This is a genomic window from Pseudomonas tremae, from assembly GCF_023278125.1.
Lineage (GTDB): Bacteria > Pseudomonadota > Gammaproteobacteria > Pseudomonadales > Pseudomonadaceae > Aquipseudomonas > Aquipseudomonas tremae.
Genome location: NZ_CP066270.1, coordinates 1 through 57671 on the forward strand (window position 1 = coordinate 1; position 57671 = coordinate 57671).

A 57671-nucleotide genomic window follows, 5' to 3' on the forward strand; every position below is an offset into this window, starting at 1 on the left:
ATGTCCCGACTCAATCCCCGGCAGCAGGAAGCCGTGAACTACGTCGGCGGCCCTCTTTTGGTGCTCGCCGGTGCCGGTTCCGGCAAGACCAGCGTGATCACCCGCAAAATTGCCCACCTGATCCAGAATTGCGGGATCCGGGCCCAGTACATCGTCGCCATGACCTTCACCAACAAGGCCGCGCGCGAAATGAAAGAGCGGGTCGGCACATTGCTCAGAGGCGGCGAAGGGCGTGGTCTGACGGTCTCGACCTTCCATAATCTGGGCCTCAACATCATCCGCAAGGAACACACGCGGCTGGGTTACAAACCGGGCTTCTCGATCTTCGACGAGACCGACGTCAAGGCCCTGATGACCGACATCATGCAAAAAGAGTATTCCGGCGACGACGGTGTCGACGAAATCAAGAACATGATCGGCTCGTGGAAAAACGATCTAATCCTGCCCGCCGAGGCCCTGGAAAACGCTCGCAACCCCAAGGAACAGACTGCTGCCATCGTCTACACCCACTATCAGCGCACGCTCAAGGCGTACAACGCGGTGGACTTCGATGACCTGATCCTGATGCCGGTCAAACTCTTCCAGGAACACGCCGACATCCTGGAAAAATGGCAGAACAAAGTGCGTTATCTGCTGGTGGATGAATACCAGGACACCAACGCCAGTCAGTACCTGCTGGTGAAGTTGCTGATCGGCTCGCGCAACCAGTTCACCGTGGTGGGCGACGACGACCAGTCGATCTACGCCTGGCGCGGCGCGCGACCGGAAAACCTGATGCTGCTCAAGGATGACTACCCGTCGCTGAAAGTGGTCATGCTGGAGCAGAATTACCGCTCGACCAGCCGCATCCTGCGCTGCGCCAACGTGCTGATCTCCAACAACCCGCATGCGTTCGAAAAGCAGCTGTGGTCCGACATGGGCCACGGGGACGAGATCCGGGTCATTCGCTGCCGTAACGAAGACGCCGAGGCCGAGCGGGTGGCGATGGAAATCCTCACCCTGCACCTGCGCACCGACCGGCCCTACAGCGACTTTGCCATTCTGTACCGCGGTAACTATCAGGCCAAACTGATCGAGCTGAAACTGCAGCACCATCAGGTGCCGTATCGCCTGTCGGGCGGCAACAGCTTCTTTGGTCGTCAGGAAGTGAAAGACCTGATGGCCTACTTTCGGCTGCTGGTGAACCCGGATGACGACAATGCGTTTCTGCGTGTGATCAACGTTCCGCGTCGGGAAATCGGTTCGACCACGCTGGAAAAACTCGGCAACTACGCCACCGGACGCAAGGTATCGATGTACGCCGCCACCGATGAAATCGGCCTTGGCGAGCATCTGGACAGCCGTTTCACCGACCGCCTGCAACGCTTCAAGCGCTGGATGGATGGCGTACGCCAGCAATGCGCGCAGAACGACCCGATTGCTGCGCTGCGCAGGATGGTCATGGACATCGATTACGAGAACTGGCTGCGGCAGAACAGCTCCAGTGAGAAAGCTGCCGACTACCGGATGAGTAACGTCTGGTTTCTGATCGAGGCGCTTAAAAACACGCTGGAAAAAGACGAAGAAGGCGGCATGACCATCGAGGAGGCCATCGGCAAGCTGGTCTTGCGGGACATGCTCGAGCGTCAGCAGGAAGAGGAAGACGGTGCCGAGGGCGTGCAGATGATGACCCTGCACGCGTCCAAGGGGCTGGAATTTCCGTACGTGTTCATCATGGGCATGGAAGAAGAAATCCTCCCGCACCGCTCCAGCATCGAGGCCGACACCATCGAGGAAGAACGCCGCCTGGCGTACGTGGGCATCACCCGCGCGCGGCAGACCCTGGCGTTTACCTTCGCCGCCAAGCGCAAGCAGTACGGGGAAATCATCGACTGCTCGCCAAGCCGTTTTCTGGATGAGCTGCCGCCGGACGATCTGGCCTGGGAAGGCACTGATGACACGCCAGTGGAAGTCAAAGCGGTGCGCGGCAACACAGCGCTGGCCGATATTCGCGCGATGCTGAAACGCTAGCCGACACAAAATTGATCATTTATTGCGCAATGGCGCAGCCAAGGAATTGAAGTGGAAGCACTGCACAAGAAGATTCGCGAAGAAGGCATCGTACTGTCCGAACAGGTGTTGAAAGTCGATGCGTTTCTCAATCACCAGATTGATCCTGCGCTGATGAAGCAAATCGGCGACGAGTTCGCCCGGCTGTTCGCGGATGCGGGCGTGACCAAGATTGTCACCATCGAAGCGTCCGGCATTGCACCGGCCGTGATGGCGGGCCTGAATATGGGCGTGCCGGTGATTTTCGCCCGCAAGCATCAGTCCCTGACCCTGACTGAAAACCTGCTGTCGGCTACCGTGTATTCCTTCACCAAACAGGTGGAAAGCACTGTCGCCATCTCGCCGCGGCATCTGAACAGCACAGACAACGTGCTGATCATCGATGACTTCCTGGCCAACGGCAAAGCGTCGCAGGCACTGATCTCGATCATCAAGCAGGCTGGCGCCACCGTAGCCGGCCTGGGCATCGTAATTGAGAAGTCCTTCCAGGGCGGCCGCGCCGAGCTGGATGCACAGGGCTATCGCGTTGAATCGCTGGCACGGGTCGAATCGCTGGCCGGCGGGGTGGTGACGTTCAAGTAAGGCCCCAATGATGGACACGCCTCCGAGCTTCTGCCTGTGGGGCGTGGGAGCGAACTTGTTCGCGAAAGGGCCGGTATGATCGCCGAAACATGCGTTGTCTGAAATACAGTCTTTGCGGACAAGTCCGCTCCCGCAAAGGCCCCGTTTTTCGCGCTCTTCAAGACCTGTGCATAACACTGGACGCGGAGAATGGGCGCGGTAGCGTTTTCCAGGCACCTCTCGTTCCTCATGCTCCAGCGTGGGAATGCCGGTCGTGACGCTCTGCGTCGCAGGCTCTAAATACCGAGTGCGCGCAAACGCCGATACAGGGTGCGTTCGCTCAATCCCAGCTCCTGGGCCAGCTCACTGCGTGAGCCTTTGAACACCCGCAACGCGTGTGCAAGTTTCTCCAGGCCATCATCCTGCCGGCGATAAGAAACGCCGCTCGGCTCGCCATGCCCGCGCACTTCAGCGGGTAGATCCTGCGCGCGAATGATGCCGTCATCGGCGAACAGCCTGGCGCGTTCGAGGATGTTGCGCAGCTCGCGGATGTTGCCGGGGTAGCTGTAGAAGCTCAGCAGTTTCATGGCCTCGTTATCGACACGTGGCGCAGCACCTGGCGCGATGCGTTGCAGCAAGCTGTCGATCAGCAGCGGCAGGTCCTCGCTGCGCTCACGCAGGGCGGGCAAACGAATCGGAAAGGCGCTGATTCGGTAGAACAGGTCTTGACGAAAGCTGCCTTCGGCGACCATGTCCTTGAGCGGCTTGTGGGTCGCCACAACCAGCCGGAAATCGGAATGCACGGTTCTCAGGCTGCCTACCGGACGGAAACTCCCCGACTCGATCAGCCTCAGCAGTTTGACCTGCATGGCCAGCGGCACCTCGCCAATCTCGTCGAGAAACAGCGTACCGCCATGAGCGGCCTCGGCCAGGCCGGTCTTGCGTTGCAATGCTCCGGTAAATGCACCCTTTTCATAACCGAAAAGCTCGCTCTCCAGCAGGCTTTCAGTCAGCCCGGTGCAGTCCACGACTACCAGTGGCCCGGCAGACCTAGAGCTGCTGGCATGCAGCGCACGTGCAAACAGCTCTTTGCCGGTCCCGGATTCGCCTTGCAGCAGCACCGGTATCTGCGCTGGCGCGGCGCGCTGCAAGGCGCTCAACACCTCCTTGAATGCAGCCGAACGCCCCACCAGCCCATGTTGCTGAGGCTGGACCGACGCCACCGCCACTGAACTCAAGCGCTCGACGTAAGCGATCACTTCGCCCTGATCGTCCAGAATCGGCCGCAGTTCTACGTCGACATGCTCCGGGCCGCGCGGCGTGTGGTGAATATGCAGCAGGCGCTCAGGCAACCTGGTTTCATGGGCCTTGCGCATCGGACAATGCTCACCGGCCTGATCGCAGGGCACGGCAAACTGGTGGGATACCCGATAACATTTCTCGCCAACGTGCGGCGTGCCCTCGACGCCAAACTGGCGCTGGTAGGCGGTATTGGCGGCGATGATGTTGTAGTCGGTGTCCAGCACGATGGTCGGACGCAGATCATGCTCGAGGTACGACACCAGCGACTGCATGCGGCTGCCGGTAAAATCGGTGGCGATGACTGACATGATTGCTCCTGAAGACGGGTGGCCCGCTGGTCAACGGGCTGCCAGTTTATGCCATTGACTGCCAGCAAGCTGCCAAAAAGTGGCAGTCAGGTCTGATCGGCTGTCAACAGGGTGAGGCGTAGAACAAACCTGCCCCTTGCAATGACTGAGCGCCAGGTGCGTCAGCGTGATTGGCATGGTAATTGAGACTGCAATGCAACGACTGCCAACCGTCCAGCTCCAAACAGCTTCGGGGCGATTACAGCCATGGGAATTGCACATGATCATTGGTGAAAAGCTTCACGTTGAAGCGTTGTTCGACAGCGAGACCGGGACCATCAGTTATCTGGTGATGGACCTGGAGAGCAAGCAGTGCGCGCTGATCGACAGCGTGCTCGATTACGACCCCAAGTCCGGTCGCACCCGGACTGAGTCCGCCGACCGGATGATTGACCGCGTACGGGCCTTGCAGGCCTCGGTGCAATGGATTTTCGAAACGCATGTACATGCCGATCATCTGTCGGCAGCGCCTTATCTGAAACAGAACCTTGGCGGCAAGATCGTGATAGGCAGCCACATCACTGTCGTGCAGAAGACTTTCGGTGCGTTGTTCAACGCATCGTCGGATTTCGCGCGCAATGGCAGCCAGTTCGATGTACTTCTGGATGATGACGCTGCATTCGCCATCGGCACGCTGCAGGTAAAAGCCATGCACACGCCCGGACACACGCCGGCCTGTATGAGCTACCTGGTGCAGGTCGGCGAACAGACCGTCGCGTTTGTCGGCGATACGCTGTTCATGCCCGATTACGGCACCGCCCGCTGCGACTTCCCGGGCGCTGATGCACGCACCTTGTACCGTTCGATTCGCAAGCTGCTGGCCCTGCCACCGCAAACCCTTCTGTTCATGTGTCACGACTACCTGCCCAACGGCCGGGCGCTGAAATACATGACTACCGTCGCTGAGCAGCGCGCGAGCAATATTCATGTGCATGACGGCGTCGATGAAGACACATTCGTCAGCATGCGCGAAGCCCGCGATGTGACGCTGGAGATGCCGGTGCTGATGCTGCCTTCGGTACAGGTCAACATGCGTTGCGGGCACTTTCCGGAGCCCGAAGACAACGGCGTCGTTTATCTGAAGATCCCGCTCAATGCGCTATGAGCCCTGCCTGCCATTGGAAACTCTGCAATGAATGCCTCGAATACTACCTGTCAGATCCTGATCGTCGGCGCGGGTGCTGCTGGCATAGCCACGGCCACAAGCCTGCTCGCCCGCGATGCCTCGCTGCAGATCACGCTTGTTGATCCTGCCGACACCCACTACTACCAGCCTGGCTGGACGATGGTCGGTGCAGGCATCTTTGAAGCGCAATCGACGGCGCGCAGTATGGTTTCACTGATCCCCAAGGGCGTGCAGTGGATCAAGGCCGCGGTGGCAAGCTTCGAACCGCAGGACAACGCCCTGACACTGGAAGACGGCAGCACGATCGGCTATCAGCAACTGGTGGTCTGCCCCGGGCTGAAGCTGGACTGGGCAGCCATCGACGGGTTGGTCGAAACCCTGGGTGCCAACGGCGTGACGTCCAATTACCGTTTTGACTTGGCGCCTTACACCTGGAAACTGGTGCAGGAACTCAAGCAGGGCCGCGCTTTGTTCACCCAACCGCCGATGCCGATAAAGTGCGCCGGTGCGCCGCAAAAGGCCATGTACCTGTCCTGCGATCACTGGCTGAAAGCCGGGTATCTCGCGCAGATCGATACGCAGTTCTATAACGCCGGTGGCGTGCTGTTCGGTGTCGCAGATTACGTTCCGGCGCTGATGAGCTATGTGGATCGTTACGCCATCGACCTCAAGTTCAGCCACCGGCTGGTGGCTGTTGACGGGCCGGGTAAACGCGCCACGTTCATTCGCAGCCAGCCCGACGGCAGCAGTGAAACCGTCGAGCAAAGTTTTGACATGCTGCATGTCGTGCCTCCGCAGACTGCCCCCGATTTCATTCGCAACAGCCCGCTCGCCGACGCGGCCGGCTGGGTAGATGTGGACCCTGCCACGCTTCGGCATCGGCAGTTTGCCAACATTCACGGGTTGGGCGACGCCACTAATACCAGCAACGCCAAGACCGCTGCTGCCGCCCGCAAACAGGCACCGGTAGTGGCCAATAATGTACTGGTTGCGTTGGGTCGGCTGAGCGGTTCGGCTGCTTATGACGGCTATGGCTCCTGCCCGCTGACTGTCGAAAAAGGCAAAATCGTGCTGGCCGAGTTCACCTATGGCGGCAAGGTGGCGCCCAGCTTTCCGGGCTGGTTGCTGGATGGGCGCAAACCGACCCGACTGGCGTGGTGGTTGAAAGAGCGCGTGCTACCCGCGCTGTACTGGAACGCCATGCTCAAGGGCCGTGAATGGCTGGCAAAACCCAAGAAGGCTGACGCTCCGCATGGTTGAGCATCAGTTATTGGGCGCAGGTCTGGGCGCAATCATCGGGGTGGTGCTGGCACTGACCGGGGCAGGCGGCGGCATTCTCGCGGTGCCGTTGCTGGTGTTCGGGCTGGGGCTGACGATTGTCGAAGCAGCGCCGGTCGGTCTGCTGGCGGTGGGTCTGGCTGCCGGGGTCGGCGCTGTGCTGGGGTTGCGCCAGGGCATCGTGCGCTATCGCGCGGCAGGGTACATCGCAGGTATCGGCGTGCTGATGTCTCCCATCGGCCTCTGGCTTGCCCACCGTCTGCCCGCCGCGCCGCTGGCGCTGATATTTTCGGCAGTGTTGCTGTATGCCTGCGGGCGCATGTTCATGCGGGCCAGCCGTGAACTGCGTGACGGCCAGGCTGCGCCGCGAGCAGAAATACTGCCCTGCGTTCTCAACCCGCTGCAAGGACGACTGCGCTGGACGATGCCGTGCCTGCGTGCCTTGACGCTGACCGGTCTGGGCTCGGGGTTGCTGTCCGGGCTGCTCGGCGTGGGCGGCGGCTTTGTGATAATTCCGGCGCTGACCCGCTATAGCGATCTGGACATGAAGAGCGTCGTGGCGACCTCACTGGCGGTGATCGCTCTGGTTTCTGCAGGCAGTGTCATCATCGCTTCGCTCAGCGGGGTCATGCACTGGGCGGTAGGCGCGCCCTTCGCGCTCGGCGCGGTTGCCGGCCTGGTCGGTGGCAGACAAATCTCTCGCTACCTTGCTGGCCCGCGTTTACAGCAGTTGTTTGCTGTGTGCGGGCTCGTTGCTGCGGTTATGTTGGTGCTTACGGTGGTGTAGTTGGCGTTGGCTCTTCTATGAGTCTCGTACCCGCACATCAACATCGGACGCAGAGCATCCAGAACTGCGTCCCCCACGCTGGAGCGTGGGCACGAGCATCAGCCCGTCAGCCCGGTTGTATTCTGCAGCCCAGCCAGCAGCAGCCGCTGGTACAGCTCTTCGCGCAGGCCCTGCGGGTTGTCCAGTTGCATGCGCTGCAGATGCTGCTGGAAGGCTTCCGGCTCTGGAGCATCGAGGGCGGCTTTGCCCAGTTCGAGAATTTCCGTGAGCTTGAGTTTGCTTTTCAGCCAGTTCAGCGCCCGCAGCAGATCGCGCTCTTCAGGCGTGAAATCACAGCCCAACGGGTACTCGGTGAACAACGATGGGTAATGCGCTGAAGTTTCTCGCAGGCGTTCTGGTGTGTTCTGAGTAAAGCGCGGGTCGAGGTGGAAATCCTTGGGCAGCTTGCCAGCCTTTTGGGCCTGCTCGATCAAGCCAGGCTGAAACCTTGAGTCGGTGATATTCAGAATGCGTTCGATGACTGTGGCGTCGGTCTGGCCGCGCAGGTCGGCAATGCCGTATTCGGTCACGACGATATCGCGCAGGTGCCGAGGGATCGTTGTATGGCCATATTGCCAGACGATATTTGAGCTGACCTCGCCGCCTGACTCGCGCCAACTGCGCAGCATTAGAATCGAACGAGCGCCTTCCAGTGCATGAGCCTGGGCGACGAAGTTGTATTGCCCGCCAACACCGCTGAGCACCCTGCCGTCTTCCAGCTGGTCGGCCACTGCTGCGCCCATCAGCGTGACGGTGAATGCGCTGTTGATGAAGCGTGCATCGCGGCGTTGCAGGCGCTTGAGGTCTTCTTGACCATAAAGCTCGTTGATGTAGCTGATGGCAGTCATGTTGAATTGTGCCAGGCGTTCGGCAGGCAGCTCGCGCAGGCGTTGGTAAAAACTCGACGGCCCGAGGAAGAACCCGCCGTGCACGATTACGCCTTCAGGGTGCGCGTCTTCGTCGAGGGTGCCCATGTTGGCCAACCGCTGCAGCTCTGCATCGGCATACACCTTGCGCCGCACAATGCCTGCATCGGCCAGCACCAACAGCCCGTTGACGAACATCTCGCTACAGCCATAAAGACCGCTGGCGAAAGGCTGGGTACCGCCCTCCCGGTCGATCAGGGTCTGCCAGTTGCTCATGTTCAGCTCGGCCAGCAGGCTACGCCAGGTTTCGTTGTCGGCCTGCCTCGCCAGCAATGCGCCGGTCAGCGCATCGCCCATCGAGCCGATGCCTATCTGCAGCGTACCGCCGTCGCGCACCAATGTGCTGGTGTGCAGGCCGATCAGATGATCTTGATAGCCGACCGGCATGTTGGGCGTCGAAAACAGCGTGCTGCGCTCGTCTTCGTTCAACAGCAGATCGAAGGCTTCGACGTCCAGCTCCGAGTCGCCCGGCATGTACGGCAGGTCAGCGTGGACCTGGCCGAGCATCAGAATGGTTTCTCCGGCAGCTCGACGCTTGGCGATCATGGGCAGCAGATCGAGGGTCACGTCCGGGTTGCAGCTCAGGCTCAGCGTGGTCGGACGCTGATCATCGCGCGCTATCAGCTGCGCAATCAGGTTCAGCCCGTTGGCGTTGATGTCGCGGGCGGCGTGGCTGTAATTGCTGCTGACGTAGTCCTGCTGGGCCGGCGCACTGTCGAGCAGGCTGCCTGGCTGCATGAAGAACTGCTGGACGCGAATATTGGCGGGCAGTTTGTCGCGGCGCAGGGCGGAGAGGTATTCAAGCTCCGGATAGTCTCCGAATGTCCGTTCCAGAAACGGCTCCAGAAACCGCGCCTGCAAGCCCTCGCCCGGCGTGGGTCGACCAAGCGTCAGGGCGGTGTAGATCGTCAACCTTCGCTCGGGCAGCTGACTGATACGTTGGTACAGGGCGTTGACGAACCGATTGGGCTTGCCCAGCCCCAACGGCATGCCGAGATGAATATGCTCGGGTAACTGCGCCAGAACGTGATCGACGGCTTGCTCGATGGAACAGGAATACGGCATCCCGGCTCTCCTGAATTGTTATTGGATGCAGGTTGGACCGGTGACGAAGTGAAAGTGCTGCATGGCCACCGTGCTGATGCTCCAGAGTGTGACGCGGAGCGTCACGAAATGCATTCCCACGCGCGTGAAGAACGAGAGGCCTTCGCCATGCCGCGCGATTACGGTCAGGTTAGGGGCCGGAATTATAGGATTATTTCAGTCCGGACATGCTCTGGATGGTGCTTTTGAGTTCTTCGTCAGTGCAATCGCCGCAGGTGCCTTTCGGGGGCATGATGCTCAGGCCTTTGATGGTGCTGGCCAGCAGGCCATCCAGGCCGCCTGCTTTTTTCGCCCGCTCTTGCCAGGCTGGCGTGTCACCGATCTTCGGCGCGTTGAGCAGGCCGACGCTGTGGCAGGCTACGCAATGCGCAGCAATGATGTCGTCAGGGGATCGGGCATTGTCGGCGGCCTGAGCGTTCAGCGCCAAAATCGTCAACGTGCCCGCTATGGCCAGGTTCTTCAGGGTCGTCTTCACGCTGCACTCATCGGCATAAGGCGGTCAGAAATTAGCAGGCGTTGCAGCGCTGATCAGTCGCGCCGCAACATCGAACGGGTTGCGAAAGCGGTGCGGTCGAGTGCTTTCGAAGTAATAACTGTCGCCTGCTTCGAGCACGTAAGTGTCGTGTCCGACAACCAGCTCAAGCCGTCCTTCAACGAGAATTCCGGTTTCTTCGCCTTCGTGAACGAGCATTTCTTCGCCGGTATCGGCGCCCGGCGGGTAGGTTTCGGTCAGGAACGCGATGGCGCGGCCCTGATGCGACTTGCCGACCAGCTTCATAGTGACGGCACCGTCCGAGATATCAATCAGCTCGCTGGCCTTGTAGACCACCTGGGCTGCGTTCTCCGGCACGGTTTCTTCCGAGAAGAATTCGACCATGGACATCGGGATGCCGCCCAGCACCTTGCGCAGTGAGCTGATCGAAGGGCTTACGCTGTTTTTCTCGATCATGGAAATGGTGCTGTTGGTCACGCCTGCGCGCTTGGCGAGTTCTCGTTGGGACAGGCCCTTGAGCTTGCGGATCGATTGCAGCCGTTCACCCACGTCCAATGCGGCATTCCCCCGGTTTTTGTCAGGTCAGGTCGTTATGAACGCCATCATGGCAACAGCGTTCAATATTTACAACACTTCGACAGAAACCGAAACGTAAAGGACTGGCGCCGAGACGCAGGGATCAGTTTTCGGAATAGATACGCGGAACACGACGCAGATTGCAGAAGATCTGGTACGGAATCGTCTCAGCCTGCGCGGCAACTTCGCTGGCGAGCACGCCCTTGCCCCACAGCTCGACCCGACTGCCGAGCCCGGCCTGTGGCAACCCGGTCAGGTCCACGCAGAGCATGTCCATGGACACTCGGCCAATCAGACTGGAGCGCTGGCCATCGACATGCACAGGCGTGCCGGACGGCGCGTGGCGCGGATAACCGTCGGCATATCCCATGGCTGCCACGCCGACCCGCAATGGGCAGTCGCTGACGAAGGTCGCGCCATAACCCACTGCCTCGCCAGCAGGCACTTCGCGCACGCTGATGATTTTCGATTCCAGCGTCATGACCGGTTGCAGCCGGTCTGCCAGTGGCTGCGACTGGCCAAACGGCGTAGCGCCGTAAAGCATGATGCCGGTACGCGACCAGTCGCTGCGGATCTTCGGCCAGCCCAACACGGCAGGCGAGTTTTTCAGGCTGGTTTCTGCCGCCAGCCCCTGGCAGGTGGCTTCGAACACTGCGTACTGTTCGGCGCTCGACGGGCTGTCCAGTTCGTCTGCACAGGCGAAGTGAGTCATCAGGACGACTTTCGCCACTTTGCCGCTGGCCAGCAGACGCTGGTGGGCCGCGCGATATTCCGAAGGGTACAGCCCGACGCGGTGCATGCCGGTGTCGAGCTTGAGCCAGACGGTTAACGGCTTGTCGAGGCGAGCCTTTTCAATGGCCTCCAGTTGCCAAATCGTATGCACAACTGTCCATAAGTCATGCTCGACAATCAGCGCCAGCTCATCCGCTTCAAAGAAGCCTTCGAGCAGCAGGATGGGCGCGCGAAGGCCGGCTGCGCGCAGCTCCAGCGCCTCTTCGATGCAGGCAACTGCGAAACCGTCGGCTTGTGCCTCCAGTGCCTGGGCGACACGCACTGCGCCGTGGCCATAAGCATCGGCTTTGATGACCGCAAGGGCCTTGCCGCCGCTGCTTTCTCGAGCCAGTTGGTAGTTGTGGCGCAGTGCCTGAAGATCAATAAGGGCGCGGGCTGGACGCATGGTGACGGTAGTTGCCTGAAGAGAGTAATCGAAGAGGAAAGCCCGGCGTTGTGGAGGCTGCGCCGGACCGTTGCGAAGCGTTATGGCAGTGCTGCGACAACCGACAGTTCGACGAGGATTTCCGGCTCGCACAACTTGGCTTCGACCGTTGCACGGGCGGGAGCGAAGCCCTTGGGCAACCACTTGTCCCACACACTGTTCATGCCGGCAAAGTGCGCGTCGATGTCCTTCAGGTAAATCGTGACCGCCAGAATACGCGTCTTGTCGGTGCCAGCCAGGTCGAGCAGACGCTCGATGCTGTTCAGGACCTCCCGGGTCTGTTGCTCGACACCTGCGGTCATGTCATCGCCCACCTGGCCTGACAGATAGACGGTGCCATTGTGGACGACGACCTGACTCATGCGCTCATTGGTGAGCTGGCGCTGGATTGACATGCTGTGCATTCTCCTGGGTGTGGCCGTAACGAGAGATATCAAGCCCTTGGGCACTGATCTGAGGTGTCTTGCGGGCGATGATATCTGCCAGCAAACGACCGGAACCACACGCCATCGTCCAGCCCAGCGTGCCGTGGCCGGTGTTGAGGAACAGGTTGCGGAACGGTGTTGCACCCACGATCGGCGTCCCGTCGGGTGTGGTCGGACGCAGCCCGGTCCAGAAGCTCGCCTGGCTCAAGTCGCCGCCCTGAGGATAGAGGTCACCGACGATCATCTCCAGCGTTTCGCGACGACGAGGGTTGAGCGAGAGGTCGAACCCGGCGATTTCGGCCATGCCACCGACCCGGATTCGGTTATCGAAACGGGTGATAGCGACCTTGTAGGTTTCATCGAGAATGGTCGATTTCGGCGCCATCTCGGGGCGGGTGATCGGCACCGTCAGCGAATACCCCTTGAGCGGGTACACCGGGGCCTTGATGCCCAGCGGCTTGAGCAATTGTGGCGAGTAACTGCCCAGCGCCAGCACATAGCGGTCTGCGGTTTCCAGCACGCCATCGACCCACACGCCGTTGATGCTGTCGCCTGCGTGGTCAAGGCGCTCGATGTTCTGGCCGTAACGGAACTCGACGCCCAGTGCCACCGCCATCTCCGCCAGCCGCGTGGTGAACAGCTGGCAGTCACCGGTCTGGTCGTTGGGCAAGCGCAATGCGCCGCTCAGAATGCCGGTCACCCCGGCCAGTGCCGGTTCGACACGGGCAATGCCCTCGCGGTCCAGCAGCTCATAAGGAACACCGGACTGCTCGAGCACCGAGATGTCCTTGGCGGCATTGTCCAGTTGCGCCTGAGTACGGAACAGTTGGGTAGTGCCCAGGCGTCGACCCTCGTAGGCAATCCCGGTTTCGATGCGCAGCTCGTCCAGGCAATCGCGGCTGTATTCAGAGAGGCGCACCATGCGCTCCTTGTTGACGGCATACCGGCTTGCCGTGCAGTTGCGCAGCATCTGGGCCATCCACAGGTATTGATCGATGTCGGTGGTGGCTTTGATCGCCAGTGGCGCATGGCGCTCCAGCAGCCACTTGATGGCCTTGAGCGGCACACCTGGCGCAGCCCAGGGCGAGGCATAGCCCGGAGAGACCTGGCCGGCATTGGCAAAACTGGTCTCCATGCCGGCAGCGGGCTGGCGGTCGATCACGGTCACCTGGAAACCGGCACGCGCCAGATAATAAGCACTGGTGGTACCGATGACGCCACTACCAAGGACCAGAACGCGCATGTCGACGACCTCATCGCGGATATCCGCTGATATTTTTAAGGTTAAAGCCAGAATGTGCGCAGTATATTGAGCTACGGGCAGTGTTTCTCACTGTATAACCGTTTATATTCAGCTTTTATTCACGGCATTAAACGCTTTGGTAGAGGGGAACTTGCCCGTGCGTACTCAACATCAGTCAAATCGCGAACTGGACAAGATTGATCGCAATATCCTGCGCATTCTTCAGGCAGATGCACGTATCTCGTTTACCGAGCTGGGCGAAAGGGTCGGCCTTTCGACCACGCCCTGTACCGAGCGCGTTCGTCGGCTGGAGCGCGAGGGCATCATCATGGGTTACAACGCCCGCCTGAACCCGCAAAGCCTCAAGGCCAGCCTGCTGGTCTTCGTGGAAATAAGCCTGGATTACAAGTCTGGCGACACCTTCGAAGAATTTCGCCGCGCCGTGCTGAAGCTGCCGCACGTGCTGGAGTGTCACCTGGTGTCCGGCGACTTCGACTATCTGGTCAAGGCGCGTATTTCCGAGATGGCGTCGTATCGCAAACTGCTGGGCGACATCCTGCTCAAGCTGCCGCATGTGCGCGAGTCCAAGAGCTACATCGTGATGGAGGAAGTGAAAGAAAGCCTGAACCTGCCTGTTCCCGAGTGATTCTGGCGCTTACACCAGCACCTGGCGGGTCGACGCCATGTACGCGTGTATCTGCTTTTCGACCTGCGGGTGGATGAGCTCCACCGGGCGGCGGTTGTTCGGGCACGGCAGGCTTGCAGTGGTGCCAAACAGGCGGCAGATCAGCGGGCGTTCGTCATACACCGTGCAGCCTTGCGGGCCCAGGTGGACACAGTTCAGCTCATCGAGCGCGGCTTCCTGCTCGGCGGCAGTCTTGCGTGGCAGGCGCGACATTTCTTCGGGCGACGTCGTGACCGGCCCGCAGCAATCGTGACAGCCGGGCACGCACTCGAACGAGGGAATCTGACGTCGCAGATCGCTGACTTTTTGGCGGTTGCAGCTCATTGAATCGATCATCCACACACAATGCAGGGAGTTTGCCTCAGTTGGCAGGCTCATGACAGCGGCTTATCCTCCCCTGCATACAAACATCGCCAACAGGAAGAATCCATGAACGCTCGCGTTCAGCATCCGAACCGTGACGCCCCTCATGTTGCCTCCTACTATGCTGCCAGCAGCCATCCGCAACCGGATCATGCTGTGCTTCAAGGCGAGCTGAAGGTGGACGTGTGTGTCGTGGGCGGTGGATTTTCCGGGCTCAACACTGCCATCGAACTGACCGAGCACGGCTTGAGCGTGGCGCTGCTGGAAGCGCGCAAGATTGGTTGGGGGGCCAGCGGGCGTAACGGCGGGCAGTTGATTCGCGGCGTCGGCCATGATGTTGGGCAGTTCGCCAATGTCATCGGCAGTGACGGCGTGCGCCAGCTCAAGCTGCTGGGTATCGAGGCCGTCGAGATCGTACGCCAGCGTGTCGAGCGTTACGGCATCGACTGCGACCTGAAATGGGGTTATTGCGATCTGGCCAACAAACCACGTGATCTGGACAGCCTGGCCGAGGACGCAGATGAACTGCGCAGCCTGGGTTATCGCCATGCGTTGCAGCTGCTGCAACCTGATCAGATGCGCAGCGTGGTGGGTTCCGATCGATACGTCGGCGGGCTGATCGACATGGGCTCCGGGCATCTGCATCCGTTGAACCTTGCGCTGGGCGAAGCGGCGGTCGCAAGAGCGCTGGGCGTGCAGGTGTTCGAGCGCTCTGCCGTGACTCGCATCGACTATGGCTCGCAGGTCAAGGTGCACACGGCTCAAGGGACGGTGCTGGCGAAAACCCTGGTGCTCGGTTGCAACGCTTACCTCAATGACCTGAACCCGGAACTCAGCGGCAAGGTTTTGCCCGCAGGCAGTTACATCATTGCGACTGAGCCCTTGAGCGAGGCTCAGGCCAGTGAATTGCTGCCACAGGACATGGCTGTCTGCGATCAGCGCGTGACAGTGGACTACTATCGCCTGTCTGCCGACCGTCGCCTGTTGTTCGGAGGTGCCTGTCATTATTCAGGGCGTGATCCGCAGGATGTCGCCGCTTATATGCGTCCCAAGATGCTGGAAGTATTCCCGCAGCTGAAAGGCGTGAAAATCGATTATCAATGGGGCGGCATGATCGGTATCGGCGCCAACCGCCTGCCGCAGATCGGTCGGCTCAAGTCCCATCCCAACGTGTTTTATGCCCAGGCCTATTCGGGGCACGGCGTGAACGCCACGCACCTTGCGGGCCGCTTGCTCGCCGAAGCCATCAGCGGGCAGCACAGTGATGGTTTCGAGCTGTTCGCCAAGGTGCCGCACATGACCTTTCCGGGCGGCAAGCATCTGCGTTCGCCCTTACTGGCGCTGGGCATGCTCTGGCACCGGCTGAAAGAATTGCGCTGAAGGCTCACGTCCTCCAGAACGGTTTCATGGCCTCGGCCCTGGCCTGCCGGGCATCGAGGCCGATGTCGCGCAACTCATCATCGGTCAGCTCCAGCAAGGCGCGGCGGGATGTCCAGCGATGCTGGCAGCGCGCCCAGCGGCTCATGCCCGCCAGCAGGTCGATCTTTTGCGGACGGACTGTCTTGATGGCTGCCGGCCGATAGTCATTCAGTTCCTGGCTGTGAAGCGTCAGACGCACATCGCTGAACCCGTTCATTTCGATTCACTCATCTTGGTTGGGCGTGGGTCTATGATGAAACGACGGGCAAAACCAATACAGATTCAAAATGCAGTTATATTTTCCATACAGAATGCTGATAAATAGCTCTGAATGCTATATTTCTGCCCCATCTGTACTGCTATTGGCGTTGTAAATAACAAGAGGCCGTCATGACGCTCTACGTCAACCTTGCCGAACTACTTGGCTCGCGCATCGAAAACGGTTTTTATCGCCCTGGTGACCGCCTGCCTTCGGTGCGTGCGCTAAGCCTCGAACACGGCGTCAGTCTGAGCACTGTGCAGCAGGCATATCGGCTACTGGAAGACAACGGCCTGGCGTCACCCAAACCCAAGTCCGGCTATTTTGTGTCGGTCAGCAAGCGCGCTCCTGCGCTTCCGGCAGTAGGCCGTCCGGTGCAGAGGCCTGTGGATATCTCCCAATGGGATCAGGTGCTGGAGCTGATCCGCGTGGCGCCGCGCGACGCCGTGACCCAACTGGGGCGTGGCATGCCTGATGTCACCAGCCCGACTCTGAAGCCGCTGATGCGCGCGTTCAGCCAATTGAGTCGTCACCAGGACATGCCGGGTCTGTATTACGACAACATCTATGGCGTGCCCAGGCTGCGCGAACAGATCGCCCGGCTGATGCTCGATTCAGGCTGCAATTTGAGCGCCAGTGACCTGATTATCACCACCGGTTGTCACGAAGCCCTCTCTGCCAGCGTTCGCGCCATCTGTGAGCCGGGTGACATCGTTGCCGTGGACTCGCCCAGCTTTTTCGGCGCCATGCAGACCCTCAAGGGAGTCGGCATGAAAGCCATGGAGATTCCGACCGACCCGCTGACCGGCATCAGTCTGGAAGCGCTGGAGCTGGCGCTCGAGCAGTGGCCGATCAAGGTCATCCAGTTGACGCCAAACTGCAACAACCCGCTCGGCTACATCATGCCGGAAGACCGCAAGCGTGCCCTGCTCACCTTGGCGCAACGCTTCGATGTGGCGATCATCGAAGACGATGTGTATGGCGACCTTGCGTACAACTACCCTCGCCCGCGCACCATCAAGTCCTTCGATGAAGACGGTCGCGTGCTGCTCTGCAGTTCTTTTTCCAAGACGCTTGCGCCCGGCCTGAGGGTTGGCTGGGTGGCGCCGGGGCGTTACCTGGAGCAAGTGCTGCACATGAAATACATCGGCACCGGTTCCACTGCCCCTCAACCGCAACTGGCTATCGCAGACTTTCTCGAAGGCGGTCATTACACGCCGCACGTAAGACGTATGCGTATCCAGTACCAGCGCAGTCGAGATCAGATCATCGACTGGGTGATGAGCTATTTTCCCGAAGGCACACGCGTCAGTCGTCCGCAAGGCGGCTTCATGCTGTGGGTAGAGTTGGCCGAGGGCTTTGACACTCAACGCCTGAACCGTGTCTTGCTGGACAGAGGCGTGCAGGTCGCCGTGGGCAGTATTTTCTCGGCATCGGGCAAGTATCGAAACTGCCTGCGCATGAATTACGCGTCCAGACCCACACGGGAAATCGAGAACGCCGTGCGTATCGTGGGCGAGACAATCACGCAACTGAATGCGCAAACTGACTGACGCTGGCAAATCTTTCCCGGTTTTGTCGGTCTTATCCGCAAGTCGAGCCATGTCCAGACACGGAAACCAATTTGAACCATTCATGGGCCTTGCCCTTTTGCCTGCTGGTTGCATTGTGCGTCAGCGGTTGCGCGCACCAGGAAATCGCCAGCGAGCCAAGCCAGGCCATGCCGCCTTCAGGGTCGGCTTTCGGGCGCTCCATTCAGGCTATGGCGATGCCGTACGACGGGCGCTCGGGTTTTCGTCTTCTGCCTGACAGCAGCGATGCCTTCAAGGCTCGCGCCGAACTGATCCGTAACGCCAAAAGCAGCCTTGATCTGCAGTACTACATCGTTCACGACGGCCTGAGTACGCGCGCGCTGATCGACGAGTTGCTCAAAGCAGCAGACCGTGGCGTTCGTGTACGCATCCTGCTGGACGACACCACCAGCGACGGGGTGGACCAGGCTATCGCTACGCTCGCTGCCCATCCGAACATCGAGATTCGCCTGTTCAACCCGCAAAACCTGGGGCGCGAGACCGGGATCACTCGTAGCCTGGGTCGCTTGATGAACCTCTCGCGTCAGCACCGGCGCATGCACAACAAGCTGTGGCTGGCCGATAGCAGTGTGGCGATTGTCGGTGGACGTAACCTGGGCGATGAGTACTTCGATGCCGAACCGAACCTGAACTTCACTGACATCGACATGCTCAGCGTCGGGCCGGTTGCCGAGCAACTGGGGCACAGCTTCGATCAGTACTGGAACAGCACACTGAGCAAGCCTATCGCCGAGTTCATGTACTTTTTGCCTGACGGCGAGGACCTTGCCGAAGCCCGTCGCAAGCTTGAAGACTCACTCGAGCAGGCGCACCAGCAGCACAAGGCCCTTTATGATCGGTTGATGGCCTACAAGACTCAGCCACGCATGAAAACCTGGCTCAACGAACTGGTCTGGGCTTACAACCAGGCGCTGTGGGATGCGCCCACCAAAGTCCTGGCGCAGGGCGAACCCGACCCGCACCTGCTGCTGACCACGCAATTGGCTCCGGAACTGCTGAACACCCGCAAGGAGCTGATGCTGATCTCCGCCTACTTCGTGCCGGGGCAGGAAGGCTTGCTGTACCTGACGGGTCGTGCCGATGCTGGCGTCAAGGTCAGCTTGCTGACCAATTCGCTGGAAGCCACCGATGTGCCTGCCGTGCATGGTGGCTACGCACCTTATCGCAAGGCGCTGCTGGAACATGGTGTCAAACTTTTCGAATTGCGCCGCCAGCCGGGCGACACCGAAACCATGCGCAGCAGCGGGCCTCATCTATTCAAGAAAAGCCATTCGCTGGCCAGCTCCGAATCAAGCCTGCACAGCAAAGCGATGATCTTTGATCGGCAGAAAGTCTTTGTCGGCTCATTCAACTTCGACCCGCGTTCCGTGTTGTGGAACACCGAAGTCGGGGTTTTGGTCGACAGCCCGCAGTTGGCCGACCAACTGCGCGAGCTGACGTTGCAGGGTATGGCCCCGTCGCTGACTTACGAGGCGAGGCTGGAGGATGGCAAGGTGGTGTGGGTAACCGAAGACAATGGTCAGATCCACACCCTGCATACCGAGCCTGGCGATTTGTGGCGACGTTTCAACGCGTGGATGAGCCAGGCTATCGGTCTTGAAAGAATGCTTTAAGCGGGCGCAGCCAGTGCCCCGAAAGCACCGCGTCGCCTGATCAGAATCAACAGCCCCAGTGCGCCGGCCGCCATCAGCAGTGGCAAGGCTTCGCCGCTGACCCACTGGCCGCCCGCACCTGCGGCCAAGGGCCCGATCAGGCAGCCGATGCCCCAGAGCTGCGCAACATGGGCGTTGGCGCGCACCAGCGCATTGTCGCGATAACGCTCGCCGATCAGGATCAGTGAAAGGGTGAGCAACCCGCCTGCGCTGGCACCGAATACAGCCCACAACGGCCAGATCAGAACTGTATCGATCAACAGCGGCACCATCAGGCTGGACGCCAGCAACAGTATCGCGCAGCCGGTGAACATCGGGCGCCGCGAGATGCGGTCGGCGAGCATGCCGATCGGCAGTTGCAGCAAGGCATCGCCGACTACCACGACACTGACCATGATCAGCGCGATCTCCGGGGTAAAGCCGTGGCGTATGCAGTAAAGCGGCAACAGCGTCAGGATCAGCGCTTCGAACGCCGCAAACAACGCCACGGCCCATGCAATGGCAGGCATGCCGCGACAGAAGCCAAGCAGGTCGGTGAAGGTGACATTGCAGGATTCGGTCAAAGGCGCGCCGGTGCGACCCAGAAGCAGAAACGGCGAGCCGACCAGCAACACCACGCCGATCCAGAAGCCATAGTCGGCGTGGGTGCCAATTACGCCCAGCAACAACGGGCCGGCCAGCTGGCTCAGTGCGTAGGTGCTGCCATACAGCGCGACCAGTCGCCCGCGCAGGCGTTCGATCACCAACTGGTTGATCCAGCTTTCGCCCAGCACGAAGACGATGGTCAGAATGACCCCGAGTGTCAGACGCAGGACCAGCCATATCCAGTAGTACGGCAGCAGCGCCAGCGCCCCGACCGATACGGCCCCGCCCCACAGGCACAGGCGCATCAGATTAGCCGTACCGAAGCGCGCCGCGAGGCGGCTTGCCAGCGCAGCACCGACCAGCACGCCTACCGCAGGCATTCCCGCCATGATACCGATGGCAAACGATCCATAGCCCCAGCCTGCCAGACGCAACGAAACCAGCGGCATGCTGACGCCCATTGCCAGACCGACGCCCAGTACAGACGCCAGCACGGCAAAATATGTCCCCCAACGCATCTTCAAGCTCCTGCAAACCCTTATTGCGCGTTCAACATCGGACGCAGAGCGTCCAGAACGGCGTGCCCACGCTGGAGCGTGGGCACGATGGTATTCTCCCACTCATCGCTACTCACGCTCCAGCACGGCAATACCAGGCGGAGAGTGAGGCCCGGGATTACAACTTGATCCAGGTGGATTTCAGCTCGGTGTACTTGTCAAACGCGTGTAGCGACTTGTCGCGACCGTTGCCTGACTGTTTGAAGCCGCCAAACGGTGCTGTCATGTCGCCGCCGTCGTATTGGTTCACCCATACGCTGCCTGCACGCAATGCCTTGGCGGTCAGGTGCGCCTTCGAGATATTTGCGGTCCATACCGCGGCGGCCAGGCCGTACTGCGTATCGTTGGCGATCTGGATGGCTTCTTCGGCGCTGTCGAAGGTCAATACCGACAGTACCGGCCCGAAGATTTCTTCCTGAGCGATTCTCATCGCGTTGTTAACCCCGTCGAATATCGTCGGCTCCACGTAAGTACCGCCGGTTTCCTGTAGAATCCGCTTGCCACCTGCGACCAGTTTGGCGCCATCAGCGTGGCCAGCCTCAATGTAGGACAGTACGGTATTCATCTGCTGTGTATCGACCAGCGCACCGACATTGGTGGCCGGGTCCAGCGGGTTGCCAGGCTTCCAGGTGCCCAGCGCTGCTATGACCATCGGCAGGAAGCGGTCCTTGATGGAGCGCTCGACCAGCAGGCGTGAACCTGCGGTGCATACCTCGCCCTGATTGAAAGCAATCGCACTGGCAGCGGAGTCGGCGGCTGCCTGCAAATCCGGTGCGTCGGCAAACACAATGTTCGGACTTTTGCCGCCAGCTTCGAGCCAGACGCGCTTCATGTTCGATTCGCCCGCGTAGATCATCAGCTGCTTGGCGATTTTGGTTGAGCCGGTAAACACCACGGTGTCGACGTCCATATGCAGCGCCAGTGCTTTGCCGACAGTATGGCCATAGCCCGGCAACACATTGAGCACGCCTGCAGGAATACCGGCCTCGATGGCCAGTTGCGCGATGCGAATGGCGGTCAGCGGAGATTTTTCCGAGGGCTTGAGAACAACCGAATTACCGGTGGACAGCGCAGGGCCGAGCTTCCAGCAGGCCATCATCAACGGGAAATTCCACGGCACGATGGCAGCAACCACGCCGACCGGCTCGCGGGTCACCAGGCCCAATTGGTCATGAGGTGTGGCGGCCACTTCGTCATACAGCTTGTCGATGGCCTCGCCGCTCCAGCTCAAGGCTCTGGCGCCGCCGGGTATGTCGACACCGAGCGAATCGCTGATGGGTTTGCCCATGTCCAGCGTTTCAAGCAGGGCCAGCTCTTCGGCATTCTGCTCAAGCAGCCCTGCGAAACGGATCATGACGGCTTTGCGTTTGGCTGGTGCCAGGCGTGACCAGACGCCTGATTCAAAAGCGCTGCGAGCACTATCTACAGCACGCTGGGCATCGTCAGCGTCGCAGCTGGCAACCTTGGCGAGCAACCGGCCATCAACCGGGCTGATGCAATCGAAAGTTTCGCCGGAGGCAGCAGCGGTGTACTCGCCTTGAATGAAGGCGCGGCCTTCGATCTTCAGATTCTGGGCACGTTGCTCCCAGTCGGCGCGGGTCAGGGTGGTCATTTGCATGTCCTCCTCTTGCGGAATATGGGTGTGTCATGCTTGATTTCAGACACAATTCGAATGTTTCAGGGCAGCCGATACCCTAAACCAGCGGCCAGTCAAAACCAATATATTTGACAGAGGTAGCGGTTGAGGTGCCTTTTCGTTGATTTTATTAAACAGGCCGGATGGGGGCAGCAAGGCACTTATGCCTGATTCCCTCGTCAAACCGTCAACGTATTCAGCTCAAGGGGTCATCATGAGTATCGCAAGTATCGTCGACTTCAGCGAAGCCAGCACCGCAGCCGAACACTACCGCCCGGCGCCGGAAAAGGTCTTCAAGGGCGACCCTGCACAGACAATTTATAACCACTACAACAGCCCGTGCGGGCAGATGAGCGCGGGTGTCTGGAATGGCGAACCAGGTCAATGGCAGGTGAATTACACCGAGCATGAGTACTGCGAAATCGTTCAGGGCGTGTCGGTACTTCGGGACGAGGAAGGTAACGCCAAAACATTGCGTGCGGGCGACCGCTTCGTGATCCCGGCGGGTTTCAAGGGGACGTGGGAGGTGCTGGAAACATGCCGCAAGATTTATGTGGTGTTCGAGGCGACTGAACATACATAGATAACGCATCGCTTGGGGCGTTATGGGTGATTCTGAGTGCGTCCACTGAAGGACGCTCACTCAAAAAAGGATTTTGAAAATGACAAACGAAGTTGTCACCCAAGCGCTTCAATACCTTGTCGGCAGCCGCTACGTGCCTACCGTCAAAGCCTACATCAGCGAAATTACCGGTTTTGAGAAGGTTGTCGGTCCCGGCGACGTCATCACTCTGGATATCAACCCAATGCGACTGCAGGTAAAAGTCGACACGGCTGGTCTGGTGTCTGGTTTCATTTTCGGCTGATTCAAAAGCCGTTCTCTTTATCGTACTGGTACAAGGCTTTCACGTTTAAAAAACACCCGGCGCGTTGCGTCGGGTGTTTTGCATTCTGGCTTTTGGCCAAAATTTGCGAGCTTGAGCCCCTTGAGGCCTCAGATCAGACAGGCACAAAAAACCCGCCAGAAGGCGGGTTTTTTGTAGTCGACAGAATCAATTACTTGATTTTGCCTTCTTTGTAGATCACGTGCTTGCGTACAACCGGATCGAATTTTTTGATTTCGATTTTATCCGGGGTAGTACGTTTGTTCTTGTCGGTGGTGTAGAAATGGCCTGTACCAGCGCTCGACACCAAACGGATCAATTCACGCATGATTCTCTCCCTTAAATTTTGCCGTCGCGACGCAGTTCAGCGAGCACAACTTCAATGCCACGCTTGTCGATGATACGCATGCCTTTAGCAGATACGCGCAGACGAACAAAACGCTTCTCGCCTTCAACCCAGAAGCGGTGATGCTGCAGGTTTGGCAGGAAACGACGACGGGTTTTGTTGTTTGCGTGGGAAATGTTATTCCCAGTCACCGGACCCTTACCGGTAACTTGACATACTCTCGACATGCCTCAGCCCTCTAAAACCACATGCCCAACCCGGCATGGGTTGGCCGCTTAATCTCTCAGTCATTTGGCGCCAGGCGCCGCGTTTCTTTAAGGGTCTTACCGGCTACACCTACAGTGAAGGAACCGGGCCCCTAGAAAAGAGCGCTGCTTTATACCAGAAACCCTTCGATGCAACAACAGGCAAAGCGCTGCAGCCCGACGGGGCACGCCTCGCAAGGCGCCATGCTCAAGCGCTGCGGGGGTGCAGTCAAAACGACCGCTCGTCGCACGATGTCGATTGTTCTGCGCAAATACATAGTCTAGGGTTAGTCCCTCACCAGACTGCACCGGCAGATGGGGCCCTTTCTGAACAGGAAATATCGCCATGCGCCTAGCTGCACTTCCTCTTTTGCTCGTTCCGCTGTTACTTCCGGTTGCCGCTCAGGCATCGAGCCTTGCGGTATGCACTGAAGCCAGTCCTGAAGGTTTTGACGTCGTTCAGTACAACTCGCTGACCACCACCAACGCATCCGCCGATGTGCTGATGAACCGCCTGGTGGACTTCGATGCCAAGAGTGGCAAGCTGGTCCCGAGTCTGGCGGAAAGCTGGACCGTGTCCGCCGATGGCCTGACGTACGATTTCAAACTGCGTTCGGGCGTCAAGTTTCATACCACCGACTATTTCACGCCAACCCGCGAGCTGACGGCAGATGATGTGCTGTTCAGCTTCCAGCGCATGCTCGACCCGCAGAACCCGTGGCACAAGATTGCCCAGAGTGGCTTCCCGCATGCGCAGTCCATGCAGTTGCCCGCGCTGATCAAGAGCATTGAGGCGCCAGACGAACACTCTGTCCGCTTTACGCTCAATAGAGCAGACTCGACCTTCCTCGCCACCTTGAGCATGGGCTTTGCGTCGATCTACTCGGCGGAATATACCGCGCAGTTGCTGAAGGCGGGCACGCCGAAAAAACTCAACAGTCAGCCAATAGGCACCGGGCCGTTTGTGTTCAAGCGCTTTCAGAAAGATGCTGTAGTGCGTTACGAGGCGTTCAAGGATTACTTCGCCGGCAAGTCTGATGTCGACACACTGGTGTATGCGATCACACCTGACGCCAATGTCCGCCTGCAGAAAATTCGTCAGGACGAATGCCAGATAGCGCTTTCGCCCAAGCCACTGGATATCCAGGCGGCCAGCAAGATCGACTCGCTCAAGGTCGAGAAGACCGAAGCGTTTATGACCGCGTTCGTGGCGATCAACAGCCAGCATCCGCCGTTTGACAAGCCGCAAGTGCGTCAGGCCCTCAACCTGGCCTTCGACAAGGACAATTACCTGAAAGCGGTTTTTGAAGGCACTGCGGAAGCGGCCAGCGGCCCTTACCCGCCGAACACCTGGAGCTATGCCAAAGACTTGCCGGGCTATAAGCACGATGTTGCCAAGGCCAAGGCTTTACTGGCCAAGGCTGGTGTGAAGGAGGGGTTCAAGACCACTATCTGGACGCGACCTTCCGGCAGTCTGCTGAACCCGAACCCAAGTCTGGGCGCTCAATTGCTGCAGGCTGACCTGAAGCAGATCGGTATCGATGCCGAGGTCAAGGTCATTGAGTGGGGTGAGCTGATTCGCCGCGCCAAGGCCGGTGAGCATGATCTGTTGTTCATGGGTTGGGCGGGCGACAACGGCGACCCGGATAACTTCCTGACGCCGCAGTTCTCGTGCGCTGCCGTGAAGTCGGGCACCAACTTTGCCCGTTATTGCGACGCAGCCCTGGACAAGCTGATCGCAGACGGTAAATCCGTCAGTGATCAGGGCCAACGCAGCAAGCTGTATCACCAGGCTCAGGCGCAGATCCAGCAGCAGGCGCTGTGGATCCCCCTCGCTCACCCGACAGCCGCAGCACTGGTGCGCAAGGACGTCACGGGCTATCAGGTCAGCCCGTTCGGCCGTCAGGACTTTTATAAGGTGCAAGTGAAGTAACTGGCCAGACTGACCTCGGCCCTTCGGCATGATGGCGTGCCAATGCCCTGCATTGGCACGCCCCATCTGAAGACCGGACGCAGAGCGCCCAGAACGGCATTACCATGCAAAGCGTGGTAACGATAATCCGAGCGCCGCCCTGTCGTGCCCTGCGCTACATCAGCCCGCGTTCCACCATCGACAGCGGCTCGCCGTCCCCCACGATCACGTGGTCAAGCACATGCACGTCCACCAGCAAGAGTGCTTCCTTGAGGCGCTTGGTCAGGTCGATGCCGGAGCGGCTGGGGGTGGTGATGCCCGAGGGGTGGTTGTGGCAGAGGATCAGGCTGGCAGCGTTGTGCGCCAGCGCGCGCTTCACCACTTGGCGTGGATGCACGTAAGACGCATTGATCGTTCCCCGGAACAGTATCTCGAAGTTCATGACCCGGTGCTTGTTGTCCAGAAACAGGCAGGCAAAGACTTCATGGGGTTCGTGCCTTAGCTGGGCCTTGAGGTAATTACGCACCTGAGCCGGATTTTCCAGCGCTGAGTCACGACGCAGTGCCTCGGCCATGTGCCGTCGTGCCATTTCCATTACCGCTTGTAACTGGGCGAACTTCGCAGGCCCCAGACCCAGCTGAGAGGTAAACGTGGTCAGGTCGGCATCCAGTAACGATCTGAGCCCGTCGAATTGATTCAGAAGGTGACGCGCGAGGTCTACAGCGCTTTTTCCGGCCACCCCGGTGCGTAAAAAGATCGCCAGCAATTCGGCGTCCGAAAGGCTCGCCGCCCCTAGCTCCAACAAGCGTTCCCGCGGGCGTTCGGCCACGGGCCAACTGCGAATACTCATAGCACCTCCATGTGTTTGGGCACCGCTGTTCCAGCGCGGTCGCTGTGCTATCTTAGCCCATCTTTTTGCGCGTCGATCTGGCCTGGGGAGGCGTCATGGCCGTCGCGTACTCACTCGATCACAAAGGCAGGTCTATGCAGCGGCTGTATCGAAAACGCATCGTGCTGGGCGTCGGCGGCGGCATCGCGGCCTACAAGAGCGCCGAACTGGTCCGCCGTCTGCGCGATCAGGGCGCTGAAGTGCGTGTCGTCATGACCAAGGGCGGGGCGGAGTTCATCACACCGCTGACCATGCAGGCACTGTCCGGGCATCCCGTGCATCTGGACCTTCTCGACCCGGCAGCCGAAGCTGCGATGGGGCACATAGAGCTGGCCAAATGGGCCGACCTGATCCTGATCGCCCCTGCCACCGCCGACCTGATCGCGCGTCTGGCTCAAGGCATCGCCAATGATCTGCTGACCACCATCGTGCTCGCCACCGACGCCACCGTTGCCATCGCCCCGGCGATGAACCAGGCGATGTGGCGTGACGCATCCGTGCAGGCCAACACCCGCCTCCTCGAAACGCGCGACTTTCGCGTTTTCGGCCCGGCCTCGGGCAGTCAGGCGTGTGGCGATGTCGGTTTCGGCCGCATGCTCGAGGCCGACGATCTGGCTCAGTGCGCAGCCGATTGCTTCCAGCGCCAGAGCCTGACCGGCAAGCACGTGCTGATTACCGCAGGCCCTACTCAGGAAAACATCGACCCGGTGCGTTACATCACCAACCACAGCTCCGGCAAGATGGGTTTCGCCCTGGCTGAAGCGGCTGTAGAGGCAGGTGCGCGGGTTACGCTGATAACAGGTCCAGTCAGTCTGCCAACGCCTGACCGTGTCTCACGCATCGATGTGGTCAGCGCTCGGGACATGCTGGCGGCCTGTGAGGCGGCCATTCCCTGTGATCTGTTCATATCCTCCGCAGCCGTGGCTGACTACCGCCCGGAAGTCATCGCCCCGCACAAACTCAAGAAAGACCCTACGAATGGTGACGGCCTGCTGCTGCAGATGGTCCGTAATCCGGATATTCTGGCGACCATCGCCACCCGCCCGGATCGCCCCTTCAGCGTTGGCTTCGCTGCCGAGACCGAACACCTTCTCGACTATGCTGCACGCAAGCTGAAGGACAAGAACCTCGACCTCATTGTTGCCAACGATGTGGCTAACCCCAGCATCGGTTTCAACAGTGAAGAGAACGCTTGCAGCGTGATCGACCGGGCGTTGCACGCAACGCTTTTTACCCAGACCAGCAAGGCCAAGATTGCTCGCCAGCTGATCACTTTTATCGCCGACCGCATGAATCAGGTTTAACTACGAATGCACGCTCTACAAGCCAAGATCCTCGACCCCCGCATTGGCAACGAATTTCCGCTCCCGGCTTACGCCACCGTTGGCTCGGCAGGTCTCGACCTGCGTGCCATGCTCAAGGAAGACACCGTCCTCGAACCCGGTCAGACCTTGCTGATCCCTACCGGCCTGTCGATCTACATCGGCGATCCTGGTCTCGCTGCGCTGATCCTGCCGCGCTCCGGCCTGGGTCACAAACACGGCATCGTGCTGGGTAATCTGGTCGGCCTGATCGACTCCGATTATCAGGGCGAACTGATGGTGTCGTGCTGGAACCGGGGTCAGACTGCATTCAGGATTGCGGTCGGTGAGCGTCTTGCGCAACTGGTGCTGGTGCCTGTCGTGCAGGCGCACTTCGAGCTGGTCGAAGACTTTGACGAAAGTCAGCGCGGCGCAGGTGGTTTCGGCCATTCCGGCAGTCATTGATCGCCATTCGGCGAATAATCCGGTTCTTTGGCATGGCTCAGGGAGAGGTCGGTGAAAGGCAGTCAACGCAACGCTTCAAAGCAAGCTGCACCCGCCGATAACGCTCCTCCGGCTGCGAGTCTCAACGCGCTCGCCCCAGGCATCGTACCTGCGGCAATCGGCTTGATCGTGGCAGCGGCGCTGGTCTGGTTGGCCTTGATGACCAGCCCGCAGCAGCAGGGCCAGTTGGCCCAGGCATGGGGCGGCAGTCAGGCGGCAGCCATTGGTGTGGCGCTCCGGCAGATCAATGCCGACACCCAGGCAGCAGCCTCTGGCGCCGCGCTCGTTCAGGCGCTGCAAGGCAATGACGCCTTGGTATTGGTGGCAGCGCAGGACCGCCTCACCCGTTGGGACGGTATGGCTGGCGCGCGGCTGTACCCCAAGGGCCTTGCCGATGTTGATACGCAAGGCGCCCTGCCAGTCAGCTTCGCCACGCTGGATATGCTGAACAAGGCTGCGCAAGGTGACATCGTCAGCCCTGAAGCTCGCAAGGTCGGTGAGCGATGGTTGATCTACAGCGCAGCGCCAGTGCGCGCAGCTGTTAATCAGCCGGTCGCTGGCACATTGTTATTGGCCTTCGACCTGAATCGCCTGCTCAACGCTTTGCCGACTATCCCTGCCGAGGCCGGGCAGATTGTGCTCAGTCAGCAGTTCGGCAATGGTCCTGCTCAGGTTTTCCTGCAGCGCGGGCAAGCGGGCGATGACAAGCCCCAAGCGTTCGATACGGGTTATCCCGGCTGGAAACTCGAGTTCACGCCGGGCCCTGCGTTGAAAAACTCGCCTTCCATCCTGCTCTTGCTGTTGGCGCTGGTTATCGCTGCAGCTGGCGTATTGCTTGGCCTGCATCTCAATGAGCGAGCGTTGCAGCGTCGCATTTGTGCCGATGCCCGGCAGCTGGATCAGCTGCTTCAAGAACTCTCAGGCGGAAAAGCCGTCAAACCCTTCGGTTTGAGCCTTCCAGCCCTCAGTGGTCTGGCTCAGGCGCTCGCTCGCGTTTCGCTTCGTAGTCAGCCTCAGGCAATGCCTGCCTCTACTGCGGGCGAGCAGCGCGATGCAGATATTACCCAAGGCAGTGCTTCGTCCGCCGTCGCTGCATCGCGCACCGACTGGGCTGATCCACTGTTTCAAGATACCGATATTCTAGATATCGACCTTCTCGACGAAAACCAGGACTTCCTGAGATCGGAGCATCCCCTCGCTATGAACAGCCCAGCATCCGTGGCACCCAATCTTCCCGAGACCATTTTTCGCGCCTATGACATTCGTGGCGTGGTCGGGGACACCCTCAGCGCTGAAACCGCCTACTGGATCGGCCGTGCCATAGGTTCCGAGAGCCTGGCGCAGAACGAGCCCAATGTCAGCGTTGGCCGCGATGGTCGCCTGTCCGGTCCGGAGCTGGTGCAGCAACTGATCCAGGGCCTGCATGACAGCGGTTGCCACGTCAGCGATGTCGGTCTGGTGCCAACTCCTGCGCTGTATTACGCAGCCAACGTGCTGGCCGGCAAGACCGGTGTGATGCTGACCGGCAGCCACAACCCGAAGGACTACAACGGCTTCAAGATCGTCATCGCTGGCGATACCCTGGCCAACGAACAGATTCAGGCGCTGCACGAGCGCATCAAGACCAACAACCTGACCTCGCAGAAAGGCAGCATCACCAAAGTCGACATCCTTGATCGCTACTTCAAGCAGATCAAGGACGACATCGTCCTGGCGCGCAAGCTCAAGGTCGTGGTCGATTGCGGCAACGGCGCAGCGGGCGTGATCGCTCCGCAACTGATCGAAGCGCTGGGTTGCGAAGTGATTTCCCTGTTCGCCGAGGTGGATGGCAACTTCCCTAACCACCACCCGGATCCAGGCAAGCTGGAAAACCTGCAGGACCTGATCGCCAAGGTCAAGGAAACCGGCGCCGACCTGGGGCTGGCTTTTGATGGTGATGGCGACCGTGTCGGCGTCGTGACCAACGCAGGCAATGTGGTCTATCCGGACCGTTTGTTGATGCTGTTTGCCCTGGACGTGCTCAAGCGCAATCCGGGCGCCGACATCATCTTCGACGTCAAATGCACTCGTCGCCTGACGCCGCTGATCAGCGAGCACGGTGGCCGTCCGGTGATGTGGAAAACCGGTCACTCGCTGATCAAGAAAGAAATGAAGAAAAGCGGCGCGCTGCTGGCAGGTGAAATGAGCGGCCACATCTTCTTCAAGGAACGCTGGTTCGGTTTCGATGACGGTATCTACAGCGCCGCACGCCTGCTGGAGATCCTCAGCCAGGAATCGGCCAACGCCGAAGACTTGTTCGAAACCTTCCCGAACGATATTTCGACGCCGGAAATCAACATCAAGGTGACGGATCACACCAAGTTCAGCATCATTGAGGCCCTTGAAAAAGACGCGCAATGGGGCGAAGCCAAACTGACCACTATCGACGGTGTCCGCGTGGACTATCCGAAGGGTTGGGGTCTGGTTCGTGCTTCCAATACCACGCCGGTACTGGTGCTGCGTTTCGAAGCCGAAACCGAGGCTGAGTTGCAGCGTATCAAGGACGTGTTCCACGCCGAGCTGAAAAAAGTCGCGCCGGATCTCGACCTGCCATTTTGATTGTTTTTCCTTTTGACTGGAGCTCTGAATGACCCTCGAACGCGATGCCGCCTCTAATGTAGCCAAGGTCCTTTCCGAAGCACTGCCGTACATTCGCCGCTTTGTCGGCAAGACGCTGGTTATCAAGTACGGCGGCAACGCCATGGAGAGCGAGGAGCTGAAGACCGGCTTTGCGCGTGACATCGTGTTGATGAAAGCGGTCGGTATCAACCCGGTCGTGGTTCATGGCGGCGGTCCGCAGATCGGTGATCTGCTCAAGCGACTGTCCATCGAGAGTCATTTCATCGACGGCATGCGTGTTACCGACGCGCAGACCATGGATGTCGTGGAGATGGTGCTGGGCGGTCAGGTCAACAAGGACATCGTCAACCTGATCAACCGGCATGGCGGCAGTGCTATCGGTCTGACCGGCAAGGACGCTGAGCTGATTCGTGCGAAGAAGCTCATCGTCACGCGTCAGACGCCAGAGATGACCAAGCCCGAAATCATCGACATCGGCCAGGTGGGCGAAGTGGTCGGCGTTAATATCGGCTTGCTCAACATGCTGGTCAAAGGGGATTTCATTCCGGTGATCGCGCCTATCGGCGTGGGTCCGGATGGCGAGTCCTACAACATCAACGCCGATCTGGTGGCGGGCAAGGTTGCCGAGGCCCTGAAGGCCGAGAAGCTGATCCTGCTGACCAATATCGCCGGGCTGATGAACAAGCAGGGCGAAGTCCTGACCGGTCTGAATACCGAGCAGGTAGACAGCCTGATCGCTGACGGCACTATCTATGGTGGCATGCTGCCGAAGATTCGCTGCGCGCTAGAAGCGGTTCAGGGCGGGGTCAATAGCTCGCACATCATCGATGGTCGAGTGCCCAATGCGGTCTTGCTGGAGATCTTCACCGACAGCGGTGTCGGCACCCAGATCACCAATCGCAAGCGGCATTGATCCAGGCATGACACCCAAAGGCCCTGTGAGTTGACACTCACGGGGCCTTTTTGGCTGAGGTCACTATCGCGCCAATGCTCCGCGTAGGCATGCGGTTCTGGAGGCTCTGTGTCAGGTCATTGAGTCAGCCGCTGTACGCGTACCCGATCCTTGGCGAAGTCCGCTTCGGCTTGCGCACGTGCCGCCTGATACCCGGCGATATCGGACTGCAGCTTTTGCTGTTGGTCACGCAGGTCACTCAATTGATCGACAAGTGCCTGCTGAACAGGGCGTCCCGCACGCTCCTGGTCCGCGGCCTGGCTTTGCAGGCTGCGCTGCTGGGCCGCCAGCCCTTGAATATTGCCTTGGGCAACGCCAACCAGCGCATCCAGTTCGGCCAGTTTGCGGGCCCTCACGCGGTCCACCTCTGCCACGCTGCTGTACAGGCTCAGCAACTGTGCGTCGGCGGCGGTCTGGCGCTTGTCGGCTTCGGACTGGCGAATCTGCTCCGCAGTGGGCGCGGGCGGTACGACCTGAATCACCCGGCCACGGCCGTTGAGCACTTCATAGCCTTTGGCCACATAGTCGGGCGGCACCCCTTGTGTATCGATCACTGTCACGCCGCGACTGTCGACATAACGGTACAAGCGGGATTCAGGCGCATCGGCAGCCTGGGCGAGAAAGGGCGCAAGCATGGCCAGAGCCAGCCAGACCTTCAAAATGCTCAGCGTACCTGAGCCCGAAACCTGCACCTTGCCGCCGACAGCCATAGGCCTGTCCTCAGATTCCGTATTGTGTGCGATAAGCCTCAACCGCAGGCAAATGCTGTTTGAGTTGCGGGTCATCGGCCAGGAACTCGAGCACCTGATTCAACGACACGATGCTCACCACCGGAATGCCGAAGTCGCGCTCGACTTCCTGAATGGCCGACAACTCACCATTGCCGCGCTCCTGGCGATTGAGCGCGATCAGCACGCCAGCCGCCGTTGCGTTCTGGTCCTTGATGATCTGCATGACTTCGCGGATTGCAGTGCCGGCGGTGATCACGTCGTCGATGATCAGCACGTTGCCCGCCAGCGGAGAGCCGACCAGGCTGCCCCCTTCGCCGTGCGCCTTGGCTTCCTTGCGGTTGAAGCACCACGGCAGGTCCAGGTCATGATGCTCGGCCAGTGCCACGGCTGTTGCTGAGGCCAGTGGAATGCCCTTGTAGGCCGGGCCGAACAGCACGTCGAAGGAAATACCGCTTTCAACCACTGCCGCCGCGTAGAAACGACCCAGCTGAGCCAGCGCCGAGCCGGTGTTGAACAGCCCTGCATTGAAGAAGTACGGGCTTGTGCGCCCTGACTTTAGAGTGAACTCACCGAAGCGCAGAACACCACGATCGATGGCAAAACGAATGAAATCGCGCTGATACGCTTGCATGAAAAAAGCCCCGAATACCACGGATTTAGCTAATTAGGTAGAGCTCGGGTATCATACACGCACGTGATTTTTGGGGCCATTTATGCGGATCATCAGTGTGAACGTAAATGGCATTCAGGCTGCGGTCGAGCGTGGGTTGCTCAGCTGGCTGCAAGCTCAGAATGCCGACGTCATCTGCTTACAGGACACCCGCGCCTCCGCCTTTGAACTGGATGATCCAGCCTTTCAGCTGGATGGTTACTTCCTCTATGCCTGCGAAGCCGAAGTCCCTGCTCAGGGCGGTGTGGCGCTTTATTCGCGGTTGCAGCCGAAGGCAGTAATCAGTGGTCTCGGCTTCGAGACAGCCGACCGCTACGGGCGCTACCTGCAAGCAGATTTCGACAAGGTCAGTATCGCAACCCTGCTCTTTCCTTCGGGGATGAGCGGCGATGAAGACCTGAATCAGAAATTCAAGCTCATGGACGACTTTGGCAAGTACATGGACAAGCAGCGCCGCAAGCGCCGCGAATACATCTACTGCGGGTCGCTCTACGTGGCGCAGCAGAAGCTCGACGTCAAGAACTGGCGTGACAGCCAGCAATCTCCTGGTTTCCTGGCGCCTGAGCGCGCCTGGATGGACGAGATTGTCGGCACAATGGGTTACGTGGACGCGCTGCGTGAAGTCAGTCGCGAAGGTGATCAGTACAGCTGGTGGCCGGATAACGAACAGGCCGAGATTCTGAATCTGGGCTGGCGCTTCGATTATCAGATCCTGACACCAGGCCTGCGCCGTTTTGTGCGTAGCGCCCGTCTGCCGCGTCAACCGCGCTTCTCGCAGCACGCGCCATTGATCGTGGATTACGACTGGACCCTGACTATCTGATAGTCAGGTAAGGCAGCACACACGAAAAAGCCGACTTGAAGTCGGCTTTTTCGCGTTGCCTGCAATGAAAGCTTCTTTAAAGCTACTTGATCAGGCGCCAGGTAAACGGATAGCGATAATCCACACCGTCGTTGGCTTTCACCCCGGCGATGATCGCCAGCACTGAGGCGCCAATGCCTACCAGCGTCAACAGCGCAAAGCCGATGACCAGCAGTACCAACAGCATGCTGATGGTCGCTGCAATGGCTACCGTGATCTGAAAATTGAGCGCTTCCTTGCCTTGCGCATCGATAAACGGGTCGGAGTCTTTCTTCAACTGCCAGATAATCAACGGCCCCAGCAAGTTGCCGAACGGGAACATCAGCCCGGCAAATGCTGCCAAGTGACAGAACATCGCCCACTGACGAGCGCTTTGCGGCGGTTTACTCAACGGTTGCAGGCTGTCGCTCATTTTCAGACTCCTGGTGTGTATCAGTCGGCCAGTGCGGCGCGCTGCAATTCGAACAACTCGTTCATGCCCTTCTTCGCCAGCGCGAGCATCGCGTTCAGTTCTTCAGGCTGGAACGGCGCACCTTCGGCCGTGCCCTGGATCTCGATGAAGCCGCCTTCGCTGGTCATGACCACGTTCAGGTCGGTTTCGGCAGCGGAGTCTTCGAGGTAGTCGAGGTCAAGGACCGGCTCGCCTTGATACATGCCGACCGACACTGCTGCGATCATCTGCTTGAGCGGATCGCCGCCTTTCAGGCCGCCACGCTTCTTGATCACTTTCAGCGCATCTGCCAGAGCCACCATTGCACCGGTGATGGATGCCGTGCGCGTGCCGCCGTCGGCCTGAATGACATCGCAGTCGACATACAGGGTGACGTCGCCCAGCTTGGACATGTCCAGTGCAGCGCGCAGCGAACGACCGATCAGACGCTGAATTTCAAGGGTCCGCCCGCCTTGCTTGCCGCGGCTGGCTTCACGCTGGTTACGTTCGCCGGTCGCACGCGGCAGCATGCCGTATTCGGCAGTCAGCCAGCCCTGACCCTGGCCCTTGAGGAAGCGCGGCACGCCGTTTTCGACGCTGACGGTGCAGATCACCTTGGTATCACCAAACTCCACCAGTACAGAACCCTCGGCGTGTTTGGTGTAGTTGCGGGTGATGCGGATCGAGCGGAGCTGATCGGCGGCGCGACCACTTGGACGTTTCATCTGGACACCTGTACTGAGACGGAAAACTGTCGGTCATTATAGAGGCCATAGCTGAAACAGGGCATCTCTAAAGTCGCCCGGGCCGAGTAGAAGGATGCAAGACGCTCTGGGCAAGGGCTTTCAGGGCGAATGCGAACCCAATCACAGTGCCTCGCATCACTTGTCGCACTGTCGGATTGGGAGCCTGCGCTGCACTGCGCTACAATCCTGCGCCTCTGCAGCCTGTCGGCTCGCGCGCATCCGTGACGGCCGCTCTTTCGCGCCCTTAAGCTGAACCACCTGAACTGAAAAAGAGGTACTTCCCATGGTGCACAGCATGACTGCCTTTGCCCGAGTAGAGCGGGCTGGCGCCCAGGGCACACTGAGCTGGGAGTTGCGCTCGGTCAATCACCGTTACCTCGAGCCTCATCTGCGTCTGCCTGAGTCGTTTCGCGATCTGGAAAGTGCTATTCGTGAAGCCCTGCGTCAGGGCCTGTCGCGTGGCAAGGTTGAATGCACGCTGCGCTTTGTCGAGGAAACCGCCGGCAAACCGCTGCAAGTGGATCGCGAGCGCGCAGCCCAGTTGATCGCCGCCGCCGAGTCGGTTGCCGGCTTGATCAAGCAGCCTGCCGCCTTGAACCCTCTTGAGGTTTTGGCGTGGCCGGGCGTACTGGTCGCCGACGCCAGCGACCCTCAGGCGCTGAATACCGAAGCGTTGGCGCTGTTCAATGAAGCGCTGAGCGAACTGAAGAATGGCCGTGGTCGCGAAGGCGCAGACCTGGCCAGATTGCTGGATGAGCGATTGTCTTCCATCGTTCAGGAGGTCGCTACCCTGCGCACACTGGTGCCTCAGATGCTGGCGGCCCAGCGCCAGAAAATCCTGGATCGCTTTGCCGACATGAAGGCCGAGCTGGATCCTCAGCGACTTGAGCAGGAAATGGTTCTGCTGGCGCAGAAAAGCGACGTTGCCGAAGAGCTGGACCGCCTCAGCACACACGTTACCGAAGTGCGTCGCGTGCTCAAGACTGGTGGCCAGGCGGGTCGCCGTCTTGATTTCCTGATGCAAGAGCTTAACCGCGAAGCGAACACTCTGGGCTCCAAGGCCTTTGACCCACGCAGCACGCAGGCTGCCGTCAACCTTAAAGTGTTGATCGAGCAGATGCGTGAGCAAGTGCAGAATATTGAGTAAGGCTGAACCTGACATGAACCATATCACCGGTACCCTGTATATCATTTCCGCCCCGTCCGGCGCGGGCAAGACCAGCCTGGTCAAGGCCCTGATGGACGCTCAGCAAGAGCCCCAGCACGGCGCGCAGGCAAAGATTCGCGTCTCGGTCTCGCACACCACGCGTGCCATGCGCCCCGGTGAAGTGGATGGCGTGAACTATAACTTCGTCGATCGTGCCGAGTTCTTGCGCATGATCGAGCATGGCGACTTTCTTGAGCAGGCCGAGGTGTTCGGTAATCTGTACGGCACCTCGCAAAGCCATCTGCAGCAGACGCTGGATGAAGGTCATGACCTGATTCTGGAAATCGACTGGCAGGGCGCACGGCAGGTTCGCGCGCAGATGCCGCAGGCTCGCTCGATCTTCATTCTGCCGCCCACCCAGCAGGCACTGCGTCAGCGCCTGACCAACCGGGGCCAGGACAGCGATGAGATCATCGAGGCGCGTATGCGCGAAGCGGTCAGCGAAATGAGTCATTACAGCGAGTACGAATACGTTGTGGTGAATGATGATTTTGCCGGTGCGCTGGAAGACCTGAAGGCTATTTTTCGCGCCAATCGCCTTACCCAGCAGCATCAGGAAGAACAATACAGTGAGCTTTTTCAGGAGTTACTGGCCTGATCGAGTCGTTTTCGGACAGCAGGCAACAGGTTAAAAGCATGCCGTTGGTGGCGTGCCGCTTGATGCATGATGCTGTCCGCTTGTAAACTACCGAGTCCGCTCGCCCATCCGGGCATCGCGCATCCGCATTTGCTACGAGGAATACCCATGGCCCGCGTAACCGTTGAAGACTGCCTAGAACACGTGGATAACCGCTTTGAGCTGGTCATGCTCTCTACAAAGCGTGCCCGTCAACTGGCAACCGGCGGCAAAGAACCAAAGCTGGCGTGGGAAAACGACAAGCCTACCGTTATGGCACTGCGCGAAATCGCGGCTGGCCTGATGGATTACGCTGTAATCGCAGAAGCCGAAATCGTTGAAGATGAACCATTGTTCGCAGCGTTCGAGGACGAGTCCAACGAGGCCGTCTAAGCCTATGCCGGGTCGACGTAGTACGGCGCAGGGTAAAAGCCATTGGCAGGGGGTAGCGCCTTGCCGAGCATAGACGCCCTCGCCGACAGACTGTCGGCCTACCTCGGCAAGGACCAGGTCAATCTGGTCCGCCGAGCGTATTTCTACGCCGAACAAGCCCACGATGGTCAGCGCCGTCGCAGCGGTGAGGCCTACGTCACCCATCCTCTTGCGGTGGCCAATATTCTTGCTGACATGCACATGGACCATCAGAGCCTGATGGCCGCGATGCTGCATGACGTCATCGAAGACACCGGTATTGCCAAGGAAGCGCTCAGCGCCCAATTTGGCGAGACCGTTGCGGAACTGGTCGACGGGGTCAGCAAACTGACCCAGATGAATTTCGAGACCAAGGCCGAAGCCCAGGCAGAAAACTTCCAGAAAATGGCCATGGCCATGGCGCGTGATATTCGCGTGATTCTGGTCAAGCTCGCCGACCGTCTGCATAACATGCGCACGCTGGAAGTCCTTTCCGGCGAAAAACGTCGCCGTATCGCTAAGGAAACCCTCGAAATCTATGCCCCCATCGCCAACAGGCTGGGCATGCACAACGTGCGTATCGAATTCGAGGACCTGGGTTTCAAGGCCATGTACCCGATGCGTTCCTCGCGAATCAACCAGGCGGTCAAGCGCGCCAGGGGTAATCGCAAGGAGCTGGTCAACAAGATTGAAGAGTCGCTGAGCCATTGCCTGGCAGTGGACGGTATTGAAGGCGATGTCAGCGGTCGCCAGAAACACCTCTACGGTATCTACAAGAAGATGCGCGGCAAGCGCCGCGCTTTCAACGAGATCATGGACGTTTATGCGTTCCGTATCATCGTCGACAAGGTCGATACCTGTTACCGCGTGCTGGGTGCTGTACATAATTTGTACAAGCCGCTGCCCGGCCGTTTCAAGGATTACATCGCGATCCCCAAGGCCAACGGCTATCAGTCGTTGCACACGACGCTGTTCGGCATGCATGGCGTGCCTATCGAAATCCAGATCCGCACTCGTGAAATGGAAGAGATGGCCAATAACGGGATCGCCGCGCACTGGCTGTACAAATCCAGTGACGACGAGCAGCCCAAAGGCACTCACGCCCGCGCCCGGCAGTGGGTCAAGGGTGTGCTTGAAATGCAGCAGCGTGCCGGCAACTCTTTGGAGTTCATTGAAAGCGTCAAGATCGACCTGTTTCCGGACGAGGTTTACGTTTTCACGCCGAAAGGCCGAATCATGGAGCTGCCAAAAGGCTCCACTGCGGTGGACTTCGCTTATGCGGTACATACCGATGTAGGCAACAGCTGCATTGCCTGCCGCATCAATCGCCGACTGGCGCCATTGTCCGAACCCCTGCAAAGCGGCTCGACCGTCGAGATTGTCAGCGCCCCCGGCGCACGTCCGAATCCGGCCTGGCTGAACTTTGTGGTCACCGGCAAGGCGCGCACTCATATCCGTCACGCGCTCAAGCTGCAACGTCGCTCCGAGTCGATCAACCTGGGTGAGCGGCTGTTGAACAAGGTGCTCAACGGTTTTGAATGCAGCCTGGAGAAGGTCACGCCGGAGCGTATTCAGCTGGTGCTGAGCGAGTATCGGGTCGAGGTGCTCGAGGATCTGCTCGAAGACATCGGTCTGGGCAATCGCATGGCCTACGTGGTCGCCCGCCGCTTGTTGGGCGAAGGCGATCAATTGCCAAGTCCTGAAGGTCCGCTGGCCATTCGCGGCACCGAAGGCCTGGTACTCAGCTACGCCAAGTGCTGTACGCCTATTCCCGGCGACCCGATTGTCGGCCACCTGTCTGCGGGCAAGGGCATGGTTGTGCACCTGGATAACTGCCGCAATATCAGCGAAATCCGTCATAACCCGGAAAAATGCATCCAGTTGTCCTGGGCCAAGGACGTCACCGGCGAATTCAACGTCGAATTGCGTGTCGAACTGGAGCATCAGCGCGGCCTGATTGCCCTGCTGGCCAGCAGCGTCAACGCCGCGGACGGCAACATCGAAAAAATCAGCATGGACGAACGCGATGGGCGCATCAGCGTGGTTCAGCTGGTAGTCAGCGTGCATGATCGCGTGCATCTGGCCCGAGTGATCAAGAAACTGCGCGCGTTGACCGGTGTCACACGCATCACCCGGATGCGCGCGTAGGCAATCCAATCATCAGGAGTTCTTCATGACCAAGACTGTCATCACCAGCGATAAAGCCCCGGCGGCCATCGGCCCGTATTCCCAGGCGATCAAGGCTGGCAACACCGTCTACATGTCCGGACAGATCCCGCTGGACCCAGGCACCATGGAGCTGGTCGAAGGTATCGAAGCCCAGATCACTCAGGTCTTCGAGAACCTCAAATCGGTTGCCGAAGCGGCAGGCGGCTCGTTCAAGGACATCGTCAAACTGAACATCTTTCTGACCGACCTGGGCCACTTTGCCAAGGTCAATGAAATCATGGGCACCTATTTCACCCAGCCTTACCCGGCGCGTGCAGCCATCGGCGTTGCGGCACTGCCGCGTGGCGCCCAGGTCGAAATGGACGCCATTCTCGTCATCGAATAAATTTCCCGACGGAGCGTCATTTGCGCTCCGTTCTCCCTGAAGGAAGGAATCCGTTATGCGCTCCGCGCTCGCCATCTCGCTGCTCGCCGTCATTCTGGGCGGCTGCGCCAGCCACGCCGACCGCAACCCGGACGGCACCTGGATCAATCAGACCGCCATCGATGCCGCCGTCAAACAAGGTAACCTGCGCCAGGCGCTGCTCGCCAACGGCCCTAACCTGGAATGGCAGATCAACTCCAAAACCAACCAGGCGATCTACTCCAACGGCTTTGAGCTGGGTGAAGGCAAGATTGTCAGCGCCGCCGAAGGCAAGCTCCACATCGATTTCTACGGCAACTTCTTTGAAGACCTGAGTGTGAAGGGCGACGAACTGGTTCAAGCCGCCAGCGAGTCAGGCTCTGAACAGCACTTCCAGAAGCCTGAAGCCCCGGCACCTGAAGGCGCACAGCCAGGTACCAGCTTTGAAAAAGCCCTGTACGGCGCTTACATGGGTGGCAAATGGACCATCGTAGAAGGCGATGGCCAAGGCAGCACCGTGCAGTTCATGCCTGATGGCAGCGTGCAGGGGCTTCCGGAAAACGACCGCTACGCTCTGTGCCTTGCTGGCGATTGTGCAGCCATGAGCGGCGAATACGACAGTATGTGGCTCGAAAAAGCCGAAAAAGGCAACCCTTGGATATTTGCCCGCAAAGGCAAGCAGCTGGAGATTTTCCAAGCGATGAACAACGCCGGAGCGGACCAGATGCCCGAGCTGCGCCCAGGCGCACGCCGCTGGTTGCTGGAGCAGCAATAAGCGATCGTTGATTCATGAGCGCCGACGTGGCGCTCATGAACAGCTTCCTATCCCAGTAATGCTGCGTAACCCGCCTTGTAATCCGGGTACATCGGTGCCCAGCCCAGCGTACGTGCCCTCGCATTGCTGCAACGCTTGCTGCCAACGCGCTGCACGCTGATATCGTCAGACCATTCGGTCACACCCAGATAATCGCGTATCCACGCCACCACCTCGGCCAGCGCGGCCGGATCATCGTCGACGCCCAGATAACAAGCCTCCAGTGCCACACCGCGTTTATCGGCTTGCAGCAGGTGTTCCAGCAGGCCTGCGGCATCGTCTGCGTGAATCCGGTTGGCGTATACCGGCGGATCAATCCTGACGCTGTGCCCTTGGCGCACGCGATTCGACAGGTCGTTGCGGCCCGGGCCATAGATGCCTGTCAGCCTTACCGCCGTGGCGGGCAAGCCGCTGTTCAGGGCAAGCTGCTCCGCTTCCAGCATCACGGTGCCGGTGTAGCCGCCAGGCTCGGTCACGGAGTCCTCGTCCACCCACTCACCATCCTGTTGGCCATACACACCGCTGCTCGAGACAAAGAGCAGCCGCTTTGGCTGCTGGCCGGTCTGCTCAAGCCAGTTCAGGACGTTGCGCAGGCCTTCGACATAGGCCATTCGGTAACCCGCCTCGTCGCGCTGTGAGGGCGTCGCGCAATACACCACGTAGTCCAGCGTTGTCGAAGGCCATTGCGCGGGTTTCACAGGCTGGAACAAGTCACCCTGCACGCCGATAACGCCAGCTGGCAGCTCTGACACGGTGCGTCGCAGCCCATGCACAGCCCAGCCGTGTGGCAGCAACCGCGTGGCGAGCCGAGAGCCGATATCGCCGCAGCCGGCAATCAGAAGTGAAGGAGCAGTCATTCGGATATCTCCACAGGAAGGTGGTGTCAGCACCTTTTAAAAGAGTCGTTGAGAGGCGTACGGTCAAGCCAATATGTAAAAAAGATACAGTATTACTTTTGTTAACAAGAACGATTTGCAATAATGGCAGCCCATTTGTTCCCGATGAACGTCGATTGCTTCACGCGACGCACTGGAACCATCCCCTATTTCTCTCTCAGGTCAGGCCAGCATGACACGCATTCAATCAATCGCTTCGCCAACCAAGCTGCCCCGCCTGCCTCGTGCATGGCGCGGTATCGCAGCCCTTGTCTTGAGTCTGATGCTCGCACCAATGGCGCTCGCTGATCAATCGGCACCGGCTTCTGCGCCATCCGCTGCGCCATCCGCTGCGCCAGCTGCCAGCGCACCAGCCGCCACCGACGCCGTCGCACCAGATGCTGCCGCACCTGCGCCAGCGCTGGAGCCAGTGGCCGAGGACAACAGCCTCGGCATGGCGCACGACCTGTCGCCGTGGGGCATGTATCAGAACGCCGATGTCGTGGTCAAAGCGGTCATGATCGGCCTGGCCATCGCCTCGATCATCACGTGGACCATCTGGATATCCAAGGGTTTCGAGCTGCTGGGCGCCAAGCGTCGGCTGCGCGGCGAGATTGCCAATCTGAAAAAGGCCCGCTCGCTGAACGAAGCCAGCGCCAGCGCCAGCAAGGAAGGCACCCTCGCCCATCTGCTGGTGCATGACGCCCTTGAAGAAATGCGCCTGTCGGCCAACAGCCGTGAGCGCGAAGGTATCAAGGAACGCGTCAGCTTCCGTCTCGAACGTCTGGTAGCCGCCTGTGGCCGGAACATGAGCATGGGCACCGGCGTGCTGGCGACTATCGGCTCGACAGCACCGTTTGTGGGCCTGTTCGGTACGGTATGGGGCATCATGAACAGCTTCATCGGCATCGCCAAGACCCAGACCACCAACCTCGCCGTGGTCGCCCCCGGCATTGCCGAAGCGCTGCTGGCGACGGCTTTGGGTCTGGTTGCAGCCATCCCTGCGGTAGTTATCTACAACGTGTTTGCTCGCTCCATCGCCGGTTACAAGGCACAGGTTTCCGACGCTTCTGCACACGTCCTGCTGCTGGTCAGCCGTGATCTGGATCATTTGCCAGAGCCGACCGAGCGCAATCAACAACAACCGCACATGGTCAAGGTGGGCTAACACGTGGGCCTGCATCTTAACGAAGGCGGCGACGATCTCGCCGAGAACCACGAAATCAACGTGACGCCGTTCATCGACGTCATGCTGGTGCTGTTGATCATCTTCATGGTGGCTGCTCCGCTGGCCACTGTGGATATCAAGGTCGACCTGCCAGCCTCTACGGCCAAGCCGCAGCCCAGGCCTGAAAAGCCTGTCTTCCTCAGCGTCAAGGCAGACAAGGGCCTGTACCTCGGTGAAGAGAAGGTCGCTCGCGAGCAGATCGGTCAGGTTCTGGATGCGCGGACCAAAGGCAAGAAGGACACTACGATCTTCTTCCAGGCCGATAAAGGCGTCGATTACGGCGACCTGATGGAAGTCATGAACACGCTTCGGAGTGCGGGTTACCTGAAGGTCGGACTGGTAGGTCTTGAGACGGCTGGTAAGAAATGATCAATACGCGCCAAAAACTGACGCGCTATAGCGGTAGTCTGTTGGTGGTGCTGGCCGTGCACGCTATCGCAATCATTGTTGCCGTTCGCTGGCCTGCTCCGCAGCCTGTCGAATTGCCACCGGCTGCCATGATGGTCGAACTTGCGCCAGTGCCCGAGCCCGCTCCGCCGCCACCGCCCAAGGTCGTTGAGCCACCGCAGCCACCCGTGCCCGAAGAGCAGGCGCCCATGCCGGAAGTCGTGGTGCCCAAGAAAGTAGAGAAGCCCAAGCCAAAACCGCAGCCGCCCAAACCGCAGAAAAAGCCTGAGCCGCCCAAGGAAGAGCCCGCTGCCGAAAAACCGGTCGACACGCCGCCAACGACCGCCAAACCGGAAAAATCAGCAGCTCCGACGCCGCCTGCTCCGCCTTCGCCACCCAGCAACGCGTTGCCGAACTGGCAGGGTGATTTGCTCGGTCATTTGAGCAAATACAAGAAGTACCCTGAGGATGCGCGTCGTCGCGGCATGCAGGGCGTTGCCCGTTTGCGTTTTGTTGTGGACGCTGATGGCAACGTGCTGTCCTACTCGATTGCCGCCAGTTCGGGCAGCTCTTCGCTGGACCGGGCGACCATGGAGATGATCCGTCGCGCGCAGCCGTTGCCCAAACCCCCCAAGGAAATCCTTAACAACGGCACCATTGAAATCCTCGCACCGTTCGTTTATTCGCTGGATAAGCGTTGAATCGTACTTTTGTTACGCATGAGTGCTTCTGATAACGTGCGTCTATCGATTGCACCCGCTATGCTGGGGCCGCAACTTCATGGACGCACGTTATGACTCTTACAGAATTGCGCTACATCGTCACGCTTGCTCAAGAGCAGCACTTTGGTCACGCAGCCGAACGCTGCCATGTCAGCCAGCCAACGCTGTCAGTGGGTGTGAAAAAACTCGAAGACGAACTCGGAGTGCTGATTTTCGAGCGCAGCAAGAGCGCTGTGCGTCTGACACCTGTAGGTGAAGGCATCGTTGCTCAGGCGCAAAAGGTGCTCGAGCAGGCGCAAGGCATTCGCGAACTGGCCCAGGCAGGCAAGAATCAGCTGACCGCACCGTTGAAAGTCGGCGCGATCTACACCGTCGGCCCTTACCTGTTCCCTCATCTGATTCCACAACTGCATCGGGTCGCCCCGCAGATGCCGTTGTACATCGAAGAGAACTTCACGCACGTGCTGCGTGACAAGCTGCGTAATGGTGAACTGGATGCCGTCATCATTGCCTTGCCGTTCAACGAAGCCGATGTGCTGACCCTGCCCCTCTACGACGAACCGTTTTCGGTACTGATGCCGGCTGATCATCCCTGGACCCAGAAAGAGTCCATCGATGCCTCTGCGCTCAACGACAAGAGCCTGTTGTTGCTGGGTGAAGGTCACTGTTTCCGTGATCAGGTACTTGAAGCCTGCCCTGCACTGGGCAAAGGCAATGAAGGTTCCAGGCACACCACAGTCGAGTCCAGCTCGCTGGAAACCATTCGCCACATGGTCGCTTCCGGACTGGGTATTTCAATCCTGCCGCTGTCGGCGGTCGATAGCCATCATTACGCCCCTGGCGTGATCGAAGTGCGTCCGCTTACACCGCCTGTGCCTTTCCGTACCGTCGCCATCGCTTGGCGTGCGAGCTTCCCGCGGCCGAAAGCCATCGAGATTCTTGCTGACTCTGCACGCTTGTGCTCAGTGGCGCGCCCGAAACAAGTCGCGAGCTAGGCAGAAAAGAAATGAGCGAGCTTTCCCGGGTTTCGGTCACGGCGCTCAAGGGCGTCGGTGACGCGATGGCAGAAAAGCTGGCCAAGGTCGGTCTGGAAAACCTGCAGGACGTGCTGTTTCATTTGCCGTTGCGTTATCAGGACCGGACCCGCATCGTGCCGATCGGTGCGTTGCGTCCTGGTCAGGATGCCGTTATCGAAGGCGTCGTCAGCGGCGCCGACGTGGTGATGGGCAAGCGTCGCAGCCTGCTGGTAAGGCTCGGTGACGGAACAGGCGTTGTCAGCCTGCGTTTCTATCACTTCAGCAATGCCCAGAAAGAAAGCATGAAGCGCGGCACGCACTTGCGTTGTTTCGGTGAAGCACGGCCTGGTGCTTCCGGGCTGGAAATCTATCACCCGGAATACCGTGCGATCACCGGCGATGAACCTGCGCCCGTCGAACAGACACTCACGCCGATCTATCCCACTACCGAAGGTCTTACTCAGCAGCGTCTGCGTCAGCTGTGTCAGCAAAGTCTGGCGATGCTTGGCCCCAAAAGCCTGCCGGACTGGCTGCCGGAAGAACTGGCCCGGGATTATCAACTGGCGCCGCTGGATGACGCGATCCGCTATCTGCATCATCCGCCTGCCGATGCTGATGTCGATGAATTAGCCCTCGGGCATCATTGGGCGCAGCATCGCCTTGCCTTTGAAGAGCTGCTGACCCACCAGCTTTCCCAACAGCGCCTGCGTGAAAGTCTGCGCTCGCAGCGTGCGCCAGCGTTGCAGCTCGCGAAAAAACTGCCGAAACAATTTCTCGCCAATTTGGGTTTTACACCCACCGGTGCCCAGCAACGCGTCGGCAAGGAAGTGGCTTACGACCTCAGTCAGCCAGAGCCGATGCTGCGCCTGATTCAGGGCGACGTGGGCTCGGGCAAGACAGTTGTCGCTGCGCTGGCTGCCCTGCAGGCGCTGGAAGCGGGTTATCAAGTGGCGCTTATGGCACCCACGGAAATTCTCGCCGAGCAGCATTACATCAACTTCCAGCGCTGGCTCGAGCCGCTGGGCGTGGGTGTAGCGTGGCTGGCAGGCAAGCTGAAAGGCAAGGCGCGTGTCACCTCCCTGGAACAGATCGCCAGTGGTACACCGATGGTGGTGGGCACTCATGCGCTGTTTCAGGACGAAGTGCAGTTCAAGAACCTGGCACTGGTGATCATCGATGAGCAGCACCGCTTCGGCGTTCAGCAACGCCTTGCGCTGCGCAAAAAAGGCGTTGGGGGGCTGATGTGTCCGCATCAGTTGATCATGACCGCCACACCGATCCCGCGCACGCTTGCCATGAGCGCCTACGCTGATCTGGACACCTCGATTCTTGATGAGCTGCCGCCTGGCCGCACCCCCGTCAATACCGTGCTGGTTGCCGACAGTCGCCGCCTGGAAGTCGTCGAGCGTGTGCGCGCCGCGTGTGCCGAGGGCCGGCAGGCGTACTGGGTCTGTACCCTGATCGAAGAATCAGAAGAGCTGACCTGCAAAGCCGCTGAAACCACATACGAAGAGCTCAGCAGCGCGCTGGGCGAGGTACGCGTCGGGCTGATCCACGGGCGCATGAAGCCCGTAGAAAAAGCCGCGATCATGGCCGAGTTCAAACAGGGCGCTCTGCAGTTGCTGGTGGCCACCACGGTTATCGAAGTCGGTGTCGATGTGCCGAATTCCAGCCTGATGATCATCGAAAACCCCGAGCGCCTCGGTCTCGCTCAATTGCACCAGTTGCGCGGGCGCGTCGGGCGCGGCAGTGCTGTCAGTCACTGTGTGCTGCTCTATCACCCACCGCTTTCGCAAATCGGTCGTCAGCGGCTGGGGATCATGCGCGAAACCAACGATGGCTTCGTTATCGCTGAAAAAGACCTTGAACTGCGTGGCCCCGGTGAAATGCTCGGAACACGACAAACGGGCCTGCTGCAATTCAAGGTCGCCGACCTGATGCGCGATGCCGATCTGCTCCCGGCTGTCCGCGACGCAGCCCAGGCCCTGCTTGAGCGCTGGCCGCAACATGTGAGCCCGTTGCTGGACAGATGGTTGCGTCATGGCCAGCAGTATGGCCAGGTGTGATGCAGGCTACGCTTTGGACACCACGTGCAACCGAAACGGAATAACGTGGTTATACTTCAAAAAATGTAGGAATTTGGACAAAGCTCATGACAGAAGTTGCCCACGTCAATGATTCGCACCATGCACCGTCGGTCATCCGGCAGTTGCTTGAAAAATTGGCCATCAGCTACAACGAAGTCGTGGACGACAAAAGTCTGCCTCCGGCACGCAAGGTTCAGGCCGTGCTGGTCGAGGACGCTGTCGGCGCGTTGCTTATCCTGTTCCCGCAAAGCCAATTGCTTGACCTGAGCCGGATCACCGAGCTGACCGGCCGACAACTGACCGCCGTTTCTCACGAGCGGCTGGCGCGCATGCTTACCAAGCACAACCTGCAGGTATTGCCGGGTCTCCCTGCGTTGACCAGCTCACCATGCCTTTACGATGATCGTCTGCTGCAAGAGCCGACACTGCTTGTAGGGTCGGGCGAACCGGGTCTGTTGCTGGAAATCAGCAGTGACGATTTCAAGGGCATGCTGAGCAAAGCCAGCGCGGCTCACTTCGGCCAGTCCGTGATGTCGATTCATCCGAACCTTGATCGTCCTGACGATGATCCCGCAGAAATCACCCAGGCCATGCGTGCGTTTACAGCGCGCCGCATTCAGCAGCGTCTGGAAGCGACCCTGGAGATTCCGCCGCTGGCCGGAACCGCACAGAAGATCATCAAGCTGCGGGTCGATCCCGATGCAACCATCGACGACATCACTGGCGTAGTCGAAACCGATCCGGCGCTGGCTGCACAGGTTGTCAGTTGGGCGGCATCGCCATACTACGCATCGACCGGCAAGATTCGTTCGGTCGAAGATGCGATCGTCCGCGTGCTGGGTTTTGATCTGGTGATCAATCTTGCACTTGGTCTGGCTTTGGGCAAGACCCTCAGCCTGCCCAAGGATCAGCCACAACAGACCACGCCTTACTGGCAGCAATCGATCTACACCGCAGCGGTCATCGAAGGCCTGACCCGCGCGATCCCGCGCGCCAAGCGCCCGGAAGCCGGCCTGAGCTACCTCGCAGGCTTGCTGCACAACTTCGGTTATTTATTGCTGGCTCACGTATTCCCGCCGCACTTCACGCTGATCTGTCGCCAGCTCGAAGTCAATCCGCACCTGCACCACAGCTACATCGAGCATCACTTGCTGGGTATCAGCCGTGAGCAGATCGGTGCCTGGCTGATGCGTTACTGGGACATGCCGGACGAACTCTCTACCGCGTTGCGCTTTCAACACGACCCCCACTATGCCGGCGAGCATTACGCTTATGCCAATCTGGTCTATCTGGCGGTCCGCCTGTTGCGGGCGAATGGCGTAGGCGCCGGCCCGGAACAAGAGATCCCTGACGAACTGTTCGACCGACTCGGCCTGAGCCGTGAAAAGGCCAACGAGTCTGTAAGAAAAGTGCTGGAAGCAGAAGTATTGCTGCGCGAACTGGCGTCACAGTTCAGTAAGTAGCCTGTGGGTTGGCAGGCAGTGCCTGCGTTGTACACAACGCTGACTGCCTGGGAGGCCCATGAAACGGGGCTTCTGCCTGGTGGCCTCGGTTGTGTCTGATGTTCGGTATGCACCGATTTTGCTGCCGGTTCCCGGCAGTTCGTGGACAAGTCCACTCCTGCATCACGCCAGATGCCACGGCAATCTGTCTCTGTTCAACAATAAATTTCCACAACCGTCGATTGAAAGCTTTGTGAAAGCTTGGGCAATTAGCATCGCTTCACTTCCGGCAAAAAGACCGGTTAGCCAGGAACGGACTCCAAGGTGTTTCAGGCCCAATTAACAACAATAATGGTGATTCCGATGCTTGCTGACTTCTCTGTGTACACCCTTCTTGCGCCCCCACTCCACGTACCGATCTGCTGAGCTGACTGGTTCAATTCACGTTCTGTAGCCGTTTGACGTCTGGAGTATTCCCATGCTGACTTTCCTTGGCTTTGCCATGGTTATTGCGTTCATGTACCTGATCATGAGCAAGCGCCTGACTGCGCTCATCGCTCTGATTCTGGTTCCGATCATCTTTGCCCTGTTCGGCGGTTTTGCGTCGCAGATCGGCCCGATGATGCTCGCCGGTATTACCAAGCTCGCGCCGACTGGCGTGATGCTGATGTTCGCCATTCTGTACTTTGCGCTGATGATCGACTCCGGCCTGTTCGACCCGGCCGTGCGCAAGATCCTGAAAATGGTCAAAGGCGACCCGATGCGCATCTCGATCGGCACCGCGGTGCTGGCGCTGGTGGTGTCCCTCGACGGTGATGGCGCGACCACTTACATGATCTGCGTTGCTGCCATGCTGCCGCTGTACAGCCGCGTCGGTATGAGCCCGCGCATCATGGCCGGCCTGATCATTCTGGCAGGCGGCGTGATGAACATGACGCCGTGGGGCGGCCCGACCGCTCGTGCGGCCAGTGCGCTGCACGTCGATGCATCCGATATCTTCGTACCGATGATCCCTGCCATGCTGGCCGGTGTGGTTGCGATCTTGGCGATTGCCTACTTCTACGGCAAACGCGAGCGCGCCCGTCTTGGCGAACTGCACCTCAAAGGTGATGAAGTCGACCACAGTGAAATCAGCGTCTCGCAGTTTCCGGATGCACGTCGTCCAAAACTGATCTGGTTCAACGGCGCGCTGACCCTGGCGCTGATGGTTGCCCTGATCATGGGCCTGCTGCCGCTGCCGGTACTGTTCATGATCGCCTTCAGTATCGCGATGATCATCAACTACCCGAACCTGCAGGACCAAAAGGATCGCGTATCGGCCCACGCCGGTAGCGTATTGGCAGTAGTAGGCCTGATCTTTGCCGCCGGCATTTTCACCGGCATCCTGTCTGGCACTGGCATGGTCGACGCGATGTCGAAAAGCCTGCTGGCAGTTATCCCGGACGCACTGGGCCCTTACCTCGCTGTCATCACTGCGCTGGTGAGCATGCCGTTTACCTTCTTCATGTCCAACGACGCGTTCTACTACGGGGTGCTGCCAGTGCTGTCTGAAGCCGCCGCTCATTACGGCATCAGCCCTGTGGAAATGGCCCGCGCTTCAATTGTCGGTCAACCGGTTCACCTGCTCAGCCCGCTGGTGCCGTCGACCTACCTGCTGGTTGCTCTGGCCGGTATCGAGTTCGGTGACCATCAGCGCTTCACCCTGAAATGGGCGATTCTGGTGTGCATGTGCATTCTGGTTGCCGCACTGCTGATGGGCATCTTCCCGCTCTACAGCAGCATGTAAGCCTCGCTGCGCTACCAGAGACTCGCCGTCGACTTGACCGTTGACGGCGAGTTTTTGCGTTTGGGGTATTTATGCACGGAACGCAGCAGGGCGCTTCAAGGCGCGTTTTCTATCGCCGAGGGGCAGGTCACACATAATTGATGCCCTTGGCGTTCTCGTCGGTAGCGCTGATCTTCTTGTCGAAGGAGTCCTCACGACCAGACTGGATGGCATCAAGCACGTCCATATGCTGTTTGTGCATCGCCTCCCGGGTTTGCAAATCTGATTTGGCTTTGAGAAGCGCTTCAGCGTGATGCATTTCATTCTGATGCTCTCCCATGCTGTTCATACCTTCAGCAGGGCGCGGGTCTGCATCTTGTTGCCTGTCGAGATCAGAATGAGTTGTCTGAGGATCGTCACAATCTTTAGTCGCTACGGGCTTTGATTGCTTTGCATTGATCCTTGCCCCGTTCCTCTCGTCTTGGCCAGAACTTCTCGCAACAGACTTATCCACACGCGCACTGTGGCGCTGTGCCTGATTTAACGCAGTGCCCAACGAACTCAACGTCGCGCCTGCGGGTGGCATGCGCGGTAATGATGACGAAGCAGAACTGGCTTGCGCGTCTGGCAGAGATGCAGGCGAGGGTGGAGCCATTTCGTCGGGTGACGGCTGCCAAGGATTGAGCTTGCCTGCGCTGTCCTGCATAGACACTTCGACCAGGTTTAAGTCCTGATTGTGGTCGGGCTCGAACCTCAAAACAGGACGATATGTCGAGTTGCGCACTGCAATGGCAGGAACACCGAACATGTTGTCACCCAGCGAGGCCAACTCGAACAGTTTCCCTTTTTCGATACTGGTGCTGATGTGGTTACCGATGACGCTACGGTTCCTGTTCAACCACCTCGTCGAACCCGCATTGATCATGCGCGAGGAGTCGGGAATGGAAATTTTTTCTGTGCCTTGAGCGGTCGGACTTTTGCCGGCGGTTGATGTGAGTGACGTTATATTCATTGAGCAAACTCCTTTTACTGCCGCTGAGTGGCGCTTCGCTGTAATGAGTTCCTTGCTGTGGGGCATCCGTTGCCATGGCTATGGCGCTCGGCGGCGAGTTTCGCGTTCAGGGTATTCAATTATTCGAAGGCCGATATTGCAACGCTTCAGCCAGATGGCTGCGATTGATCGCATCCACCTGCTCCAGATCAGCCAGGGTGCGCGCTACCTTCAGCAGCCTGTGGGCCGAGCGCAGTGACAAGGTCAGGCGCTCACAGGCTGTTTCCAGCCAGCGTTCGTCAGTGCTCGACAACGCGCAATATTTGCGCAGCCCCGGCAGATCAAGAAAGGCATTGGCGCAGCCCTGACGACGCTGTTGGCGTTCGCGTGCCTGAGCAACTACCGCTGCGGCGCTGGCAGTGTTTTCGCTGGTGGTCTGGTCGGGATTGAGCGCCGTAGCCTCACGTGCGACGGTCAGGTGCAGGTCGATCCGGTCCAGCAGCGGACCAGACAGCTTGTTGCGATAACGCTGCACCTGCTCGGTAGAACAGCGGCAGCGTCCGGTCGGCTCGCCGAGATAGCCACAGGGGCACGGGTTCATCGCAGCCACCAGCTGAAACCGCGCCGGAAAGCGCACGCGGTCCCGTGCCCTGGAGATCACGATATGCCCGGACTCCAGCGGTTCGCGTAAAACCCCACTCGACGATCAAACTCCGGCAGTTCATCAAGAAACAGAACACCATGATGGGCGAGGGTGATTTCGCCAGGTTGCGGACGACTGCCACCGCCCACCAGCGCCGGCCCGGATGCCGAGTGATGCGGCTGCCGAAACGGTCGCTGCGGCCAACTGGTCAACGGCACTTGGCTGGCGACCGACTGAATCGCCGCCACCTCCAGCGCTTCGTGCTCATCCAGCGGCGGCAGCAAGCCCGGCAGGCGACTGGCAAGCAGTGTTTTACCCGTGCCAGGCGGCCCGCTGAACAACAGGTTATGCGCCCCGGCAGCGGCAATCACCAACGCACGCTTGGCAGCTGTCTGACCCTGTACTTCGCTTAAATCGGGATACGGCTTGGGCTGATGCAGCAAGCCGCTGGACTGATACGGCGCAATTACCGCGCGGCCGTTGAAATGCGCGACCAGCTCCAGCAAGTGATTGACGGCAATCACCCGCAACCCGGAAGCCAGACAGGCTTCCTCGGCGTTCACCGCCGGGATGATCAGCGTCCGCTCTGCCGCGCGTGCAGCCAGCGCAGCAGGCAACACCCCCTGAATCGGCCGAATCGCCCCCGATAGCGCCAGCTCGCCCAGGCATTCAACATCCTGCAACGCAACCAGAGGCACTTGCCCGCTGGCGGCCAGCAAACCCAGGGCAATCGCGAGGTCAAAGCGACCGCCATCCTTGGGCAGGTCAGCCGGGGCCAGATTAAGCGTGATACGCCGCGCCGGGAAATCCAGCCCGGAATTCAGAATGGCGCTGCGCACCCGGTCTTTACTCTCCTTGACCGCACCTTCCGGCAGCCCCACCAGCGTCAGGGCTGGCAGGCCGTTTGCCAAATGCGCTTCAACAGTAACCGCCGGGGCTTCCACCCCGACCTGGGCACGACTATGGACGATGGCCAGCGACATAGATCATTCCTTGATATGAGCGATGGGCGGGTATCGTGCTTTATTTGGCGGGTGAGGGTAGGCGAGGAATGGATACAGAGTGTGAGTGGAGGAGGGATTGAAAGGTCCGTGCCCGGATGCGAGTCCAATCGGAATGCTCATTTACAACACGTAGACTCCGGTTGAACCGCGGTGGTCAAAAAAACCGTTTTGGAACGACTTAACCGTTAAGCCGCTGCGTAAAATGCTTGTGACTTTTTTATGACAACTATAGGAACTGAACGGGTTGCATAGCCACTTAAACTACTGTCGTTTATGGCTGCCACGGAGAAGGCATTAATTAGCAATTTTTATAATGCTCTGGACGTTCAACCTGTAACAACGATTTGAAACGCGTCTTCCTCGGCTTGATGCCGTTGCTTCTTCGTGGGTGATAAACAGAATATAAATTTACTGTACAGGGACTTAATAATAATTATGGTAAAGATTACCTCTTCCGGATTTACTGCCGTTTCAGAGCTTCAAGACATGGACAGGGCCTCGCCCGCGGTCAGTCCTCCTCCCTCCCCATCGCCAGAACCCTTGGCTGCCGAAAGTGAGTCGTCTCGCAGAGGCGGCATGCGAAATCGACCTCATGCAGGTTTGAATAGCCAGGTGCTCGGACTGCAAGCCGTGCCGTCGCAGTCTGGAAGGCGTGTTCGCGTCAGAAACGATGCGCAGGGAGAAAGCGTCATTAATGCCTGGCTGGCAAAGCGACCGCCGGTTCGCAGCGAAACCAGCCTTGGTAACGACGGCAAGCTACTGCGCTATGCCGCTGTACCCCACGACCAGCAAGCGCCGAGCAATGAGGCCTTTTTCACCTCCGTACCTGGCATGTTGATGGCAGTTTTGACGGTCCATCCGCAAGTCGAGCGAGGTATCAGCGGGGAAATAAACGCTGATGGCGTAGCTGCCCGACTTGCCGAACCGCCAATAGGATTATTGACAGGGGTCTGGCAGTCTTCCCCGGATCGAGCCTATCTAGAGCGAGGCGGTGTGGTTCATGCCGCAAGTCTGGAAGGACGCTGGACGCCCCTGACGCTGCCTGGCATGGATCGCCGTGAGCCACTGCGGATGATTGGTTTGCAGGCGGACGGTCGTGTCTATGTACATAACGGCAGTCAACTCTGGCGCGCAACCGAGACGTCTGCCGAGTCCGTGGCAACCCAGCGACCTCCTGCAGGTGCGGCAGTACGGATTGACGCCGGTGGCGAGGTGCAGTGGCTGCATAAGGGAGTGCTTCATTCGAATGGCAGTTCCCGTGCTGTCGAGCTGTGGCGGTCAGCAGCCAACAGCCAGGGTAGCGAGCAGAGCCCGGCGAGCCCCATTGATTTCCTGCCATTGCCGAGCGGCAACGCTGCGCTGGTCCTTGATGATAAAGGACGCGTTTATCAAGCCGAGCTGCAAGGTACCGGGCCTGTAGAAGCCCACCGGCTGAACTTGCCTGACGATTTTTCGCGGGCTAAAGGCTGGGCCGTGACCGCTATGGGATTGTCCAGGGACGACACTGTTCACCTGATGCTGCAGGATCAAAACGGTAGGCGCATGAGCTTGCAGCAAGCGCCAGGCGAGGCGCTGTTTCGTCCAGCGTATCTGCTGGATCGCCCCTTGCTGCTGCTCCACACCGAGGGACTGCATGTTCCATCGGACGCAGATGTGCAGTCGCGTGTTCAGCTTGATGGTCATGCTCAGGTGGGGCATATAGACGGCGTGCTTCATTATCAGCCTGCTCCCGACCAGCCATGGGAGCGGTTAAAGCAGCCCGGTGGCGAACCGCTCACCGGTGTCACATCTGTTCACTCATCTGCGTCGGGATTTATTGACAGGAAACCGGTTTTTGCTTTGTGTGGTGATGCCCGGCAAGTCTTCGAACTGAAGCTGGAGGGGCGAACCTCATGGTTGCCGAGTGATGCCGAACTTCCGCGTTATCCTGCGGGTGGGCCCTTGGCGGTCGTACCGGATACGGTCGGGGTGCGTACCGGTCTTATCGCGCAGTTTGACGAGCCAGTACGCGCGCTGTCGGTTCACAGCAATCGTCGGAGTGTCGCGCTGACAGAATCGGGGCGATTAGTGGCCGCCGCAGGTGGCGAAGCCCGCCAGCTTCCATCGTTGCAGCGCCCCCTTGCCATCGCTATTGGGCTCAACGATCAGTTGCTCGTACTGCATCATCCCCATAACCAACGGCCTCAGTTGAAACGGTTGAGCGCAAACGATGACTGGGAGCCGGTGCAGATAGAGCTGCCGGGCACTGTTCATCCTTCAAGTCTTCGTGCCACTCGAACAGGGCAAATACAATTACAACTGGGAGAAAACTGGCACACATTACTGCCTTCAATGACGTCACACGACAACCAGCCTTTGCCGGCACGCGTAAAGCCTGAGCCGGAGGGGGATGAAGTGCCTTCGGAGAACTTTCTTGCGGGTAGCAACGCCCTCGCCAATCAACAGCAAGCCAGTCGTATCAGCACACCGCATCATGACGCGTCATTGGTGACAACGCTGTTGGGGACAACAGCAAATAACCCGCTGACCACGGCGTCAAGCCTGCAGGCAGTGGTTGATACAACTCGCGCTCAGGTTGGCGCATTGACGAGAGATGTATTGGGCGCAGCGGTGAATAGCACGGCGCGGGCAATGGCACACACGCTTGGCGTCGTTCTGCCACCGACCCCTCAGGAGAGACGCCTGGCCGGTTTCCACAATGAGGCGAAACAGGCTTATGCATCAGGCAAAACGCTGTTCGAAAATCTGCCGACGCTCGCGCAGGTGCGTGTCGATTTGGCCGTAGGACCGTCTGACGGAGAACGGTTCGGGCTGTCACATCAGCAAACACAACGCTTGTTGAACCTGCGAGAAGAGAAACTGGAAGCCTTGTTGCGTGACTTGCGCAAGATCGGCTTCCATGAAGGCGTAATCATGGGCGATATGGGCGGCAGTGACAGTGCGCATGATCTGAGTTCTACCACCTCTACGCCGACGTTCCGGATGGCCGAGCTATGGCGACGACAGCACTCGCAAGTGGATAAAACGCTGTCTTCCGTCGGGTTGTCTAGGTCGGAAGACATGTTGCCGAACCTCAACATGAGCATTAAAGCCCTGGCTGCAGGCGCTGCGCTTTACGCTGATCGTATGAGCGAACGTGAGGCTGAATTGCTGGGTGTCTTGTACGAGGTCAGCGAAAAAATGATGCGTGCCGGCGTACGTTTACCGGCTGATGATGGATACGCTGATAGCGCCAGTCGCAATGCTCCCTACGGTTTGCGAACAGCGGGGTTGGTTGCCGGCCTGGTGGATTATGACGAGCTGTTGAGAAGCACTGACGCGCAGGCGCTCGAAATGGCTGATAAGCGTCAGCAAGATGCCAGGCTTCCGGCGCTGTGCAAACTCGGCCTGTCTTCGTGGGGGCAATTAGCAGCCTTCGATGACGTGGTGACGACGTTTCGTGAACAGATAACGTTGCCGGGATCGGCGCGCCGCACCCAGTTGCTCAAGAATCTTGGCTTGCCGCCCGATGCCAAGCCGGACGAAATGGCGGCGCGTATGTCCGACCTACTCCTGGATCTTTTCAACAGAAGTACTTTTTTCTCGACGCAATCGCGTGGTCTGGAACTTCGCGGTTCGTTGGGCGCGTCTGACTGGAAGCATCTTAATGCGTTCAGCGTCGGGGTGACTGGCGAGGCGCTTCAGGTGCTTGGTGTAGAGCGTATCGGCGATGGCAAGGACAGCGATGCCGGGCTGGTCGCGTTTTTTGTGCGCCATTCCAAGGCCTCTGTAGCAGCAACGTCCGGGGTAGGAATCGACTTCAAGCCGGGCGCTGGCAGCGGCGGACGTGTTCTTGATGCGCGGCCGGGGCGCTCGATGAACTCGACTTGGGGAGGCTCCGGCAACCTGAGCCTGTCCGGTGCGTATCAACATGGTCAGGGCGCCGCCGTAATCATCGCGCCTTCGACGATTTCCGATTTCGTGCGGCTGTTGTTCGACGTCGATCACCCCGATAGCACCCAAATCCTGCGCACCGGTGTGAACGGTGGTTCGATTGGCCTGGACCTGTTCGAAACCAATTTGAATGCGTCTGTGGGGGCGAACGTCAGCGTGTCGCCATTTAGCTTGAGCCAGAAATACGGGCCACAAAAGCCGACGGCAGCTGCTGCAGTATCCAGTGCAGACAACCGGCGCAGTACCGCGTCGATGGCGTTGTCGGCAGGCGGGACAGCTCAGGCTGGCGCGCACTGGGGCCAAATGGAGTTGCATCTGGATCACGCCTGGGCAGATATCATCGGTCTGGAATTTCAGGGGCGCACGGATTTCAATCTTGAGTTCAATAGCAATCTGAACCTTGGGGGCTCGCTGTCTTCTGCACTCGGCAATAACCCTAAAAAGCTGATAAATGCGTCCACTGGGAACGGTAACTTGCAGCTCGCCGGCATCCGCGTTGCGTCAAGCGATGTGCAGTTGCCGACCGATGCCGCAGTGGACGATAAGCGTCGGGGCCCTTTTTTGTCGACGGCCAGCTATAAGCGCACCTTTGATACTGAGGTCGCCAAGCCTGTTACGGCCAAGGAATGGAACATTATGCGTCAGCG

The 57671-nt window shown here is 59.2% G+C and carries 51 protein-coding genes and 1 pseudogene (1 of these 52 running past the window's edge); 31 read left to right on the forward strand and 21 right to left on the reverse strand.

Annotation, left to right across the window (positions count from 1 at the left end):
- A complete protein-coding gene (gene rep / locus I9H09_RS00005; protein ID WP_122347417.1) occupies nucleotides 1-2010 on the forward strand; it encodes a DNA helicase Rep in 2010 nt (669 codons plus the stop codon).
- A 51-nt stretch (nucleotides 2011-2061) separates the two neighbouring features.
- A complete protein-coding gene (locus I9H09_RS00010; RefSeq protein ID WP_024671123.1) occupies nucleotides 2062-2631 on the forward strand; it encodes a xanthine phosphoribosyltransferase in 570 nt (189 codons plus the stop codon).
- Between the two features lie 275 nt (nucleotides 2632-2906).
- On the opposite strand, the gene I9H09_RS00015 is transcribed toward I9H09_RS00010, so the two are convergent.
- Entirely contained in the window at nucleotides 2907-4220 is a 1314-nt protein-coding gene (locus I9H09_RS00015; protein ID WP_122235345.1) for a sigma-54 interaction domain-containing protein, read from the reverse strand.
- 259 nt (nucleotides 4221-4479) lie between these two features.
- Here I9H09_RS00015 and I9H09_RS00020 point away from each other — a divergent pair, with 259 nt between their 5' ends.
- The 3 genes from I9H09_RS00020 to I9H09_RS00030 are packed head-to-tail and all read left to right on the forward strand — an operon-like array spanning nucleotide 4480 to nucleotide 7450.
- Nucleotides 4480-5364: an MBL fold metallo-hydrolase gene (locus I9H09_RS00020; protein WP_005894592.1), complete on the forward strand. Its 885-nt coding sequence runs from the start codon at nucleotides 4480-4482 to the stop codon at nucleotides 5362-5364.
- Between the two features lie 27 nt (nucleotides 5365-5391).
- On the forward strand, nucleotides 5392-6645 hold the full coding sequence (locus tag I9H09_RS00025) for an NAD(P)/FAD-dependent oxidoreductase (protein ID WP_053479913.1): 1254 nt from the start codon (nucleotides 5392-5394) through the stop codon (nucleotides 6643-6645).
- Entirely contained in the window at nucleotides 6638-7450 is an 813-nt protein-coding gene (locus I9H09_RS00030; protein ID WP_122324872.1) for a sulfite exporter TauE/SafE family protein, read from the forward strand. The genes I9H09_RS00025 and I9H09_RS00030 overlap by 8 nt, the downstream gene beginning before the upstream one ends.
- Before the next feature lie 98 nt (nucleotides 7451-7548).
- Here I9H09_RS00030 and I9H09_RS00035 read toward each other — a convergent pair whose 3' ends face one another.
- From I9H09_RS00035 to dadA, 6 genes are all read right to left on the reverse strand, one after another.
- Entirely contained in the window at nucleotides 7549-9480 is a 1932-nt protein-coding gene (locus I9H09_RS00035) for an acetyl-CoA hydrolase/transferase C-terminal domain-containing protein (RefSeq protein WP_122347416.1), read from the reverse strand.
- 190 nt (nucleotides 9481-9670) lie between these two features.
- The gene (locus tag I9H09_RS00040; protein WP_122311232.1) at nucleotides 9671-9994 is read right to left on the reverse strand and encodes a c-type cytochrome; all 324 of its coding nucleotides are present in this window, start codon (nucleotides 9992-9994) and stop codon (nucleotides 9671-9673) included.
- Nucleotides 9995-10018: 24 nt separating this feature from the next.
- Complete coding sequence (locus I9H09_RS00045; RefSeq protein ID WP_005887663.1) at nucleotides 10019-10567, reverse strand: cupin domain-containing protein; 549 nt, start codon at nucleotides 10565-10567, stop codon at nucleotides 10019-10021.
- Between the two features lie 124 nt (nucleotides 10568-10691).
- Entirely contained in the window at nucleotides 10692-11765 is a 1074-nt protein-coding gene (alr, locus tag I9H09_RS00050; RefSeq protein ID WP_122311231.1) for an alanine racemase, read from the reverse strand.
- A gap of 80 nt (nucleotides 11766-11845) precedes the next feature.
- Nucleotides 11846-12199 (reverse strand): RidA family protein, encoded by a 354-nt coding sequence (locus tag I9H09_RS00055; protein ID WP_005887667.1) that lies wholly within the window; start codon nucleotides 12197-12199, stop codon nucleotides 11846-11848.
- The gene (dadA, locus tag I9H09_RS00060) at nucleotides 12171-13472 is read right to left on the reverse strand and encodes a D-amino acid dehydrogenase (RefSeq protein ID WP_005887669.1); all 1302 of its coding nucleotides are present in this window, start codon (nucleotides 13470-13472) and stop codon (nucleotides 12171-12173) included. Before dadA ends, I9H09_RS00055 begins: the two co-directional genes overlap by 29 nt.
- Nucleotides 13473-13629: 157 nt before the next feature.
- On the opposite strand from dadA, the gene I9H09_RS00065 reads away from it, so the two are divergent.
- Nucleotides 13630-14118, forward strand: a complete 489-nt coding sequence (locus tag I9H09_RS00065) for an Lrp/AsnC ligand binding domain-containing protein (RefSeq protein WP_005887671.1) — start codon at nucleotides 13630-13632, stop codon at nucleotides 14116-14118.
- Nucleotides 14119-14127: 9 nt separating this feature from the next.
- Here I9H09_RS00065 and I9H09_RS00070 read toward each other — a convergent pair whose 3' ends face one another.
- The gene (locus I9H09_RS00070) at nucleotides 14128-14481 is read right to left on the reverse strand and encodes a YkgJ family cysteine cluster protein (RefSeq protein WP_005887673.1); all 354 of its coding nucleotides are present in this window, start codon (nucleotides 14479-14481) and stop codon (nucleotides 14128-14130) included.
- A 105-nt stretch (nucleotides 14482-14586) separates the two neighbouring features.
- Between I9H09_RS00070 and I9H09_RS00075 the strand changes: the two genes are divergently transcribed.
- The gene (locus tag I9H09_RS00075) at nucleotides 14587-15900 is read left to right on the forward strand and encodes an NAD(P)/FAD-dependent oxidoreductase (protein ID WP_122347415.1); all 1314 of its coding nucleotides are present in this window, start codon (nucleotides 14587-14589) and stop codon (nucleotides 15898-15900) included.
- Nucleotides 15901-15904: 4 nt separating this feature from the next.
- On the opposite strand, the gene I9H09_RS00080 is transcribed toward I9H09_RS00075, so the two are convergent.
- Nucleotides 15905-16156, reverse strand: a complete 252-nt coding sequence (locus tag I9H09_RS00080) for a DUF1127 domain-containing protein (protein WP_024671438.1) — start codon at nucleotides 16154-16156, stop codon at nucleotides 15905-15907.
- Nucleotides 16157-16329: 173 nt separating this feature from the next.
- On the opposite strand from I9H09_RS00080, the gene I9H09_RS00085 reads away from it, so the two are divergent.
- Both I9H09_RS00085 and I9H09_RS00090 read left to right on the forward strand, forming a co-directional pair.
- The gene (locus I9H09_RS00085; protein ID WP_024671437.1) at nucleotides 16330-17751 is read left to right on the forward strand and encodes an aminotransferase-like domain-containing protein; all 1422 of its coding nucleotides are present in this window, start codon (nucleotides 16330-16332) and stop codon (nucleotides 17749-17751) included.
- 71 nt (nucleotides 17752-17822) lie between these two features.
- Nucleotides 17823-19403, forward strand: a complete 1581-nt coding sequence (locus tag I9H09_RS00090) for a phospholipase D family protein (protein ID WP_122347414.1) — start codon at nucleotides 17823-17825, stop codon at nucleotides 19401-19403.
- Here I9H09_RS00090 and I9H09_RS00095 read toward each other — a convergent pair.
- Both I9H09_RS00095 and I9H09_RS00100 read right to left on the reverse strand, forming a co-directional pair.
- A complete protein-coding gene (locus I9H09_RS00095) occupies nucleotides 19400-20545 on the reverse strand; it encodes an MFS transporter (RefSeq protein WP_005887682.1) in 1146 nt (381 codons plus the stop codon). The genes I9H09_RS00090 and I9H09_RS00095 overlap by 4 nt on opposite strands.
- Before the next feature lie 157 nt (nucleotides 20546-20702).
- Entirely contained in the window at nucleotides 20703-22196 is a 1494-nt protein-coding gene (locus I9H09_RS00100) for an aldehyde dehydrogenase (RefSeq protein WP_122347431.1), read from the reverse strand.
- 238 nt (nucleotides 22197-22434) lie between these two features.
- On the opposite strand from I9H09_RS00100, the gene I9H09_RS00105 reads away from it, so the two are divergent.
- On the forward strand, nucleotides 22435-22803 hold the full coding sequence (locus I9H09_RS00105) for a cupin domain-containing protein (protein ID WP_005887686.1): 369 nt from the start codon (nucleotides 22435-22437) through the stop codon (nucleotides 22801-22803).
- A gap of 79 nt (nucleotides 22804-22882) precedes the next feature.
- The gene (locus I9H09_RS00110) at nucleotides 22883-23086 is read left to right on the forward strand and encodes an I78 family peptidase inhibitor (RefSeq protein WP_005887688.1); all 204 of its coding nucleotides are present in this window, start codon (nucleotides 22883-22885) and stop codon (nucleotides 23084-23086) included.
- Between the two features lie 190 nt (nucleotides 23087-23276).
- Here I9H09_RS00110 and rpmG read toward each other — a convergent pair whose 3' ends face one another.
- Together rpmG and rpmB are read right to left on the reverse strand one after the other, a co-directional pair.
- A complete protein-coding gene (rpmG, locus tag I9H09_RS00115; protein WP_002551515.1) occupies nucleotides 23277-23432 on the reverse strand; it encodes a 50S ribosomal protein L33 in 156 nt (51 codons plus the stop codon).
- An 11-nt stretch (nucleotides 23433-23443) separates the two neighbouring features.
- Nucleotides 23444-23677 (reverse strand): 50S ribosomal protein L28, encoded by a 234-nt coding sequence (gene rpmB / locus I9H09_RS00120; protein WP_002551514.1) that lies wholly within the window; start codon nucleotides 23675-23677, stop codon nucleotides 23444-23446.
- A 364-nt stretch (nucleotides 23678-24041) separates the two neighbouring features.
- Here rpmB and I9H09_RS00125 point away from each other — a divergent pair, with 364 nt between their 5' ends.
- Nucleotides 24042-25628, forward strand: coding sequence for an ABC transporter substrate-binding protein (locus I9H09_RS00125; protein WP_122324868.1), 1587 nt, complete (start codon nucleotides 24042-24044; stop codon nucleotides 25626-25628).
- Nucleotides 25629-25782: 154 nt separating this feature from the next.
- Here the strand turns inward: I9H09_RS00125 and radC are convergent, their stop codons facing one another.
- Nucleotides 25783-26457: a RadC family protein gene (gene radC / locus I9H09_RS00130; protein ID WP_122347413.1), complete on the reverse strand. Its 675-nt coding sequence runs from the start codon at nucleotides 26455-26457 to the stop codon at nucleotides 25783-25785.
- 134 nt (nucleotides 26458-26591) lie between these two features.
- Between radC and coaBC the strand changes: the two genes are divergently transcribed.
- From coaBC to argB, 4 genes are read left to right on the forward strand one after another with little or no spacing between them, the layout of a single operon-like run.
- Nucleotides 26592-27800 carry a bifunctional phosphopantothenoylcysteine decarboxylase/phosphopantothenate--cysteine ligase CoaBC gene (coaBC, locus tag I9H09_RS00135; protein WP_005887694.1) on the forward strand — a complete coding sequence of 403 codons (1209 nt, stop codon included), beginning with the start codon at nucleotides 26592-26594 and terminating at the stop codon, nucleotides 27798-27800.
- 6 nt (nucleotides 27801-27806) lie between these two features.
- Nucleotides 27807-28262 carry a dUTP diphosphatase gene (gene dut / locus I9H09_RS00140; protein WP_005887696.1) on the forward strand — a complete coding sequence of 152 codons (456 nt, stop codon included), beginning with the start codon at nucleotides 27807-27809 and terminating at the stop codon, nucleotides 28260-28262.
- 51 nt (nucleotides 28263-28313) lie between these two features.
- Complete coding sequence (locus I9H09_RS26935) at nucleotides 28314-30899, forward strand: phosphomannomutase/phosphoglucomutase (protein WP_183142471.1); 2586 nt, start codon at nucleotides 28314-28316, stop codon at nucleotides 30897-30899.
- 28 nt (nucleotides 30900-30927) lie between these two features.
- Nucleotides 30928-31833, forward strand: coding sequence for an acetylglutamate kinase (argB, locus tag I9H09_RS00150; RefSeq protein WP_005887700.1), 906 nt, complete (start codon nucleotides 30928-30930; stop codon nucleotides 31831-31833).
- Nucleotides 31834-31949: 116 nt separating this feature from the next.
- Here argB and I9H09_RS00155 read toward each other — a convergent pair whose 3' ends face one another.
- Both I9H09_RS00155 and pyrE read right to left on the reverse strand, forming a co-directional pair.
- Complete coding sequence (locus tag I9H09_RS00155; RefSeq protein WP_122311224.1) at nucleotides 31950-32582, reverse strand: DUF4124 domain-containing protein; 633 nt, start codon at nucleotides 32580-32582, stop codon at nucleotides 31950-31952.
- A 10-nt stretch (nucleotides 32583-32592) separates the two neighbouring features.
- The gene (gene pyrE, locus I9H09_RS00160; protein ID WP_005887703.1) at nucleotides 32593-33234 is read right to left on the reverse strand and encodes an orotate phosphoribosyltransferase; all 642 of its coding nucleotides are present in this window, start codon (nucleotides 33232-33234) and stop codon (nucleotides 32593-32595) included.
- 82 nt (nucleotides 33235-33316) lie between these two features.
- Here pyrE and I9H09_RS00165 point away from each other — a divergent pair, with 82 nt between their 5' ends.
- Nucleotides 33317-34096, forward strand: a complete 780-nt coding sequence (locus I9H09_RS00165) for a catabolite repression control protein Crc (RefSeq protein WP_236502348.1) — start codon at nucleotides 33317-33319, stop codon at nucleotides 34094-34096.
- A gap of 82 nt (nucleotides 34097-34178) precedes the next feature.
- Here I9H09_RS00165 and I9H09_RS00170 read toward each other — a convergent pair whose 3' ends face one another.
- Together I9H09_RS00170 and rph are read right to left on the reverse strand one after the other, a co-directional pair.
- Nucleotides 34179-34547: a DUF4870 domain-containing protein gene (locus I9H09_RS00170; RefSeq protein WP_005887707.1), complete on the reverse strand. Its 369-nt coding sequence runs from the start codon at nucleotides 34545-34547 to the stop codon at nucleotides 34179-34181.
- Between the two features lie 20 nt (nucleotides 34548-34567).
- The gene (gene rph, locus I9H09_RS00175; RefSeq protein WP_005887709.1) at nucleotides 34568-35290 is read right to left on the reverse strand and encodes a ribonuclease PH; all 723 of its coding nucleotides are present in this window, start codon (nucleotides 35288-35290) and stop codon (nucleotides 34568-34570) included.
- Nucleotides 35291-35594: 304 nt separating this feature from the next.
- Here rph and I9H09_RS00180 point away from each other — a divergent pair, with 304 nt between their 5' ends.
- From I9H09_RS00180 to I9H09_RS00205, 6 genes are all read left to right on the forward strand, one after another.
- The gene (locus I9H09_RS00180) at nucleotides 35595-36458 is read left to right on the forward strand and encodes a YicC/YloC family endoribonuclease (RefSeq protein WP_122324866.1); all 864 of its coding nucleotides are present in this window, start codon (nucleotides 35595-35597) and stop codon (nucleotides 36456-36458) included.
- A gap of 13 nt (nucleotides 36459-36471) precedes the next feature.
- Nucleotides 36472-37116 carry a guanylate kinase gene (gene gmk, locus I9H09_RS00185; RefSeq protein WP_122324865.1) on the forward strand — a complete coding sequence of 215 codons (645 nt, stop codon included), beginning with the start codon at nucleotides 36472-36474 and terminating at the stop codon, nucleotides 37114-37116.
- Nucleotides 37117-37263: 147 nt separating this feature from the next.
- Entirely contained in the window at nucleotides 37264-37527 is a 264-nt protein-coding gene (rpoZ, locus tag I9H09_RS00190) for a DNA-directed RNA polymerase subunit omega (protein ID WP_002551500.1), read from the forward strand.
- A 60-nt stretch (nucleotides 37528-37587) separates the two neighbouring features.
- Nucleotides 37588-39693 (forward strand): bifunctional GTP diphosphokinase/guanosine-3',5'-bis pyrophosphate 3'-pyrophosphohydrolase, encoded by a 2106-nt coding sequence (gene spoT / locus I9H09_RS00195; protein ID WP_005887717.1) that lies wholly within the window; start codon nucleotides 37588-37590, stop codon nucleotides 39691-39693.
- 25 nt (nucleotides 39694-39718) lie between these two features.
- Nucleotides 39719-40099, forward strand: coding sequence for a RidA family protein (locus tag I9H09_RS00200; protein WP_024668924.1), 381 nt, complete (start codon nucleotides 39719-39721; stop codon nucleotides 40097-40099).
- A gap of 55 nt (nucleotides 40100-40154) precedes the next feature.
- Nucleotides 40155-40892 (forward strand): hypothetical protein, encoded by a 738-nt coding sequence (locus I9H09_RS00205; RefSeq protein ID WP_005887719.1) that lies wholly within the window; start codon nucleotides 40155-40157, stop codon nucleotides 40890-40892.
- Nucleotides 40893-40939: 47 nt separating this feature from the next.
- Here I9H09_RS00205 and I9H09_RS00210 read toward each other — a convergent pair whose 3' ends face one another.
- Nucleotides 40940-41788 (reverse strand): SDR family oxidoreductase, encoded by an 849-nt coding sequence (locus I9H09_RS00210; protein ID WP_122324864.1) that lies wholly within the window; start codon nucleotides 41786-41788, stop codon nucleotides 40940-40942.
- 211 nt (nucleotides 41789-41999) lie between these two features.
- On the opposite strand from I9H09_RS00210, the gene exbB reads away from it, so the two are divergent.
- The 7 genes from exbB (at nucleotide 42000) to I9H09_RS00245 (ending at nucleotide 50474) form a co-directional block, all read left to right on the forward strand.
- Complete coding sequence (gene exbB, locus I9H09_RS00215; RefSeq protein WP_236502349.1) at nucleotides 42000-42974, forward strand: tonB-system energizer ExbB; 975 nt, start codon at nucleotides 42000-42002, stop codon at nucleotides 42972-42974.
- A 3-nt stretch (nucleotides 42975-42977) separates the two neighbouring features.
- Nucleotides 42978-43403, forward strand: a complete 426-nt coding sequence (gene exbD, locus I9H09_RS00220) for a TonB system transport protein ExbD (RefSeq protein WP_005887725.1) — start codon at nucleotides 42978-42980, stop codon at nucleotides 43401-43403.
- The gene (locus I9H09_RS00225; protein WP_122346909.1) at nucleotides 43400-44122 is read left to right on the forward strand and encodes an energy transducer TonB; all 723 of its coding nucleotides are present in this window, start codon (nucleotides 43400-43402) and stop codon (nucleotides 44120-44122) included. Before exbD ends, I9H09_RS00225 begins: the two co-directional genes overlap by 4 nt.
- A 92-nt stretch (nucleotides 44123-44214) precedes the next feature.
- Complete coding sequence (locus I9H09_RS00230; protein WP_005887731.1) at nucleotides 44215-45138, forward strand: hydrogen peroxide-inducible genes activator; 924 nt, start codon at nucleotides 44215-44217, stop codon at nucleotides 45136-45138.
- 11 nt (nucleotides 45139-45149) lie between these two features.
- Entirely contained in the window at nucleotides 45150-47225 is a 2076-nt protein-coding gene (gene recG / locus I9H09_RS00235; RefSeq protein WP_122311220.1) for an ATP-dependent DNA helicase RecG, read from the forward strand.
- 86 nt (nucleotides 47226-47311) lie between these two features.
- Nucleotides 47312-48709, forward strand: a complete 1398-nt coding sequence (locus I9H09_RS00240) for an aminoacyl-tRNA deacylase and HDOD domain-containing protein (protein WP_054989908.1) — start codon at nucleotides 47312-47314, stop codon at nucleotides 48707-48709.
- 457 nt (nucleotides 48710-49166) lie between these two features.
- On the forward strand, nucleotides 49167-50474 hold the full coding sequence (locus I9H09_RS00245; RefSeq protein WP_005887737.1) for a CitMHS family transporter: 1308 nt from the start codon (nucleotides 49167-49169) through the stop codon (nucleotides 50472-50474).
- Nucleotides 50475-50601: 127 nt separating this feature from the next.
- On the opposite strand, the gene I9H09_RS26860 is transcribed toward I9H09_RS00245, so the two are convergent.
- Together I9H09_RS26860 and I9H09_RS00255 are read right to left on the reverse strand one after the other, a co-directional pair.
- A complete protein-coding gene (locus tag I9H09_RS26860) occupies nucleotides 50602-51465 on the reverse strand; it encodes a type III secretion system major pilin HrpA (RefSeq protein WP_122346908.1) in 864 nt (287 codons plus the stop codon).
- 115 nt (nucleotides 51466-51580) lie between these two features.
- Nucleotides 51581-53070: pseudogene (locus I9H09_RS00255) on the reverse strand (YifB family Mg chelatase-like AAA ATPase).
- 597 nt (nucleotides 53071-53667) lie between these two features.
- Here I9H09_RS00255 and I9H09_RS00260 point away from each other — a divergent pair.
- A protein-coding gene (locus tag I9H09_RS00260; RefSeq protein ID WP_236502350.1) for a type III effector crosses the window boundary here: on the forward strand, nucleotides 53668-57671 show its 5' portion. It continues 1732 nt past the right edge of the window; the window shows 4004 of its 5736 coding nt (coding positions 1-4004); the start codon lies at nucleotides 53668-53670; its stop codon lies off the right edge, out of view.

Bases quoted from the DNA above. Each gene is read 5' to 3' on its own strand.
- I9H09_RS00020 (WP_005894592.1), top strand. From the start codon at position 4,480: ATGATCATTGGTGAAAAGCTTCACGTTGAAGCGTTGTTCGACAGCGAG.
- rep (WP_122347417.1), top strand. From the start codon at position 1: ATGTCCCGACTCAATCCCCGGCAGCAGGAAGCCGTGAACTACGTCGGC.
- exbB (WP_236502349.1), top strand. From the start codon at position 42,000: ATGACACGCATTCAATCAATCGCTTCGCCAACCAAGCTGCCCCGCCTG.
- I9H09_RS00125 (WP_122324868.1), top strand. From the start codon at position 24,042: ATGCGCCTAGCTGCACTTCCTCTTTTGCTCGTTCCGCTGTTACTTCCG.
- I9H09_RS00070 (WP_005887673.1), bottom strand. From the start codon at position 14,481: ATGAGCTGCAACCGCCAAAAAGTCAGCGATCTGCGACGTCAGATTCCC.
- I9H09_RS00165 (WP_236502348.1), top strand. From the start codon at position 33,317: ATGCGGATCATCAGTGTGAACGTAAATGGCATTCAGGCTGCGGTCGAG.
- I9H09_RS00245 (WP_005887737.1), top strand. From the start codon at position 49,167: ATGCTGACTTTCCTTGGCTTTGCCATGGTTATTGCGTTCATGTACCTG.
- dut (WP_005887696.1), top strand. From the start codon at position 27,807: ATGCACGCTCTACAAGCCAAGATCCTCGACCCCCGCATTGGCAACGAA.
- I9H09_RS00230 (WP_005887731.1), top strand. From the start codon at position 44,215: ATGACTCTTACAGAATTGCGCTACATCGTCACGCTTGCTCAAGAGCAG.
- I9H09_RS00100 (WP_122347431.1), bottom strand. From the start codon at position 22,196: ATGACCACCCTGACCCGCGCCGACTGGGAGCAACGTGCCCAGAATCTG.
- I9H09_RS00210 (WP_122324864.1), bottom strand. From the start codon at position 41,788: ATGACTGCTCCTTCACTTCTGATTGCCGGCTGCGGCGATATCGGCTCT.
- rpmB (WP_002551514.1), bottom strand. From the start codon at position 23,677: ATGTCGAGAGTATGTCAAGTTACCGGTAAGGGTCCGGTGACTGGGAAT.
- radC (WP_122347413.1), bottom strand. From the start codon at position 26,457: ATGAGTATTCGCAGTTGGCCCGTGGCCGAACGCCCGCGGGAACGCTTG.
- I9H09_RS00225 (WP_122346909.1), top strand. From the start codon at position 43,400: ATGATCAATACGCGCCAAAAACTGACGCGCTATAGCGGTAGTCTGTTG.
- I9H09_RS00075 (WP_122347415.1), top strand. From the start codon at position 14,587: ATGAACGCTCGCGTTCAGCATCCGAACCGTGACGCCCCTCATGTTGCC.
- I9H09_RS00180 (WP_122324866.1), top strand. From the start codon at position 35,595: ATGGTGCACAGCATGACTGCCTTTGCCCGAGTAGAGCGGGCTGGCGCC.
- I9H09_RS00085 (WP_024671437.1), top strand. From the start codon at position 16,330: ATGACGCTCTACGTCAACCTTGCCGAACTACTTGGCTCGCGCATCGAA.
- I9H09_RS00095 (WP_005887682.1), bottom strand. From the start codon at position 20,545: ATGCGTTGGGGGACATATTTTGCCGTGCTGGCGTCTGTACTGGGCGTC.
- I9H09_RS00025 (WP_053479913.1), top strand. From the start codon at position 5,392: ATGAATGCCTCGAATACTACCTGTCAGATCCTGATCGTCGGCGCGGGT.
- gmk (WP_122324865.1), top strand. From the start codon at position 36,472: ATGAACCATATCACCGGTACCCTGTATATCATTTCCGCCCCGTCCGGC.
- I9H09_RS00240 (WP_054989908.1), top strand. From the start codon at position 47,312: ATGACAGAAGTTGCCCACGTCAATGATTCGCACCATGCACCGTCGGTC.
- I9H09_RS00205 (WP_005887719.1), top strand. From the start codon at position 40,155: ATGCGCTCCGCGCTCGCCATCTCGCTGCTCGCCGTCATTCTGGGCGGC.
- rpoZ (WP_002551500.1), top strand. From the start codon at position 37,264: ATGGCCCGCGTAACCGTTGAAGACTGCCTAGAACACGTGGATAACCGC.
- I9H09_RS00155 (WP_122311224.1), bottom strand. From the start codon at position 32,582: ATGGCTGTCGGCGGCAAGGTGCAGGTTTCGGGCTCAGGTACGCTGAGC.
- I9H09_RS26860 (WP_122346908.1), bottom strand. From the start codon at position 51,465: ATGAATATAACGTCACTCACATCAACCGCCGGCAAAAGTCCGACCGCT.
- rpmG (WP_002551515.1), bottom strand. From the start codon at position 23,432: ATGCGTGAATTGATCCGTTTGGTGTCGAGCGCTGGTACAGGCCATTTC.
- I9H09_RS00110 (WP_005887688.1), top strand. From the start codon at position 22,883: ATGACAAACGAAGTTGTCACCCAAGCGCTTCAATACCTTGTCGGCAGC.
- I9H09_RS00105 (WP_005887686.1), top strand. From the start codon at position 22,435: ATGAGTATCGCAAGTATCGTCGACTTCAGCGAAGCCAGCACCGCAGCC.
- I9H09_RS00035 (WP_122347416.1), bottom strand. From the start codon at position 9,480: ATGCCGTATTCCTGTTCCATCGAGCAAGCCGTCGATCACGTTCTGGCG.
- pyrE (WP_005887703.1), bottom strand. From the start codon at position 33,234: ATGCAAGCGTATCAGCGCGATTTCATTCGTTTTGCCATCGATCGTGGT.
- recG (WP_122311220.1), top strand. From the start codon at position 45,150: ATGAGCGAGCTTTCCCGGGTTTCGGTCACGGCGCTCAAGGGCGTCGGT.
- I9H09_RS00055 (WP_005887667.1), bottom strand. From the start codon at position 12,199: ATGTCAATCCAGCGCCAGCTCACCAATGAGCGCATGAGTCAGGTCGTC.
- dadA (WP_005887669.1), bottom strand. From the start codon at position 13,472: ATGCGCGTTCTGGTCCTTGGTAGTGGCGTCATCGGTACCACCAGTGCT.
- I9H09_RS00030 (WP_122324872.1), top strand. From the start codon at position 6,638: ATGGTTGAGCATCAGTTATTGGGCGCAGGTCTGGGCGCAATCATCGGG.
- argB (WP_005887700.1), top strand. From the start codon at position 30,928: ATGACCCTCGAACGCGATGCCGCCTCTAATGTAGCCAAGGTCCTTTCC.
- I9H09_RS00200 (WP_024668924.1), top strand. From the start codon at position 39,719: ATGACCAAGACTGTCATCACCAGCGATAAAGCCCCGGCGGCCATCGGC.
- I9H09_RS00080 (WP_024671438.1), bottom strand. From the start codon at position 16,156: ATGAACGGGTTCAGCGATGTGCGTCTGACGCTTCACAGCCAGGAACTG.
- I9H09_RS00015 (WP_122235345.1), bottom strand. From the start codon at position 4,220: ATGTCAGTCATCGCCACCGATTTTACCGGCAGCCGCATGCAGTCGCTG.
- I9H09_RS00170 (WP_005887707.1), bottom strand. From the start codon at position 34,547: ATGAGCGACAGCCTGCAACCGTTGAGTAAACCGCCGCAAAGCGCTCGT.
- alr (WP_122311231.1), bottom strand. From the start codon at position 11,765: ATGCGTCCAGCCCGCGCCCTTATTGATCTTCAGGCACTGCGCCACAAC.
- coaBC (WP_005887694.1), top strand. From the start codon at position 26,592: ATGCAGCGGCTGTATCGAAAACGCATCGTGCTGGGCGTCGGCGGCGGC.
- rph (WP_005887709.1), bottom strand. From the start codon at position 35,290: ATGAAACGTCCAAGTGGTCGCGCCGCCGATCAGCTCCGCTCGATCCGC.